Annotated in this window: 51 protein-coding genes and 1 tRNA gene (2 of these 52 only partly in view); 31 read left to right on the plus strand and 21 right to left on the minus strand. The window is 67.9% G+C overall.

The features are described 5' to 3' along the window. The 4 genes in view from FHS79_RS03560 to FHS79_RS03575 are tightly spaced (each overlapping or abutting the next) and all read right to left on the minus strand, a layout consistent with a single transcriptional unit that may run on beyond the window. Positions 1 to 108 carry the 5' end (the start) of a GNAT family N-acetyltransferase gene (locus FHS79_RS03560; RefSeq protein ID WP_184195475.1) on the minus strand. Its footprint begins 486 nt before the window's first position, so the window shows 108 of its 594 coding nt (coding positions 1-108); it begins with the start codon at positions 106 to 108; its stop codon lies beyond the left edge, outside the window. Further along, complete coding sequence (locus tag FHS79_RS03565) at positions 105 to 1,253, minus strand: acyl-CoA dehydrogenase family protein (RefSeq protein ID WP_184195478.1); 1,149 nt, start codon at positions 1,251 to 1,253, stop codon at positions 105 to 107. Before FHS79_RS03565 ends, FHS79_RS03560 begins: the two co-directional genes overlap by 4 nt. After that, positions 1,250 to 2,416, minus strand: coding sequence for an acyl-CoA dehydrogenase family protein (locus tag FHS79_RS03570; RefSeq protein ID WP_184195481.1), 1,167 nt, complete (start codon positions 2,414 to 2,416; stop codon positions 1,250 to 1,252). Before FHS79_RS03570 ends, FHS79_RS03565 begins: the two co-directional genes overlap by 4 nt. Continuing rightward, the gene (locus tag FHS79_RS03575; protein ID WP_243452639.1) at positions 2,413 to 3,252 is read right to left on the minus strand and encodes an enoyl-CoA hydratase/isomerase family protein; all 840 of its coding nucleotides are present in this window, start codon (positions 3,250 to 3,252) and stop codon (positions 2,413 to 2,415) included. Before FHS79_RS03575 ends, FHS79_RS03570 begins: the two co-directional genes overlap by 4 nt. A gap of 90 nt (positions 3,253 to 3,342) precedes the next feature. On the opposite strand from FHS79_RS03575, the gene FHS79_RS03580 reads away from it, so the two are divergent. Then, a complete protein-coding gene (locus tag FHS79_RS03580; RefSeq protein WP_184195484.1) occupies positions 3,343 to 4,308 on the plus strand; it encodes a Wzz/FepE/Etk N-terminal domain-containing protein in 966 nt (321 codons plus the stop codon). Here the strand turns inward: FHS79_RS03580 and FHS79_RS03585 are convergent. Continuing rightward, positions 4,305 to 5,201 carry a glycosyltransferase family 8 protein gene (locus FHS79_RS03585; protein WP_184195487.1) on the minus strand — a complete coding sequence of 299 codons (897 nt, stop codon included), beginning with the start codon at positions 5,199 to 5,201 and terminating at the stop codon, positions 4,305 to 4,307. The genes FHS79_RS03580 and FHS79_RS03585 overlap by 4 nt on opposite strands. A gap of 47 nt (positions 5,202 to 5,248) precedes the next feature. Between FHS79_RS03585 and FHS79_RS03590 the strand changes: the two genes are divergently transcribed. Beyond that, entirely contained in the window at positions 5,249 to 6,595 is a 1,347-nt protein-coding gene (locus FHS79_RS03590; protein WP_184195490.1) for a flippase, read from the plus strand. On the opposite strand, the gene FHS79_RS03595 is transcribed toward FHS79_RS03590, so the two are convergent. The 4 genes from FHS79_RS03595 to FHS79_RS03610 form a co-directional block, all read right to left on the minus strand. Continuing rightward, positions 6,567 to 7,508, minus strand: a complete 942-nt coding sequence (locus FHS79_RS03595) for a glycosyltransferase family protein (protein WP_184195493.1) — start codon at positions 7,506 to 7,508, stop codon at positions 6,567 to 6,569. The genes FHS79_RS03590 and FHS79_RS03595 overlap by 29 nt on opposite strands. Before the next feature lie 20 nt (positions 7,509 to 7,528). Further along, on the minus strand, positions 7,529 to 8,470 hold the full coding sequence (locus FHS79_RS03600) for a UDP-glucuronic acid decarboxylase family protein (protein ID WP_184195496.1): 942 nt from the start codon (positions 8,468 to 8,470) through the stop codon (positions 7,529 to 7,531). 41 nt (positions 8,471 to 8,511) lie between these two features. Then, positions 8,512 to 13,269: an NAD-glutamate dehydrogenase domain-containing protein gene (locus FHS79_RS03605; protein ID WP_184195499.1), complete on the minus strand. Its 4,758-nt coding sequence runs from the start codon at positions 13,267 to 13,269 to the stop codon at positions 8,512 to 8,514. A 113-nt stretch (positions 13,270 to 13,382) separates the two neighbouring features. After that, the gene (locus FHS79_RS03610) at positions 13,383 to 13,940 is read right to left on the minus strand and encodes a hypothetical protein (protein ID WP_184195502.1); all 558 of its coding nucleotides are present in this window, start codon (positions 13,938 to 13,940) and stop codon (positions 13,383 to 13,385) included. A gap of 145 nt (positions 13,941 to 14,085) precedes the next feature. On the opposite strand from FHS79_RS03610, the gene FHS79_RS03615 reads away from it, so the two are divergent. The 7 genes from FHS79_RS03615 (at position 14,086) to mnhG (ending at position 19,994) form a co-directional block, all read left to right on the plus strand. Beyond that, positions 14,086 to 14,160 (plus strand) — tRNA-Thr (locus tag FHS79_RS03615). A gap of 94 nt (positions 14,161 to 14,254) precedes the next feature. Next, entirely contained in the window at positions 14,255 to 17,038 is a 2,784-nt protein-coding gene (locus FHS79_RS03620) for a monovalent cation/H+ antiporter subunit A (RefSeq protein ID WP_207792206.1), read from the plus strand. Beyond that, positions 17,038 to 17,406 carry a Na+/H+ antiporter subunit C gene (locus tag FHS79_RS03625; RefSeq protein ID WP_184195505.1) on the plus strand — a complete coding sequence of 123 codons (369 nt, stop codon included), beginning with the start codon at positions 17,038 to 17,040 and terminating at the stop codon, positions 17,404 to 17,406. Before FHS79_RS03620 ends, FHS79_RS03625 begins: the two co-directional genes overlap by 1 nt. Further along, complete coding sequence (locus tag FHS79_RS03630) at positions 17,403 to 18,962, plus strand: monovalent cation/H+ antiporter subunit D (RefSeq protein WP_184195508.1); 1,560 nt, start codon at positions 17,403 to 17,405, stop codon at positions 18,960 to 18,962. The genes FHS79_RS03625 and FHS79_RS03630 overlap by 4 nt, the downstream gene beginning before the upstream one ends. Then, complete coding sequence (locus tag FHS79_RS03635) at positions 18,959 to 19,456, plus strand: Na+/H+ antiporter subunit E (protein ID WP_184195511.1); 498 nt, start codon at positions 18,959 to 18,961, stop codon at positions 19,454 to 19,456. Before FHS79_RS03630 ends, FHS79_RS03635 begins: the two co-directional genes overlap by 4 nt. Further along, on the plus strand, positions 19,450 to 19,719 hold the full coding sequence (locus tag FHS79_RS03640) for a K+/H+ antiporter subunit F (RefSeq protein ID WP_184195514.1): 270 nt from the start codon (positions 19,450 to 19,452) through the stop codon (positions 19,717 to 19,719). The genes FHS79_RS03635 and FHS79_RS03640 overlap by 7 nt, the downstream gene beginning before the upstream one ends. Next, positions 19,716 to 19,994 (plus strand): monovalent cation/H(+) antiporter subunit G, encoded by a 279-nt coding sequence (gene mnhG / locus FHS79_RS03645; RefSeq protein ID WP_184195517.1) that lies wholly within the window; start codon positions 19,716 to 19,718, stop codon positions 19,992 to 19,994. Before FHS79_RS03640 ends, mnhG begins: the two co-directional genes overlap by 4 nt. A gap of 1 nt (position 19,995) precedes the next feature. On the opposite strand, the gene wrbA is transcribed toward mnhG, so the two are convergent. Then, positions 19,996 to 20,595 carry an NAD(P)H:quinone oxidoreductase gene (gene wrbA / locus FHS79_RS03650; RefSeq protein WP_184195520.1) on the minus strand — a complete coding sequence of 200 codons (600 nt, stop codon included), beginning with the start codon at positions 20,593 to 20,595 and terminating at the stop codon, positions 19,996 to 19,998. A gap of 85 nt (positions 20,596 to 20,680) precedes the next feature. Further along, complete coding sequence (locus FHS79_RS03655) at positions 20,681 to 21,595, minus strand: LysR family transcriptional regulator (protein ID WP_184195523.1); 915 nt, start codon at positions 21,593 to 21,595, stop codon at positions 20,681 to 20,683. A 113-nt stretch (positions 21,596 to 21,708) separates the two neighbouring features. Here FHS79_RS03655 and FHS79_RS03660 point away from each other — a divergent pair, with 113 nt between their 5' ends. The 3 genes from FHS79_RS03660 to FHS79_RS03670 all read left to right on the plus strand — a co-directional run bounded on the left by FHS79_RS03660 (position 21,709) and on the right by FHS79_RS03670 (position 24,686). After that, positions 21,709 to 22,407: a pirin family protein gene (locus FHS79_RS03660; protein ID WP_184195526.1), complete on the plus strand. Its 699-nt coding sequence runs from the start codon at positions 21,709 to 21,711 to the stop codon at positions 22,405 to 22,407. 102 nt (positions 22,408 to 22,509) lie between these two features. Continuing rightward, complete coding sequence (locus FHS79_RS03665; RefSeq protein ID WP_341534409.1) at positions 22,510 to 23,217, plus strand: ABC transporter ATP-binding protein; 708 nt, start codon at positions 22,510 to 22,512, stop codon at positions 23,215 to 23,217. A gap of 8 nt (positions 23,218 to 23,225) precedes the next feature. Next, positions 23,226 to 24,686, plus strand: a complete 1,461-nt coding sequence (locus FHS79_RS03670; protein ID WP_184195529.1) for a hypothetical protein — start codon at positions 23,226 to 23,228, stop codon at positions 24,684 to 24,686. Positions 24,687 to 24,709: 23 nt separating this feature from the next. Here the strand turns inward: FHS79_RS03670 and FHS79_RS03675 are convergent, their stop codons facing one another. Beyond that, positions 24,710 to 26,107, minus strand: coding sequence for a M20/M25/M40 family metallo-hydrolase (locus FHS79_RS03675; protein WP_184195532.1), 1,398 nt, complete (start codon positions 26,105 to 26,107; stop codon positions 24,710 to 24,712). A gap of 406 nt (positions 26,108 to 26,513) precedes the next feature. Between FHS79_RS03675 and FHS79_RS03680 the strand changes: the two genes are divergently transcribed. Beyond that, entirely contained in the window at positions 26,514 to 27,407 is an 894-nt protein-coding gene (locus FHS79_RS03680) for a DUF5694 domain-containing protein (protein ID WP_243452626.1), read from the plus strand. Between the two features lie 185 nt (positions 27,408 to 27,592). On the opposite strand, the gene FHS79_RS03685 is transcribed toward FHS79_RS03680, so the two are convergent. Genes FHS79_RS03685 through FHS79_RS03715 form a run of 7 tightly spaced genes read right to left on the minus strand, consistent with a single transcriptional unit; the run spans position 27,593 to position 32,244 of the window. Then, positions 27,593 to 28,432 carry a 2,3,4,5-tetrahydropyridine-2,6-dicarboxylate N-succinyltransferase gene (locus FHS79_RS03685; RefSeq protein WP_184195538.1) on the minus strand — a complete coding sequence of 280 codons (840 nt, stop codon included), beginning with the start codon at positions 28,430 to 28,432 and terminating at the stop codon, positions 27,593 to 27,595. After that, positions 28,429 to 29,094, minus strand: coding sequence for a pyrimidine 5'-nucleotidase (locus FHS79_RS03690; RefSeq protein ID WP_184195540.1), 666 nt, complete (start codon positions 29,092 to 29,094; stop codon positions 28,429 to 28,431). Before FHS79_RS03690 ends, FHS79_RS03685 begins: the two co-directional genes overlap by 4 nt. A 46-nt stretch (positions 29,095 to 29,140) precedes the next feature. After that, on the minus strand, positions 29,141 to 29,446 hold the full coding sequence (locus FHS79_RS03695; protein ID WP_184195543.1) for an MliC family protein: 306 nt from the start codon (positions 29,444 to 29,446) through the stop codon (positions 29,141 to 29,143). Beyond that, entirely contained in the window at positions 29,446 to 29,934 is a 489-nt protein-coding gene (locus tag FHS79_RS03700) for a DUF3299 domain-containing protein (RefSeq protein WP_184195546.1), read from the minus strand. Before FHS79_RS03700 ends, FHS79_RS03695 begins: the two co-directional genes overlap by 1 nt. Before the next feature lie 8 nt (positions 29,935 to 29,942). Next, positions 29,943 to 31,310 carry an ABC transporter permease gene (locus FHS79_RS03705; protein WP_184195549.1) on the minus strand — a complete coding sequence of 456 codons (1,368 nt, stop codon included), beginning with the start codon at positions 31,308 to 31,310 and terminating at the stop codon, positions 29,943 to 29,945. Then, a complete protein-coding gene (locus FHS79_RS03710) occupies positions 31,307 to 31,987 on the minus strand; it encodes an ABC transporter ATP-binding protein (RefSeq protein ID WP_243452627.1) in 681 nt (226 codons plus the stop codon). Before FHS79_RS03710 ends, FHS79_RS03705 begins: the two co-directional genes overlap by 4 nt. Further along, a complete protein-coding gene (locus tag FHS79_RS03715) occupies positions 31,984 to 32,244 on the minus strand; it encodes a hypothetical protein (RefSeq protein WP_184195552.1) in 261 nt (86 codons plus the stop codon). Before FHS79_RS03715 ends, FHS79_RS03710 begins: the two co-directional genes overlap by 4 nt. Before the next feature lie 391 nt (positions 32,245 to 32,635). Between FHS79_RS03715 and FHS79_RS03720 the strand changes: the two genes are divergently transcribed. Together FHS79_RS03720 and FHS79_RS03725 are read left to right on the plus strand one after the other, a co-directional pair. Then, positions 32,636 to 35,503, plus strand: coding sequence for a TonB-dependent receptor plug domain-containing protein (locus FHS79_RS03720; protein ID WP_184195554.1), 2,868 nt, complete (start codon positions 32,636 to 32,638; stop codon positions 35,501 to 35,503). 76 nt (positions 35,504 to 35,579) lie between these two features. Then, positions 35,580 to 37,160, plus strand: a complete 1,581-nt coding sequence (locus tag FHS79_RS03725) for an amidohydrolase (protein ID WP_184195558.1) — start codon at positions 35,580 to 35,582, stop codon at positions 37,158 to 37,160. A gap of 43 nt (positions 37,161 to 37,203) precedes the next feature. On the opposite strand, the gene FHS79_RS03730 is transcribed toward FHS79_RS03725, so the two are convergent. Continuing rightward, positions 37,204 to 38,142, minus strand: coding sequence for a pilus assembly protein TadG-related protein (locus tag FHS79_RS03730; protein ID WP_184195561.1), 939 nt, complete (start codon positions 38,140 to 38,142; stop codon positions 37,204 to 37,206). A 23-nt stretch (positions 38,143 to 38,165) separates the two neighbouring features. Next, positions 38,166 to 38,612, minus strand: a complete 447-nt coding sequence (locus tag FHS79_RS03735; protein ID WP_308430138.1) for a TadE family protein — start codon at positions 38,610 to 38,612, stop codon at positions 38,166 to 38,168. A gap of 412 nt (positions 38,613 to 39,024) precedes the next feature. Here FHS79_RS03735 and FHS79_RS03740 point away from each other — a divergent pair, with 412 nt between their 5' ends. The 16 genes from FHS79_RS03740 to FHS79_RS03815 all read left to right on the plus strand — a co-directional run. Continuing rightward, complete coding sequence (locus tag FHS79_RS03740; RefSeq protein ID WP_184195566.1) at positions 39,025 to 39,216, plus strand: Flp family type IVb pilin; 192 nt, start codon at positions 39,025 to 39,027, stop codon at positions 39,214 to 39,216. 434 nt (positions 39,217 to 39,650) lie between these two features. After that, positions 39,651 to 40,541, plus strand: coding sequence for a Flp pilus assembly protein CpaB (cpaB, locus tag FHS79_RS03745; protein WP_184195570.1), 891 nt, complete (start codon positions 39,651 to 39,653; stop codon positions 40,539 to 40,541). A 2-nt stretch (positions 40,542 to 40,543) separates the two neighbouring features. Beyond that, complete coding sequence (locus FHS79_RS03750) at positions 40,544 to 41,974, plus strand: type II and III secretion system protein family protein (protein WP_184195572.1); 1,431 nt, start codon at positions 40,544 to 40,546, stop codon at positions 41,972 to 41,974. Between the two features lie 14 nt (positions 41,975 to 41,988). After that, positions 41,989 to 42,318, plus strand: coding sequence for a hypothetical protein (locus tag FHS79_RS03755; protein ID WP_184195573.1), 330 nt, complete (start codon positions 41,989 to 41,991; stop codon positions 42,316 to 42,318). Between the two features lie 49 nt (positions 42,319 to 42,367). After that, positions 42,368 to 43,570, plus strand: a complete 1,203-nt coding sequence (locus FHS79_RS03760) for a CpaE/TadZ family protein (protein WP_184195575.1) — start codon at positions 42,368 to 42,370, stop codon at positions 43,568 to 43,570. Between the two features lie 113 nt (positions 43,571 to 43,683). Continuing rightward, entirely contained in the window at positions 43,684 to 45,009 is a 1,326-nt protein-coding gene (locus FHS79_RS03765; RefSeq protein ID WP_424022258.1) for a TadA family conjugal transfer-associated ATPase, read from the plus strand. After that, positions 45,009 to 46,004, plus strand: coding sequence for a type II secretion system F family protein (locus tag FHS79_RS03770; RefSeq protein WP_184195577.1), 996 nt, complete (start codon positions 45,009 to 45,011; stop codon positions 46,002 to 46,004). Before FHS79_RS03765 ends, FHS79_RS03770 begins: the two co-directional genes overlap by 1 nt. Before the next feature lie 16 nt (positions 46,005 to 46,020). Next, the gene (locus FHS79_RS03775) at positions 46,021 to 46,989 is read left to right on the plus strand and encodes a type II secretion system F family protein (RefSeq protein WP_184195580.1); all 969 of its coding nucleotides are present in this window, start codon (positions 46,021 to 46,023) and stop codon (positions 46,987 to 46,989) included. 25 nt (positions 46,990 to 47,014) lie between these two features. Beyond that, positions 47,015 to 48,334, plus strand: a complete 1,320-nt coding sequence (locus FHS79_RS03780; protein WP_184195583.1) for a tetratricopeptide repeat protein — start codon at positions 47,015 to 47,017, stop codon at positions 48,332 to 48,334. Continuing rightward, positions 48,334 to 49,164 (plus strand): tetratricopeptide repeat protein, encoded by an 831-nt coding sequence (locus tag FHS79_RS03785; RefSeq protein WP_207792208.1) that lies wholly within the window; start codon positions 48,334 to 48,336, stop codon positions 49,162 to 49,164. The genes FHS79_RS03780 and FHS79_RS03785 overlap by 1 nt, the downstream gene beginning before the upstream one ends. Beyond that, on the plus strand, positions 49,164 to 49,685 hold the full coding sequence (locus FHS79_RS03790; RefSeq protein ID WP_184195588.1) for an A24 family peptidase: 522 nt from the start codon (positions 49,164 to 49,166) through the stop codon (positions 49,683 to 49,685). Before FHS79_RS03785 ends, FHS79_RS03790 begins: the two co-directional genes overlap by 1 nt. A 70-nt stretch (positions 49,686 to 49,755) precedes the next feature. Further along, on the plus strand, positions 49,756 to 50,472 hold the full coding sequence (locus tag FHS79_RS03795) for an ABC transporter ATP-binding protein (RefSeq protein ID WP_184195591.1): 717 nt from the start codon (positions 49,756 to 49,758) through the stop codon (positions 50,470 to 50,472). Next, on the plus strand, positions 50,459 to 52,993 hold the full coding sequence (locus FHS79_RS03800) for an FtsX-like permease family protein (protein WP_184195594.1): 2,535 nt from the start codon (positions 50,459 to 50,461) through the stop codon (positions 52,991 to 52,993). Before FHS79_RS03795 ends, FHS79_RS03800 begins: the two co-directional genes overlap by 14 nt. Then, positions 52,993 to 54,048, plus strand: coding sequence for a lipocalin-like domain-containing protein (locus tag FHS79_RS03805; RefSeq protein ID WP_184195597.1), 1,056 nt, complete (start codon positions 52,993 to 52,995; stop codon positions 54,046 to 54,048). The genes FHS79_RS03800 and FHS79_RS03805 overlap by 1 nt, the downstream gene beginning before the upstream one ends. Before the next feature lie 35 nt (positions 54,049 to 54,083). Beyond that, entirely contained in the window at positions 54,084 to 55,154 is a 1,071-nt protein-coding gene (locus FHS79_RS03810; RefSeq protein WP_184195600.1) for a VOC family protein, read from the plus strand. Then, positions 55,151 to 55,970, plus strand: partial view of a Coenzyme F420 hydrogenase/dehydrogenase, beta subunit C-terminal domain gene (locus tag FHS79_RS03815; RefSeq protein WP_184195603.1) — the 5' portion only. 404 nt of this gene lie beyond the right edge of the window; only the first 820 of its 1,224 coding nucleotides appear in the window; its start codon is at positions 55,151 to 55,153; its stop codon lies off the right edge, out of view. Before FHS79_RS03810 ends, FHS79_RS03815 begins: the two co-directional genes overlap by 4 nt.

The raw sequence follows: 55,970 nt of genomic DNA on the forward strand, positions 1-55,970 counted from the left end.
GCGCTCGGCAGCATCGGGAATGATCCAGCCGAGCGCGGGGTCATCCTGAAAGGCTGCCGCGAGCGTGGCGACCATCGCCACGGCTTCAGATGAGGGTTTGATCGTCAAAGCGTGGTCGCATCGGTGGGCAGGCCGAGGCCGACGCGGCCGGTCAGCTCCCAGGTGGGGGGTGCCACCATGATGTGCTGGGTGCAGACATGCGCATCGCGGAAGCGGCGCTGCAGCGGGTGCTTGCTGTAGACGGCGGTGCCCCCCGCCATGTCATAGGCGGCGCGCACCACATCGGCGGCGGTGCGGGTGAGATGGGTGGCGGCCTGGCGAAGCTTTGCGCGCGCCTCGACACCGATGGGGTTGCCGGTGAGCGCCTCGGCCCAGCCGCGCTCGATGCTCGCATGCGCCAGTGCGCGCGCGGCTTCGAGCCGGGCATCGATCTGCGAAAACTCCGCCTGCACCGTGCCGCGCTCGGCGAGGGTGCGGCTGGAGCCTTGCGCCTTTTTGGCGGTGGCGAGCGATTTCAGATCGTCGAGCGCAGCGCGGGCATTGCCGGCCGCGACTGCGGCAATGCCGAGCGCCAGCAGCCCGAACGGCGGGAAGGCATGGAGCGGGGCGGAACTGCGCGGGGTGTCGGTGAGGAAGGAGACGCTTCGGCTGGCGGGGATGCGCACATCCTGCACCGCCATGTCCCCCGAGCCGGTGCCGCGCAGGCCCGAGGCGTCCCAGGTGTCGATCAGCTCGACATCCTCGCGCCGGAAGAACATCATCCGATGGTCGGGCCCGCCGTTCGGCAGCGTGCGGAGCGTTCCATCGTCGAAGATCATGGCGCCGCCGAGCAGCCATTGGCAGTTGGCCGAGCCCGAGGCCCAGGCCCAGCGGCCCGAGACGACGAAATCATCCCCATCCGCCTGCGCCTTGCCGAGCGGCGCGAAAACGCCGCCTGAAATCCCGGCGGGATCGGAAAACATTTCGGCGGCATGCTCGGCGGGCAGCCACGCGGCGGCAAGGGCTGTCGTGCTGGCGATCATCGTGCACCAGCCGGTGGCGGCATCGGCGGCACCGATCGTCTCCAGCACGTCGAAGAAGGTGCGCGCGGTCGTTTCGCCGCCGCCGAACGCCGCCGGCACGGTCATCCGGAACAGCCCGGCCAGTGCAAGCTGGTTCGCGAGATCGGCAGGCAGGCGACGCGCGGCCTCGGTCTCGGCGGCGCGCGCGGCGATGGTGGGGGTTAGATCGCGGGCGTTGTCGAGCAGCGTCATAGCTTCATCAGGCTCGCGAGATTGTTGCGCTGCATGTCCGACGAGCCGCCGACGATCGGCATACCGAGCAGATCCCGCACATGGCGCTCGACCTCGAAAGCGTCCGACAGGCCATAGGCGCCGAGCACCTGCTGGCAGGTTAGCGCAATCTCGACGCCGGAATCGGCAACGAACAGCTTCGCCATGCTTGTCTCGGTCGAACACGGGCGCCCTTCCTGCGCCAGCCAGGCGGCATGGTAGAGCATGTGGCGCCCCGCCTGCAGTTTGGTGCGGGCCGTTACGAGCTTGTGGCGGACCGACTGGTGCTGGCTGATCGGCTTGCCGAACTGCACGCGGTTCTGGGCATAGTCCCAGGCCTCGTCGAGGGCGGCGCGGGCGATGCCGAGCGCCACTGCGGTGATTTCCAGCTTCTCGACATCGAGCGCACGGCCGGCGAGCAGCTTCCAGCCCTTGTTCCAGTTGGCCTCGCCGCCGACGATCGCGGATTTGGGAAGACGAACATCGTCGAAATACACGTCCATCGAGGCGGTGTAGCGCAGGTTGGCATGGTGGATGGCTTGCATCGACACGCCGGGTGCATCGGTGGGGATGAGGACGAAGCTCAGATTCCTGTAGCGGTCCCCCGGCTCGCCGCTGCGCACCAGCGTGTAGATCTGATGGCACCAGTCGGCCCCCGTGCACCAGCGCTTGGCGCCGGTGATGACGATCTCGTCCCCTTCCATCCGCGCCCGCGTTCCCACACTCGCGAGATCGCCGCCGACATCGGGCTCCGAAAGCCCATAGGCGAAGAAGAGCTCGCCGCGCGCCAGCTTGGGCAGGAACTCCGCCTTCTGCTCGGGCGAGCCATTTTCCGAAAGGTTCATGCCGCCGTAGAAGGCCGTGTGGATGAACGGCCCGGCGAGGCACGGCCCGGCGCGCGCCAGTTCCTCGATCACGGCGATGGCAGCGATGATGTCCTGCCCGGCCCCACCATATTCCTCCGGCACGGTGAGGGCGGTGAGCCCAAGCGTGTTGAGTTCGGCATAGACATCGCGCGGCCAGCGGCTGTCCCGGTCCCATTGCTGGCGGGCTTCGCGCGGCGCGTGCTGGGCGATGAAGCGCTCGATGGTGGCGCGCAGCGCCTGCACATGCTCGGGCTCGTCGGTGAAGGTCTGGAAGCTCATTCGCCGCTCAATTTTGCGGGGCGCCGCTCGCGCATGGCGGCAACCGCCTCGGCGCGGTCGGCGGTGAGGTTGGACATCATCTCATAGGCGATGCTGGCGTCCATCATCTGCGCCACCGCGGCCTTCAAAGGCTGGTTGGTGATCGTCTTGGTCCAGCGCACCGCCCAGCGCGGATTGGCCTGCAGCTTGCCCACGATCTCGGCCACCTTGGCATCGAGCTGGTCGGTGGGGACGGCGTGGTTGATGAGGCCGATGCGCGCCGCTTCGGGAGCTTTCAGCAGATCGCCGGTGAGCAGATACTCCTTGGCACGGGCATAGCCGATGAGCTGCGGCCAGATCACCGCCCCGCCATCGCCCGCCACCAGCCCGACCTTGACATGCGGATCGCCGATCACGGCATTCTCGTCGGCGATGATGATGTCGCACAGCAGGGCGATGGTGGCGCCGAGCCCGGCGGCAGCGCCGTTCAAGCGGCAGATGACCGGCTTTTCGATATCGAGCAGCGAAGTGACGATCCGCTTGGCATCCCAGCCGATATCGCGGAACTTGCGCGGGTCGGCGATCTGCTCGGCGAACCAGTCGAAATCGCCGCCGGCGCAGAAGGCGCGGCCATGGCCGGTGAGGATGATGATGTCCGACTCCGGATCGTGCTGGAGATCGGTGAACACCCGTGCCAGCTCGTCGTGGAGCAGCGCATCGACGCCATTGACCGGGCCGGGGGCGGCGATTGTCGCGGTGAGCACCCTGCCCTCGCGGCTGAAGCGGAAGCGCTCGTAGCTGTCGAATGCCATGCTCTCTCCCCGCGCAGGCCCGGCTGCATTGTCCGGGGCTTGCATCTTCATACTGGGTTGCTGCGACAGCTTCGGCAAGCTGGCAATTTTGCCGCATGATGGACGCGCTTGCCGGCCTGTGCCATTGCGCGAGCGATGCATGGGGCCGATGATCTCGACAGGCAGACGCCGCTGTTGCCGCGGCTGCTGGCGCCCTTGCGGCAGCGCTGGTGGCTGATGCCGCTGGGTGCGTTGCTGGTGACGGCGCTGATGCTCGTCTATCTGCTGCGCGCCCAACCGGTATGGACGGCGGAGATGCAGGTTTATCCCGCACCCGCCACCGCCGGCGTAGCGGCGCGGCGCGGGCTGGCGGGGCTGGCATCACAGGCCGGAGGCGGGCTGGCCGCCCTGACCGGCAGCCTTGGCGGCGGCGATTCCGCCCCGCCGTTCCGCTATTTTCTCGATGGTCTCACCTCGGCCGGCGTTGCCGAGCAACTGGCGAGCGACGAGGCCCTGCTGCGGCAGATGTTTCCGGCCGAATGGGATGCCGCCGGCCGCCGCTGGCGCCAGCCGGAAAGCCTGCGCCGATCGATTCGTGACGGGCTGTTCGGGCTGTTCGGGCTGCCGATTGCCCCCTGGACGCCGCCCGATGCGGCGCGGGTGCGCGAGTTCGTGGCTGCGGCGGTGCTGGTGCGCACCAGTGTGCGGTCGCCGCTTGTATCGATCAGCCTGTCGCACCCCGACAGGGCCTTTGCCACGCTGCTGCTCACCCGCGTCGTGGCGGCGGCGGATGACGAGCTTCGCGCCGCGGCGCGGCTGCGCGCGGAAGGCAATATCCGCTATCTCACCGACCAGCTTCGCAGCGCGCGCAGTGTGGACATGCGCGAGACGATCGTGACTTCGCTTTCCGAGGAAGAGCGCGGTGCCATGCTGAGCATGGTGCCCCTGCCCTTTGCCGCCGAGACCTTCATCGCGCCGCATGTCGGGCGCTGGCCGACAAGCCCCCGGCCGCTGCCGCTGCTGTTGGCGGCGCTGGTGGTGGGGGTGCTGCTTGGAGCAACAACGGCCTTCTGGCTGGGCTGGCGCAGCCGGCACCGGCGGGCGGCCGCAACAGCCTTCTAGCGACCCCGGAGCTGCCGGAACAGCCGCTCGACGGGCGCCGGCAGCAGCCGCCGCACCAGGGTCTTGATGCTGAAATCATCGGCCAGCCGGCTGCGAAAGGCGGTCTGGTTGCGATACTGCCAGTAGCGCTGCTTCATGGGGTGGTGGTCATTGAGCTGCCAAGGCTTTGACGAACCGGTGAAGTGGACGATCAACGGGTCGCGCACCGCTTCGGCGACCGCTTCGGCGCCGAAGGTGGCGATGGCATCGCTCTGGTCGGGCTGCCAGAAATTGCTGATGACATTGTGGCGGGGGTGGAGGCGCAGCCAGTCCCCGTCCAGCACGGCGTTGAGGCCGCACTGATCGGCAAAGCGGATCGCGTGCGGGGCGGCGCGGATGCGCTCGATGACGGTATGGCGCAGCGACCGGGCGCGCCAGGCATCGAGCCCGAGCAGCATCACGCCCGAGTTGAAATAGCCTGAATCCGGCCGCATGCGGAGGCCGGGGTGCGGGGCGGCGCCGGGATTTTCGACCGCACCGATCGCGTGGCTGCCAAGGTCGGTCGCCAGCAGCGGCGCGAGATCGCCAAGCACGATGAGATCGGAATCGAGGTAGAGCGCTTGCGGCGCATCGATCACATCGGCGGCGAACAGCCGGTAATAGGCGCTGCGCGCGAGATGGCCGACGACCGGCAGTGCGGCAAAGGCGCTATCCGGCAAATGATGGCTGGTGACGGGGTGCGGCACGCCGGCAGTGAGCCGCGCCAGTGCCTCGCCGTCGATATCGGTGTGGAGAATGTGGAAGTGGAATGCCAGGCCCGCATTGTTGACCAGCAGCGAGGCCAGCGCGGTGGCCATGTGCGGCAGATAGGCCCTGTCGGCGGCGAAGAGGATGTGGTGGACGGGCGGGCGCATGACGCGCGCTGTGGCACAACCCCGGCGGCGCGGCTATGGCACTGTCCATGGATGACGTGCGACCGGGGGTGCGGAAACGATTGGGCGCCGGGCTGAGCGCTGCGGTGGCGCGGCGTCCGGTGCTGGCCAGCATTGCGCGCAATGCCGGCTGGCAGGTTTCGGACCGGGTGCTGCGCATGGGCGTGGGCGTGTTCGTGAGCGTGTGGATCGCGCGCACCCTTGGCCCTGCGGATTTTGGCGCGCTCGGCTGGATGCAGGCGCTGGCCGGGCTGTTTCTTGCAGTCACTTCGCTGGGGATGGCCGAGATCATGGTGCGCGAGCTGGTGCGTGCGCCCGAGGATGCGCCGGAACTGATGGGCACCGCCCTTGCCATGCAGCTCGCCGGTGGCAGCATCGGCTATGGCCTGCTGATCATTACGGTGATGCTGCTGCGCCCCGGGGACGGCGACACGCTGCTGCTCGCGCTGGTGCTCGGCATCGGGCTGGTGGCGCAGGCGAGCGATGTGGTGCGCTACTGGCATGATGCCCGGCTGGAAAGCCGCTATGCCATTTGGGTCACCAACGGGGTCTTTGCCGTGGTGAGCCTGGTGCGGGTGGCGTTGCTGCTTGCCGGGGCGCCGCTGCTGGCGTTTGCGATCATGATCAGCGTGGAGGCGGTGCTGACGGCAGCGGCGCTGCTCGTGCTGCAGAGCCGGCGGCAAGGCGGGTTGTTCCAGTGGAAGCCGCGGCTGGCGCGGGCACGGAGGCTGCTGGGGGAAAGCTGGCCGCTGCTGTTCGCCAGCATCGCCGTGCTCATCAACATGCGGATCGACCAGGTGATGCTCGGCGAAATGGCCAGCAACACGGCGGTGGGCCTTTATACGGCGGCGGTGCGGCTGAGCGAGATCTGGTACTTCGTGCCGATGGTGATCGTGGCTTCGGCGTTTCCGGCGCTGGTGGCGGTGCATGGCAAGGACGAGCGCGCCGCCAACTGGCAATGGCGGCGGCTCTATGCGTTGATGTTCTGGATGGCGCTGGCGGCCGGCATGGGGGCGAGCGTGCTCGCGCGGCTGGTGGTGACGCTGCTCTATGGTGCCGATTACGCCGGTGCCGGCGCCGTGCTCGAGGTGCACATCTGGTCGGGGCTCGGGGTATGCCTGGGTGCGGTGTGGAGCAAATGGATGCTGCTCGAGGGCAAGCTGCGGCTCACGCTCTTCGTCCATGTCATGTCGGCGGTGACCAACATCGGCTGCAACCTGTGGTTGATCCCCGACTATGGCGCGATGGGCGCGGCGATGGCGACGCTGATCGCTTCGCTGCTGTCGGCCTTCATGAGCTTCTTCCTGCACCGGCCGTCGGTGGTGTTCGGCCATCTGGCAGCGGCGATCATGCCATGGCGGCTCGGAGCCGTTTGAGCGGGCGAGCGAGCCAGGGGCGCTTCCTGATCTGCAGGCGGAGCCAGGTCGCGGCGGTGAGATCGAAGCTGTGGCGCTCGAGCAGGCGGTCGAGCGTGTCGGTGTCCCGGCCTTGCGGGGGCGTGAGCGGAAAGGCCAGCGGCGCCGGGCGCTGCGCGCGCACCGCCGCCGGCGCCTCGCCGATGGTGTGCGTCGCCTCGGCATCGAAGCCGATGTTCTCCACGAGCGACACCGAGGGCAGGACGCAGCTCATCCCCGCCAGGCGGCATGCTAGCACCCATTGATAATCCCAGGTGTCGAGGCTGCCGCTGGCCACCTGCCCGAGCCTGTCGATGAACATGTCGGCGGCAAGCTGCCGGCGGCCGAACCCGGCGCGGAAGGCGGGGAGCACCGCCGGCCAGTTCGACAGCGCGACATCGAAATGCGCCCAGGCCCGCCGCCAGCTCGCCCAGCCCCAGATCTGCGGATAGCCGGTGTAGCCCCAGCTCGCCCCATCGGCGGGAAGATGGCTGGCGACGAGGTTGATGCCGCCGATCATCCCGACCTGCGGATCGTCGCGGTGGCGTTCGAGCTGATCGTCGCAGAAGGCGAAAAAATCGGGCGTGGGCAGGATATCGTCTTCGAGGATGATGCCCTCGGGCTCGTGCGCGAAGAACCAGTCGATGGCGCCCGCCACGCCATGCTTGCAGCCGAGATTGGCATCGCGGAACAGCGTGTGCACGTCGCACGGCCAATCGACGCCGGTGGCGATGCTGCGCACTGCCGCACAGCGCTCGGCTTCGCCGGCGCGCGATGGGCGGGGGCCATCGGCAGCGACATAGAGCTTCGGCGGGCGCGCGGCGCGGAGGCGCTCCATGACGGCAGCGGTCTTCTCCGGCCGGTTGAAAACGATGAGGAGGACCGGTGAGCGCATCGATGGGGCGCGAACGCCGCTCAGCCGCCGAGGCGCGTGCGGAAATAGGCGATGGTGCGTGCGAGCCCGTCGTCAAGCGGCACGCGCGGTGCCCAGCCGAGCTTCGCGGCAGCCAGGGTGATGTCCGGCTGGCGCTGGCGCGGATCATCCTGCGGCAGCGGCATGAAGCGGAGCTTCGACGGGCCGCCGACCTGGCGCAGCACGGCTTCGGCGAGTGCCAGCATGGTGAACTCGCCGGGGTTGCCGATGTTGACCGGGCCGGTGAAGCCCTTTTCCGTTTCCATCAGCGCCACCATGCCGGTGATGAGATCGTCGACATAGCAGAAGCTGCGGGTCTGTTGGCCGTCGCCGTAGATGGTGATGTCCTCGCCCTTCAGCGCCTGGACGATGAAGTTGGAAACGACGCGGCCATCACCCGGGTGCATGCGCGGGCCATAGGTGTTGAAGATGCGCATCACCTTGATGTCGAGGCCGTGCTGGCGGTGATAATCGAAGAAGAGCGTCTCGGCGCAGCGCTTGCCCTCGTCGTAGCAGCTGCGCGGGCCGATCGGATTGACGCGCCCCCAATAGCTCTCGGGCTGGGGGTGGATTTCCGGATCGCCATAGACCTCGCTGGTGGAGGCCTGCAGGATGCGGGCACGCAACCGCTTGGCGAGGCCGAGCATGTTGATGGCACCGTGCACGCTGGTCTTGGTCGTCTGCACCGGGTCATGCTGATAATGCACCGGGCTTGCCGGGCAGGCGAGATTGTAGATGGCATCGACCTCGACATAGAGCGGAAAGGTCACATCATGGCGCATCAGCTCGAAGCGCGGATGGCCGAGGAGATGCGCCACATTGGCCTTGGCGCCGGTGAAGAAATTGTCGAGGCAGATGACATCATGGCCGGCGCCGATCAGGACGTCGCACAGGTGCGAACCGAGGAAGCCGGCGCCGCCGGTGACAAGAATGCGTTTGGACATGGCGACCCTTTAGGGGCAAGTGCCGCTTCGGGATAGATGTGTCAGCAGAGCAGCTGACGCGCCTCGTTGGCGAGATGCGCCAGCATCGCCGGTGTGGGGACGCCGCTGCCACGGGCGCGGGCGATGCTCGCGGCGAGGCGTGCCACCGGCGCTTCATGGCTGGCGAGCCAGTCGGTGAGCGCGCTGTCCGGATCGGCACCGGGGAGGGCGGCCAGATGGCTGAGGCGGATGCTCTCGAAGCCCTGGGCGAGGCTCGATTGCAGCAGCTGCTCCCAGGGGTCGCCGGGCTGCAGCGTGAGGGCTGCCCCATGCGCCCAATCGAGCCCGGTCATCGCTCCCAGTCGCGTGTAGGCGCGCGCCAGCGCTGCATCGTCAAGGCCATGGCGGCTGGCAGTGAGGCCGATGCCGATGGCGCCGTCGACAGCCTCCAGCCGCACCAGCGTGTCTGCCAGCTCGGCGGGTGCGCCCAATGCTTCCAGCCGCGCGGCGGTGGCGGCGGCACGCCGCCGCGGCTCGGCGCCGAGCAGCGAATCAAGGCCTGCCGAAAGCCGTTCGACCGCCGGCGTCAGGGTGGCGACGAGCGCGGCCGGCGCCTCCCCTGCCGCATAACGGAGCACATCGCCCATGTGCGTGCCGAGGACGATCTGCCCCTCCAGGTGGAGCGCCAGCTGGCTGGCGGCCGGCAGGCCGGGAGCATCGAGCGCGTCCCACAGGCCGCGGAACCCGAACAGATCGCGCGTGACGACAAAGGCCGTCGCCACCTCGACCAGCGTGGCATTGCGCGCTTCGGCGAGTTCGAACGCCACCGCGAGCCCGCCCCTGTTGACCAGCTCATTGGCCAACTTGGTCGCCACCAGCTCGCGCCGCAGCCGGTGGCTGCGGATGGCGCCGGCAAAGCGCTCGGGCATCGGCGCCGGGAAGGCAGCGAGCAGATCGGGCTCGAGTGCCGGATCATCGAGAAGCGGCCAGGCCTCGGGGGCGGAGAGCGCTGCGGTGAGCCGCATCTTCGCATAGGCCATGAGGATGGCGAACTCGGGCCGGGTGAAGCTCTGGCCGGCAGCCGCACGGCGCTGGATGGTGGCATCATCAGGAAGCCCTTCAACCCGGCGATCGAGCCCGGCGGTGGCTTCCAGCGTCTGCAGCAACCGATGAAAGCGCGTGACGGCGGCAACGCCCTGCGTTTCCGCAAGGCTGAGCGCCTGGGCCTGCAGCCGGTTGTCGGCAAGCACGAGTGCGGCCACGGCGTCGGTCATGCTGGCGAGCAGCACGTCGCGATCGGCCGGGGCAAGCCGCGCGGCGGCGACTTCGGCACCCAGCGCGATCTTGATGTTGACCTCGTGATCCGAACAATCGACGCCGGCCGAATTGTCGATGAAATCGGTGTTGATCCGCCCGCCCGCCTGCGCGAATTCGATGCGGGCCGCCTGGGTGAGGCCGAGATTGGCGCCCTCCCCTATCACGCGTGCGCCGAGCTGGCGGGCATCCACGCGCACGGCATCGCTGGCGCGGTCCCCGGCGTCGGCGTGGCTTTCGGTGCTCGCCTTCACATAGGTGCCGATGCCGCCGAACCAGAGCAGGTCGACGCGCGCCTTGAGCAGCGCATTGATGAGCTCATTCGGTGCCATCGCCTGCACGCCGGTGCCGAGCATCGCCTGGACCTGCGGCGACAGCGTGATGGACTTCAGGCTGCGCGGGAAGATGCCGCCGCCCGCCGAAAGCAGTCCGCGATCATAATCATCCCAGCTCGACCGCGGCAGCGCGAACAGCCGCTGGCGCTCGGCAAAGCCGGCAGCGGCATCGGGGGCCGGATCGAGGAAGATGTGGCGATGATCGAACGCCGCCACCAGATGGATGGCGCTGCTGAGCAGCATGCCGTTGCCGAACACATCGCCCGACATGTCGCCCACGCCGATGGTGCGAACGGGATCGATGGCGGCATCGAGGCCGAGTTCGCGGAAATGCCGTTCGACCGATATCCAGGCGCCGCGGGCGGTGATGCCCATGGCCTTGTGATCATAGCCCTTGCCGCCGCCCGAGGCGAAGGCATCACCGAGCCAGAAGCCATGATCCTCGGCGATGGCGTTGGCGATGTCGGAGAAGGTGGCGGTGCCCTTGTCGGCCGCGACCACCAGATAGGGGTCGGGCGCATCATGGCAGACGACATGGGTCGGTGGCAGCGGGTTGCCGGCCGGATCGAGATTGTCGGTGAGCGACAGCAGTGCGCGGATGAAGATCCGATAGGCGGCGGTGCCTTCCGCCAGCCACGCCTCGCGGTCGGTCGGGCTCGGGAGCTGCTTGGCATAGAAGCCGCCCTTGGCGCCGGTGGGCACGATGACGGCGTTCTTGACCATCTGCGCCTTGACCAGCCCGAGCACCTCGGTGCGGAAATCATCGCGCCGGTCGGACCAGCGCAGGCCGCCGCGGGCGATGGGGCCACCGCGCAGGTGGATGCCCTCCACGCGCGGGCTGTGCACCCAGATCTCGCGATAGGGGACGGGGGGCGGCAAGCCGGGCACCTTGGCCGAATCGAACTTCATGGCAAGCGCTTCGGGCCCGCCGGGCACGAAGGCGTTGGTGCGCAAACACGCGCTGATGATGGCGATGAAGCCGCGCAGGATGCGATCATCGTCGATCGACGTGACATCGGCGAGATCGGCCAGCAATGCCTCGTGCAGCGTCGCCTCGGCCGCCGCACGGTCGTCGACGCCCAGAGCGAAGCGGGTTCGGAACAGCGCGATGATCCGCCGGGTGATCGCCGGGGCACGGCGCAACGCCTCGACGATGGTGGCGATGCCATAGGTGACACCGGTCTGCCGCAGATAGCGGAACCAGGCGCGCAGCCACCCGGCCTCTTCGAGTGTCAGGCTGCATTCGAGCACCGGCAGGTTGAACAGGTCGTTCTCGGCGCCCCCCCTGAGCACTTCGGTGAGCGCCGGCACCAGCCGGGTTTCGAGCGCCGCCCAATCGACAAGCATGTCCGGGCTTTGCACTTCGAGCAGGAAATCATGGATCCAGCCCAGCCGCCCGCCGGCCAGATCGAAGGGAAATTCCTCGATGACCTTGAGGCCGAAATTCTCGAGCACCGGCACGGCTTCCGACAGCGGGATGATCCGGCCGAGCCGATAGACCTTGAGGCGCAGCTGCTGGGGCTGGTCGCCTGCGGTGCGCACCAGCCGGACACCACGGTCGTTTTCGTCGTGCAGCAGGGCGAGCGCCATGATGTCCGCCGCCGCTTCCTCGGGCGTGTGCTGGGCGCGGTAACTGGGCGAAAAGTTGAGGCCATGGCTGAGGCTGAGGCGCGCCGCGCGGGTGGCGCCGGCGGCTTCGATCAGCGCGGCTTCCAGCCCTTCGTCCCAGCCGCGCACGAGGCGGCGCAGCGCTTCGTCGAGCCGGGCTTCCGCCGCCACATCATGCACCCCGGCGCCGGGCGGCAGGGTGAGGACCTGGTGGATCCGCGCCAGCCCCTGCGAGCGCAACTCGACTTCGAAGCGACTTGGCGTGCCACCGGTCTCGGCGGCGAGCATCGCGGTGATGCGCTCGCGCAAGCCCGCCGTGTAGCTCTCGCGCGGGATGTACACGAGGAGGGACAGCGCGCGGCCGAATGGGTCAGACCGCGCGAACAGCCGCGGGCGCGGCCGATCGAGCAACGAGAGCAGCCCCAGCGCCATCGCCTTCAACTGGGCCGACGTGGCCTCGAACAGCTCTTCGCGGGGGAAGTTCTCCAGCACGTGCAACAGCGCCTTGGCGCTGTGGCTGCCGGGCGCAAATCCCAACGTCTCGACGATCTCGGCCACCTTGCGGCGCAGCAGCGGCACATGGCGCGGCGAGGCGCCCAGGGCGGCCGAGGTGAACAGGCCGAGGAAGCGCGTTTCCGAAACCACCCGGCCTTCCGCGTCATAGCCCTTGACCGAGATGAGATCGGCATGGGTGCGGCGATGGACGGTGCTGATGGCGCCGGCCTTGGTGATGAGCACCGGCTCGGGGCTGGCGATGAGCGCCGGCCAACCGGGCGCCTCGCCCTCCCCCCATAGCGGGAAGCCAGCATCGCGGAGCAAACCCAGGCTGCTGTCCGCTTCGCGTGCCGGGGTGAAGCCGGGGTCGGTCACATCGCCCGCGAGGCTCCAGTGCTCGACACCGAGCAGGGTGTAGTTGTCGGCGGCAAGCCATTCGAGAAACGCCACCGCCTCGTGGACGCGGTGGGGTGCGACGGGCGGCGGGTTCTCGGTCAGCGCGCGTGCCGTCTGCCGCAGCCGGCCGAGCATCGCCTGCCAGTCGGACACCGCGGCCGCGATGTCGGCCAGCACGCCCTGCAGCGTTGTCACCAGCTCGGCACGGTGGCGCGCATTGGCGCGTGCCAGCTCGAAATAGATCACCGATTCGCGCACCGATCCCGGGGCGAGCGCGCCGGCGGCAAGGCCGGTGATGTCGATCAGGCTGCCGTCTTCCGATCGCCGAACGTCCACGACCGGGTGCAGCAGCCGCAGGCTTTCGAGCCCGGCGGCAGCGATTGCCGCAGCGACCGAATCGACAAGGAAAGGCCGGTCGTCCGAAACGATGATCAGCGCCATCCGCCGCCGGTGCGCCGGTACCCCCGCCTCGGCTGCGAGCGGCTCGAGCACGACCACCGGCTCGCCGGCGCGGCGTTGACCAAGGGCATCGGCCACCTGGTTCGCGATGCTGTGCCGGGCTGGTGGATCGAGCCCCTCGAGTTCGCCGGGCAGCGCATCGTCGAACAGGATGGCGGCCAGCGACGTATCGGGGCTGGCTGGACGGGGGTGACGGGAAGCTGGCACGAACACGCGCTCCGGAAGGCGGACGGGGCAAGGCGGGCTTATGCGCCGGCCTCCGGCCGTGGGCAAGGCCCGTTGTGAGCAAGGTAGCGAACTTGAAAAAAATGTTCGATCGGTAACAATCAGGCGTCCAGGTTCGTGAAGGGGTCGGCCACGGTGTGGCGCGAGCGGGACAGGGACTGCAGTGCTGCGCCGAGCTCGCGTTTCAGCCGGCTGCTGGCACTGCGGCTGAGCAGCTCGCGCCAGTTGACGATGATCTGCACCAGATCGAGCGAAGGCGGGGTGTCGGCGGCCGGCGCCAGCGGCAGTGCTATGCCACGCACGATGATGAGCGCCCGGCCCGACGGGGCAAGGCTGATTTCCAGCGGGATGGGCTGGCCGCCGAGCGCCACCAGATCACAGGCATCGCGCAATTCGTTGCCCAGGCAGGGTGTGCCCGGACCGATGTCGCACAACCGCTGGCCGGCGTGGATGTCGAAGGCGGTGGCGATCTCGGGGGCCAGTCGCTCGATCCGCGCTTCACCGCCGGGGTCGGCGATGAGCATGGCATTGGCTTCGAAGCCCGAAACCTCGGTGCGCTGGCCGTCGCGCCAGGCAAGCAGCGCTCGCCCGGACATGCGCTGCTCCATGCTCATGAACTCCTTCGGCAGACCGGACGGATAACTGGTGAGAGGACGCATGCAAGACTCCGGCATTGTCCCACCGTTCAACGGCCGGCGGCGTGGAACCTTGAGTCCCAGACGCTACGTGCAAACGGGCTTTGGCTTGCCGTCCCTGCCGGTGGCTGTTATGGCGCGCGGCGCTGCCGGCCCTGCCGGTGGCCGCGCCGCAGTAGCTCAGTGGTAGAGCATCCGCTTCGTAAGCGGGGGGTCGGGGGTTCAAATCCCTCCTGCGGCACCATCTTCCGGCGCCATTCCGGGGCCCGCGCTGCAGCCATGGGGCAATACGGCTGGACCCTGTGCGCTGCGGCGGTTAACCCCTTTCGTGTGCGATGATGGCTTTCATTCTTCTGTTCGGACTGGTTGTCCTCCCCTTCGTGGCCAGCCAATTGGTGGGGCTTGCCAGTGGTGTGAGCCGGCGGGCGGCGGCGCTTTCGGCGGGTGCCGCAATGCTCGGCGGGCTGCTGATCCTGGCCGGCCTCGCACCCACGGTGTTTGCCGGCGAGGTGCTGGTGGTCACGCTGCCATGGCTGCCGGAATGGGGGCTCGACCTTTCACTCAGGCTCGATGGGCTGGGGTTGCTGTTCGTGCTGCTGATCGACGGCATCGGCCTGCTGATCGTGCTCTATGCCTATTACTACATGGAGGACGACGACCAGCTGGGGCGTTTCTATCTCTATCTGCTGGCCTTTGCCGGCGGCATGCTGGGGTTGGTGCTCGCCGAGAACCTGCTGCTGATGCTGCTGTTCTGGGAGATCACCAGCCTCACCTCCTTCCTGCTCGTGGCCTACAAGTTCAAGGACAAGGAGGCGCGGATCGCGGCGCGGATGGCGCTGGGGGTGACCGGTGCCGGCGGTCTGGCGCTGATGGCGGGGCTGATCCTGCTCGGCCAGATGGCCGGCAGCTACGCGCTCTCGGACGTGCTGCTGGCGGGCGACACGATCCGCGCCGATCCGCGCTATCCGCTGATGCTGGTGCTGGTGCTGCTCGGCGCCTTCACCAAATCGGCGCAGTTTCCGTTCCACTCCTGGTTGCCGGGTGCGATGGCGGCGCCCACGCCGGCAAGCGCCTATCTGCATTCGGCGACGATGGTGAAGGCGGGTGTCTTCCTGCTGGCGCGGCTCTACCCTGCGCTGTCGGGCACCGACCTGTGGTTCTATATCGTCACGGGCGTCGGCGCGGTGACTTTCCTGTTCGGGGCCTTCTTCGCGCTGCTGCGGCATGATTTCAAGGGACTGCTGGCCTATTCCACCATCAGCCACCTCGGGCTGATCGTGCTGCTGCTCGGGCTGTCGACACCGATGGCGCCGGTGGCGGCGGTGTTCCACATCATCAACCATGCCGTGTTCAAGGCCAGCCTGTTCATGGTGGCGGGCATTGTCGACCATGAGGCCGGCACGCGGGACATGCGCCGGCTTTCCGGGCTGCGGCGCACCATGCCGCGCACCACCACGCTCGCCGTGCTGGCGGCGGGAGCAATGGCGGGGGTGCCGTTTCTCAACGGCTTCCTGTCGAAGGAGATGTTCTTTGCCGAATCGATCGGCCTGCCCGGCGCGCTGGCCTGGGCGATGCCGGCGATCGCCACCATCGGCGGGGTGCTGGCGGTGGGCTATTCGGCGCGTTTCATCGCCGATGTCTTCCTCGGGCCACCGCCGACGACGCTCGACCGGATCCCTCACGAGCCGCCGCGCTTCATGCGCGTGCCGGTGGAAATCCTTGTCGGCATCGTCGTGGTGGTGGGGCTGCTGCCGCAGCTTGCCGTCAAGCCGCTCCTCGCCATCGCCTCGACCGCGGTGCTCGGCGCCCCGGTGCCGCCGCTCGACCTGGCGATCTGGCATGGCTTCAACCTGCCGCTCATCATGAGCATCGTGGCGCTGGGTGGCGGGCTCTATTATTTCTCGCGGCGCGAGATCGTTTTCAGCATCGCCGATCGTTTCGGAGACGGAATCAGCAGCCGGGTGGCGTTCGAGCGCTTCTACAATGGTCTGGCAATCGGCTCGCGCGCAGTGCTGGCGGCGATCGATGGCTTCAGCCTGCGGCAGAATCTGGCGCTGTTCCTGTTGTTCACACTGGTTCTGGGCCTGAGTGCCTGGTGGGGCGCCGGCAATGCGCTGCTGGGACCGTTGGGAGTGGGCGACATGGATGTGGCGACGATGTTCGCTGCGGCCACCATGCTGGCGGCGGTGGCGGGGGTCGTGGTGCTGCACCGGCAGCGGCTTGTGGCGCTGGTGGCACTCAGCCTTGCCGGGGTGGTGGTGGCGCTGCTGTTCGTCTGGGCCGCAGCACCCGATCTGGCGCTCACCCAGCTTTCAGTCGAAGTGGCATCGATCATCCTGCTGCTGTTGATGATGCGCTTCCTGCCCATCGACGCCACGCCGGAAACGGGTGCTGCGGCAACGCGCGAAGCGGCACGGCGCTTGCCCGATGCAGCAATCGCGCTGGCGGCCGGTGCGGGCGCCGGGGCGCTGGTGCTGGCGATGCTCAGCCGGCCGTTCGACACGATTTCGGCCTGGCACATCGCCAACAGCGTGGACGGCGGCGGCGGGACCAACATCGTCAATGTGATCCTTGTCGATTTCCGCGGCTTCGACACCATGGGCGAGGTCGCGGTGCTCGGCATGGCGGCGCTCGGCATCCAGGCGATGCTCGGCGGCATTGCGCTGCCGGGGCGGGTGGCACGCGGTGCCGATGGTCGCTCGCTGGCGCCGCCCGTGATGCTCAAGATGCTCGTGCAGCCGTTGCTGCCGCTGCTGCTGGCGGCGGCGGTGTTCATCTTCCTGCGCGGCCACAACATGCCGGGCGGCGGCTTCGTGGCCGGGCTGATCGTGGCGGTGGCGCTGGTGATGCAGTTTGTGGCGCGCGGGATTGCCTTTGCCGAGGCGCGGTTGCGGCAGGACATGACGCGCGTGCTTGGCGTGGGGCTGGCCATCTGCCTCATCACCGGGCTGGTGCCGCTGGCGTTCGGGCGCAATTTCCTCACCTCCACACACGGCTATCTGGCCGGGCTGCACCTCGCCTCGGCGGCGCTGTTCGATCTCGGCATCATGATCGTGGTGGTGGCGAGCCTGGTGCTGGCACTCGTCAGCCTCGGCCGGCTTTCGCAGGCGAGCGAGCGCTGATGGCGATCGCGCTGGCCCTGATCGTGGCGATGCTGGTGACCGGCGGCGTGTGGCTGCTGCTGCGGCCGCGCAGCTGGTCGGTCGTGCTCGGGCTCACGATGCTCGGCTATGCAGTCAACTTCTTCATCCTGCTGGCAGGCCGCATCGGCAGCCGCCAGCCGCCACTGGCGCTCGAAGGGGCGGGTGCCCTCGCCGATCCGCTGCCGCAGGCGCTGGTGCTGACCGCGATCGTCATCGGCCTCGGCATGACGGCGTTCCTGGTGGCGCTGGCGCTGCGGGGGGTGGCGGCGCGCGGGGCGGACACCGACGATGCCGACCGTATTGGCGAGGGTCCGGTCGATGATGACGACGCGGACATGGCGGCATGAGCTTGCTCCCCGTCCTTCCCATCCTGCTGCCCTTTGGCGCGGCGACGATCATGCTGCTGCTGGGGCCGGGGCGGTTGGCAACGCAGCGCGTGCTGGCACTCGGCGCCGGGCTCGGCGGGCTGATGGTGGCGGCTGCACTGCTTGCCGGTGCCGATGCCGGCGTGATTTCAGCCTATCGGCTGGGTGACTGGCCCGCCCCCTATGGCATTGTGATGGTGGTCGATCGGCTGGCGGCGATGATGCTGATGCTGGTGGCGGTGCTGGCGCTCGGGGCGCTGCTGATGGCGATGGGCGGCAGCGACGCCGAGCGGCCGGACGGGCGGGGTCGCCACTTCCATGCGCTGTTCCAGCTGCAGCTTGCGGGGCTGGCGGGGGCATTTCTCACCGGCGATCTGTTCAACCTGTTCGTGTTCTTCGAGATTTTGCTGCTCGCCTCCTATGCACTGATGATGCATGGGCCAGCACCCGCCGAGGCGGCGCGCGTGCGCGCGGGGCTGATCTATGTGGTGCTCAATCTCGTCGGCTCCAGCCTGTTCCTGCTGGCACTGGCGCTCACCTATGCCAGCCTTGGCACGCTCAACCTTGCCGATGTGGCGCGGCTGCTGGCAGTGCTGCCGGCGGACGATGTCGCCATGGCGCGCACCGCGATGGCGCTGATGGCCGCGGTGTTCCTGCTCAAGGCCGCGGTGCTGCCGATGTCGCTCTGGCTGCCGCAGGTCTATGCCCGGGCGCCGGCGGCGGCGGCGGCGCTGTTCGTGATTCTCACCAAGGTCGGGATCATCATGCTGCTGCGGCTTGCCGTGACGGGGTGGGGCGACTCGATTGCCACGGCGGGGCTGCTGCAGCCCTGGCTCCCGGTACTGGCGCTGGGCACGATCACGCTCGGCACGATCGGTGCCTTTGCCGCGCGCCGCCTTGCGGAAGTGGCGGCCTGGCTGGTGCTGGTCTCGAGCGGCACCTTACTGTTTGCGCTGGGCTTCCTCACGCCGCGCGGCACTGCGGCGCTCCTCTATTATCTGCCGCAATCGACGCTGTTCTGTGCAGCGCTTTTCCTGCTGGCCGGGCATGTGGCGGCGCGGCGCGGCGCACTCGGAGACCGGTTGGGGCGCGGCCCTGCCGCATCCGGCCGGCGCTGGCTGTTGCCCGCCTGGGGCGTCGCTGCGGTCGGACTGGCGGGGCTGCCGCCGCTGGCCGGCTTCCTCGGCAAGCTGATGATGCTGCAGGCGGTGGGCACCGGTGGCTGGCAGGGGCCCTGGTGGGGGGTGCTGCTGCTCTCCAGCCTCGGCGTGCTGCTGGTGCTCTCGCGCGCCACCGGCCCGCTGTTCTGGCAGGCGAATGAAGTGCCCCTCGACAATCGCGCCGCGCTGGCCGGGGTCGCGGGCGTCGCGCCGCAGATGGGGCTCTGGCTGCTGCTGGCCGCCGGTGTCGCGATGACCGTCTGGGCGGCGCCGATGAGCGGCTTTGCGGGTCGCACCGCCGAGCAATTGTTCGAGCGCCGGGCCTATCAGGCTGCGGTCCTGGGCGATGTGCCGGTGCAGCGGGAGCGGCGGCCATGAGCCGGGTCTTTCCGCAGCCTGTCACCACAACGCTGATCTTCGTGCTGTGGCTGGCGCTGGCCTCGAGTGTCGATGCCGGCACGCTGGTGCTGGCGGCGGTGCTGGCGGTGGTGCTGCCGCTGCTCACCCAGGGATTCTGGCCGTCCCCGCCGCGGCTGCGCCGGCCACTCGTCGCCGCACGGCTGGCGGGGCGGGTGCTCATCGACATCATCACTGCCAATTGGGTGGTGGCGCGGCAGGTGCTGGGGCCGGTGCGCAAGCTGCGGCCGGCGTTCTTCGAGGTGCCGGTGGCGCTCGACGATCCGTTCGTGGCCACGTTGCTCGGCGGCATCATCTCCCTCACGCCGGGCACGGTGACGATCAACATCGAGCTGGTCGATGGCAAGCCGGTGCGGCTGTTCGTGCACGGCCTCGACGTGCCGGACGAAGCCGCGACGGTGGCGGAGATCAAGGCTCGCTACGAGGCGCCGCTGAAGGAGATGTTCGGATGCTGACCATCGCCACCTGGGCAGCCATCGTGATGGTGGGCGGGGCGATTGCCCTGACGCTGTGGCGGCTGTGGAAGGGCCCCGGCATCGCCGACCGCATCCTGGCGCTCGACACGCTGACGATCAACGCGATCGCGCTGGTGCTGCTCGCCGATGTGGCGCTCGATACCAGCGTCTATTTCGAGGCGGCGCTGCTGATGGCGATGATGGGCTTTGTCGGCACCGTGGCACTGGCGGTGTTCGTGCGGCGCGGGACGATCATCGAATGAGCGAGATCATCATCTCGCTGCTGCTGTTGCTGGGCGCTGCATTCCTGCTGATCGGCGCCATCGGCATTGCCCGGCTGCCGGACCTGTTCATGCGGCTGCACGGGCCAACCAAGGCAACGACGCTCGGCATCGGCGCGCTGGTGGTGGCGAGCGTCGTCCATGGCCGCACGCTGGCGCCGCTGGTGGTGATGCTGTTCCTGTTCATCACCGCTCCCGTGGTGGCGCATATGGTGGCGCTGTGCGCGCAGCGACCGCCACGGGAGGATGAGGAGTAGGTCAGGCTGCGAGCTTGGCTGCAGTGCGCGCCACAAGGGCGCCCTGGTGGCGAGCGCCGTCCAGCTCGGTTTCCGACGGCATGCGGCTGCCGTCGCCGCCGGTGATGGTGGTGGCGCCATAGGGGCTGCCGCCGACCACTTCATCGATGCGCATCTGGCCCTGGAAGCTGTAGGGAAGGCCGACGATCACCAGCCCGAAGTGGAGCATGTTGGTGATGAGGCTGAACAATGTCGTCTCGTTGCCGCCATGCTGGCTTGCCGAGCTGGTGAAGGCACTGCCGACCTTGCCATTGAGGGCGCCCGACGCCCAGAGGCCGCCGGCGGTATCGAGAAACGCCGCCATCTGGCTCGGCAGCCGGCCGAAGCGGGTCCCGGCACCGATGATGATCGCGTCGTAGTTCGGCAGCTCGTCGATGCTGGCGATGGGGGCGGCCTGGTCCATCTTGTAATGGCTGGCGCGTGCGACATCCTCGGGCACGGTTTCGCGCACGCGGCGGATATCGACCTGGGCGCCGGCGCTGCGGGCACCCTCCGCCATGGCCTCGGCCATCGCCTCGATATGGCCGTAGGTGGAATGATAGAGCACGAGCACGCGGGTCATGGGGCAAACTCCTGGAGGGATTGACCGTTCGCTTCTGGCCCAATCCGGCTTTGTGGAAAACCCGGATAATATCGGCAAGCCTGTTCTAGTAATCCGAACGATCCGAAGGCGTGTCGCTGCGGATCAACCGTGCCAGCAGCCAGGCAGCGGCGGGGCCTGGGGGCGTGTCGGTGCGGTGGATGGCGTGGAAGCCGTAGCGGCCGCCGCGATGATCGGGCAGGTCGAGCCGCACCAGCCGGCCGGCGGCGAGATCGCCGGCGACCAGCGGCTCGGGCATGTTGCCCCAGCCGACCCCCTCGAGGAGCAGCGCGTGCTTGGCGCCGAGATCGGCCAGCCGCCAGCTTTGCGGCGAGCTGACGCCGAAATCGCGGCCACGGGTGATGGGTGAACGGTCGGAAAGCACGAGCTGGATGTGCGCGCGGGCAGCTCCGGGGGGAACCGAAGGGGCATCGAGGGGGTGTCCGGGGGCAGCGACGGGCACCAGAAGGACACTTCCGGCGGCATGACGCGCGAGCGCTTCGGATTCGGACGACAAGGGCCCCGCCACGCCGAGCCCGGCGGTGCCATCCAGCACCAGTGCCGTCACCGCCCCCAGCGCCTCGACGTGAAGCCGCAGCGTGACGGTGGGGAATTGCTGCTGGAAGCCGCGCAGCGATTCCGCGAGGCGGGCGCTGGGGAGCATCACGTCGACGGCGAGGCTGACCTCGGCTTCGAGTCCTGCCGCAAGGCCGCTAACGCGTGCCTTGAGCCCGGCCAGATCATCCGCCAGTCGCCGGGCTTCGGCGAGGACGGCGGTGCCGGCGGCGGTGAGTGTCGGGCGCCGCGTTCCGGCGCGGTCGAACAGCGCCAGCCCGAGCTGTGCTTCGAGATTGGCGATGCCGTAGCTCACCGCCGAGGTGGCGCGGCCCAGCGCGCGGCCGGCGGCAGCGAAACCGCCATGCTCAACGACGGCGAGAAAGAGCTGGAGCTGATCGAGGCTGGGGGTGCCGACCTTTGGCATTTCGGATTTCCTGAACGGTTTAACTGACTTTATCCGGGTTTTCCTGAAAGCCAAGCGATGCGACATGGTGATGGTGAGCGGCGCCACGTGCGCCCCAAGACAGGAGACCGATGATGATCGAACTTCGCCCCTTTGCCAGCCTCGGCGGTGCCGACCATGGCTGGCTCGATGCCAAGCACCATTTCAGCTTTGCCGATTATCGTGACCCAAAGCGCGTCCATTGGGGCGCGCTCAGGGTGTGGAACGACGATGCCATCGATCCGCACACCGGGTTTCCGCCGCATGGCCACCGCGACATGGAGATCATCACCTATGTCCGCTCGGGCGCCATCAGCCATGAGGACAGCCTCGGCAACAAGGGCCGCACCGAGGCCGGCGATGTGCAGGTGATGAGTGCGGGCAGCGGCGTGGCGCACAGCGAATATAATCACGAGGATGTGAAGACGACGCTGTTCCAGATCTGGATCATCCCCGATGCCGCCGGCGGTGCGCCCGGCTGGGGGGCCCGGCAGTTTCCGAAGGACGATCGCGCCGGCAACTTCGTGGTGCTGGCGAGCGGTATCGACGGGGACACCGACGCGCTGCCGATCCGCGCCGATGCGCGCGTGGCCGGTGCCACGATCCGCGCCGGGGAGACGGCGGTGTATGAAACCCGCCCGGGCCGGCACCTGTATCTGGTGCCTGCCATCGGCCGCATCCGGATCGATACTGTTGAGGCCGGCCCGCGCGACGGGGTGGCAATCCGTGACCTGGAGCGGATCACGGTGACGGCGCTCGACGATGCCGAGGTGGTTCTCGTCGATTCCCGATGACGCACGTTCGTCTGGAAATGTGAACTCACCGTATCGGTGGTGGCGCTTCGGCCCGCCATGCCGCACATGAAAGGCATGGCGGGTCGAGTTTCAGCAGCCTTGGTGATTGCCGGTCTGGTCAAGCGCTTCGGAAGCGCTGTGGCGGTCGACCGGCTCGACATGCGGGTCGAGGCCGGCTCGATCTATGCGCTGCTCGGGCCGAACGGGGCCGGCAAGACCACCAGCCTGCGAATGGTGGTGGGGCTGGAGCGCCCCGATTCGGGAAGCATCCACATCTGCGGGATCGATGCGCTGGCACGGCCGCTCGAAGCCAAGGCGCGGGTGGCCTGGCTGCCCGACGAGCCGCTGCTCTATGAAAAGCTGATGCCGCTCGAATATCTGGCGTTTGTCGCCGGGCTGTGGAGCGTGCCTGCTGCGGTTGCGGCGCCGCGCGCGTCGGCGTTGCTGGATGCGCTGGGGCTCGAGGCCAAGCGCAATGCGCGATGCGAAAACCTGTCACGCGGGATGCGGCAGAAGGTGGCGCTGGCAGGCGCCCTGATCCATGATCCCGACCTGCTGATCCTCGACGAGCCGCTGACCGGCCTCGATGCCGCCGCGGCGCGGGTGGTGAAGGACATGCTGCGCGACCGCAGCCGCAGCGGCAAGACGATCATTTTGACAACGCATATCCTCGAAGTGGCGGAGCGGCTGGCGGACCGGATCGGCATCATCCGCGCCGGGCGGCTGGTGGCGGAAGGCACGCCCGCCGAGCTGTCGGGTGCGAGCGGCGAAACGCTCGAGGATGTGTTCCTGGCGCTGGCGCTGGGCTGAGGCGCGGCGTGGCGGCAAGTCTCGGCCATCTGCTTTCCAACGAGGTGCGCATTGCGCTGCGCACCGGCTTCGGCGGCTCGCCGCTGCGCTCGCTGCTGGGCCTCGGGCTTGTGGCCGCAGGCCCGGTGATCGGCGGCTGGATGGCGGCGAAGGCGCTTGCCGATGCGCCCGACTGGCCCGAGCCGGCGATCATGGCGCTGCTGGTGGCCGCCCATGCAGCACTGCTGCCGCTGATGGTGTCGCTCGCCTCGGTGCAGGTGCTGCGCTCCTTCCGCGAACGCGGGGACCTCGACCTGCTGCTGAGTGCGCCGCTGCCGGCCTCCCGCGTGTTCCTCGCCAAGGCGCTGGCGGCGTGCTGGATGGTGGCGATGCCCTTCCTGGCGCTGCTCGGGCCGTTCCTGATCTTCTCGATGGGCTTCGGCCATTGGCGCTGGGGCGGCACGCTGCTGGTGCTGCTCACCAGTGCCGGTATCGCCACCGGCCTCGGCTTCATCGTGGTGGCAGCCCTCATCGACTGGCTGGGTGCGCGGCGCGCGCGGCTGGCGGTGCATCTGGGAAGTGCCGCGCTCGGCCTCGGCATCTTCATCGGCACGCAGATGAGCGGGCTGGCCGGCGGCGCGGTTGCCGGGCGGGCGGCGATGCTGGCGCGGCTCGCCGAGGCCACGCCGCCGCCGCCGTTCGATTGGGGGGCGCGGGCGATGATGGGCGAGCCGATGCCGCTGCTGGCCTTCTCGGGCGCCGCCGGCCTGTCGTTGCTGATGGCGATGGGGCCGGGCGCGCAGCGGTTGGCGGTGAAGGAGAGCGAGGAGCATGCGCGCAGCACCCTGGCGCCGATGCCGGGCTTCCACGGCGCCGCCGCATCGCTCGTCATCAAGGAGCTGCAGCTGCTGTGGCGCGACCCGGAAACGCTGGCGCAGGTGCTGCTGCGCTTCGTCTATCTGGTGCCGCTGCTGTGGCTGGCGACGCGCGACGGCGCCGCGCCCGATGCGATCGCCCGCCAATTGCTCGCCGGCGGCGTGGCGCTGGCGGTGATGGCGGCATCGAGCCTCGCCTGGATCACCGTCTGCGCCGAGGAAGCGCGCGAGCTGGTGGAGGCGGCCCCCGTGCCGGGCTGGCAGCTGAACGGCGCCAAGCTGGCGGTGGCGTGCGGGCTGCCGGTGCTGGCGCTGGTGCCGCTGGCGATCTGGCTGGCAACGCTCGCACCGCTCGCCGGCGCGCTGCTGCTGCCGCTGGCGGCGGTGGCCGGGCTGGGCATGGCGATGGTGCAGGCTTGGCACGGACCACGGATGCCGCGCACCGCGTTTCGCAAGCGCCCTGGCGCCATGCTGCTGATCGGCATCGTCGAGATCGGGCTGGCCGGCTGCTGGGCAGCGCTGGCGAGCCTGATCGTGGGCGGCTCGCCCTGGGCGCTGCTGCTGGCCGCGATCATTGCCATCGTCATCCTGGTGGCACGCGCCATCCGGCGTTGACGGCCCGGCTCAATCTGCACCCCTCAATCTGCGAGCGTGTGTACCAGGTCGTCGATGTAATCGCGGCCCTTCATCAGCACATTGATCCGCATGCGCTCGTTGAGGCCGTGAACGCCATTGCCATCGGGATCGATGAACATGCCGGGGATGCCATAGGTGGGGATGTTGGCCAGCGCCAGATAAGGGGCATCGGTGCCGCCGGTGGACATGGTGATCGTGACCGGAACACCGGGGAAGTGCTTTGCCGCGACCTTGCGGATCGGGTCCATCACCGCCGGGTTGAGGGGCGGGCTGACGGCGATCGGGCGGATGGGGGCTGTCATCGTCACCTTGACCGCCGGATTGCCGATGATCGACACCAGATCGGCCATCACGCTTTCGGACGTGATGCCGGGGAAGATGCGGCAGTTGACGTTCGCGGTGGCGCGCTGCGGCAGCGCGTTGTTGGCATGGCCGGCGCTGATGAGGGTACTCACACACGATGTGCGCGTCGTCGAGTTCATCAGCGGATCGCGGGTGATGAGATCGTTGGCGGCCTTGTTCTCGGGGTCTGCCATCAGCGTGCGGATGGCATCGGCCACCGGCGCCGGGGCGATGCCGGCCAGCGTGGTGAAATAGGCGCGGGTGGTGTCGTTGAACTGCGTCGGGAAGCGGTGGGTGTTGATCTTGACCAGCGCCATCGACAGATCGGTGATGGCATTGTCGGCGCGCGGCACGCTCGAATGGCCACCGGGGTTGGTCGCCTCCACCTGGAAATTCTGCACGGTCTTCTCGCCGACCTGCACCGCCATGCCCTGCGGCTTGCCCTCGGCATCGAGCCGGCCGCCGCCGCCTTCGTTGAGGGCAAACTCGGCGGCAATCAGCTCGGGCTTGTTGCGCGCCAGCCATTCGGCACCGTTGAAGGCATAGGTCGTCTCCTCGCCGCAGGTCAGCGCCAGCTTGAGGGTGCGCTTCGGCACCTTGCCGGCTGCCTTGTAGCGAATGAGCGTGTCGGTGAAGATCGCCACCTGCGGCTTGTCGTCGACCGTGCCGCGCCCATAATAATAGCCGCCCTCGTCGATCATCTTGAACGGATCGCGCGTCCAGTCCTCGCGCTTGGCCTCGACCACATCGAGATGCGCCAGCAGCAGGATGGGCTTGGCCTTGCTGTCCCGGCCCTGCAGAATCGCGACAAGCCCGCCCTCCTTGGGGTTTTCGGGTGTGGCGAACATGGTGACATCGGCATCGGCAAAACCCGCCGCCTTCAGCCGCACCGCGATCTTCTGCGCCGCATCGGTGCAGCCGCCGACCGACAGTGCCGTGTTGGTCTCGATCATCTCGCGGTAGAGATCGCGAAAGGCGACCTGGTCGGGCCGCAGTTCCTGCGCTGCCGCAGGCGCTGCCAGAACGGCCACGGTGGCGAGTGCGATGATCTTGTTCATGTGTTTCCCCTTGCGTGGCCTCTTATGGAAGCCGGACAGGGGCGATGGCAAGGGGGCCTCCGGCGTAGGGTTCCCATCGAAGCAAGCTTCGATGGGGCCCGGCTGGGGCCTCGGGCCCCAGACCCCATGACTCTTGGTTTTCGCTAGGAGTTCGGCCGATCCATTGACGAGTCTGCGCCAGCCGTATTATTGTTGCAGTACAGTGAGAGGTGGGGACATGATAATACGGGCCACGATAGCGGTTCTAGTGGTGGCGGCAGGTTGCACGGAGATGGTCAACGCTCAGAGTTATCAGCCCTCCTTCCGGCCTGATCTGCTGAGGGACCGCCCCGCCGGTCGCCCTAACGAAGTGCTTGTGATTGGTTCCCCGCACTTGTCGACTTTGCCAAACAGCTTCACGCCGGAAATGGTTGAGCCGCTCCTCCAGCGCCTTGCGAAATGGAGCCCAACTGCCGTCGCAAGCGAAAACATCTCCGGCCTGCAATGCGACGCCATGCGTCGCCAGCGCGAGCGGCAGGCGGAGGCGGTCGAAACCTACTGCTATGATCCCGCCGCTGCTGGCCGTGCTGTCGGGCTCGACGTTCCAGCCGCCAATGCCGAGGCTGAGCGAATGCTCGCGAACTGGCCTGCTACGCCGTCGGCAGCGCAGCGGCGCCGTCTCTCGCTCGTTTTCCTGGCCGCCGGAGAACCGGCATCGGCGACTGTGCAATGGTTCCGCCTGCCGATTGCAGAACGCCGGGTCGATCGCGGCCTGACAAAGCCGCTAGTGGCCTATTTGCAAGCCCAGATGACGAGGAAGAGCGAGACGGAATTGGTCGCGGCGCAGCTTGCCGCGAGGTCGGGGCTGGAAAGGGTCTGGAGCGTCGATGACCAGTCGTTCGTGGGCGCACCTGTCGATGAAAAGGCCTATGGTGCTGCGGTGGCGCGGGCGTGGGATAATCCGGCGACCAAGGCCCGCGCTGCCGCAAATGAGGCGCTGTATGCCGGGATCGGACAACCGAATGGTCTGCTCGACCTGTATCGAGCACTCAACGCACCGTCATTGGCGGCCGAGGCATATCAATCCGATTGGGGTGCGGCGCTGACGGAAGCATCCGAACAGGCCTATGGGCGGCGTTATGTTGCATATTGGGAGACACGGAATCTCCGAATGGTGGCCAATATCCGCGAAGTTCTCGGTCGCGCTCCGGGGACAAGATTAGTTGCGATCGTCGGCGCGTCGCACAAGCCCTATTACGAGGCGTACCTAAACCAGATGCGCGACGTCACGTTGGTCGATGTACAGCCCGTGTTGCGCTAGGGTTGATTGCTGTTGGGTTGAACCGGCAGCAGAAGTTCTCTTGCGGCCGCGGCCTCAGGCCTCCGGATCCCATTTGACTGGCCATGCGGCGCGAGCGGTCAGGACAGGGCAATTTAAACGATCGGGGTCTGGGGCCGCCGGCCCCAGCCGCCGGAGGCTCTGCTTATACTTGATTGCAATCGGGTCTAATCCCGCAGCAACTCGTTGATGCCGGTCTTGCTGCGCGTCTGGGCGTCGACGGTCTTGACGATGACGGCGCAGTACAGGTTCGGCCCCGGCGTGCCATCGGGCAGGGGCTTGCCGGGGAGGGTGCCCGAGACGACCACGGCGTAGGGCGGCACCTTGCCGATGTGGATTTCGCCGGTGGCGCGGTCGATGATCTTGGTGGAGGCGCCGAGATAGACGCCCATCGAGAGCACCGCACCTTCGCCGACCTGGACGCCTTCGGCGACTTCGGCGCGGGCGCCGATGAAGGCGCCGTCGCCGATGATGACGGGGGCGGCCTGGACGGGCTCGAGGACGCCGCCGATGCCGGCACCGCCCGAGATATGGACGTTTTCGCCGATCTGCGCGCAGCTGCCGACGGTGGCCCAGGTGTCGACCATGGTGCCCTTGCCGACGCGGGCGCCGATGTTGACGAAGCTCGGCATGAGGACGGCACCGGGGGCGATGTAGGCGCCGCGGCGGACGATGGCGCCGGGGACGGCGCGGAAGCCGGCCTTGCGGAAATCTTCCGGAGTCCAGCTTTCGAACTTGGTCGGCACCTTGTCCCACCACAGGCTGCTGCCGGGGCCGCCATAGATGCCGGCGTTGGGGGTGAGGCGGAAGCTCAGGAGCACCGCCTGCTTGAGCCATTGGTTGACCGTCCAGCCGCCGGCGCCATCGGGCTCGGCGACGCGCAGGCTGCCATCGTCAAGGCCGTCGAGTGCTGCTTGCACGGCATCGCGGAGCAGGCCGCTGTTGGCCTCGGTGAGCGATTCGCGGTTGGCCCAAGCTTCGGTGATGATGGCTTCAATACGGGTCATGCGGACTCCAGAAGGGCAAGCGTGGTGGCAAGGAAGCTGCCGACATCGTGAACACGGTAATCGATATGGTCGAGGGCGACTCCGGGGCCTTGTTCGGACCCGTTGTCGATCCAGACGGTGGTCATGCCGATCGCCTTGGCGGGGACGAGGTTGCGAGCCATGTCCTCGACGAAGAGCGCGCGGGTGGGGTCGATATCGTGCGTTTCGCACAGATGCGCATAGGCGGCGACCTGCGGCTTGGGGACATAGCCGAGCGCATGGATGTCGCAGGTCGCTTCGAAACAGTCGGTCAGCCCCAGCCGCGACAGCACGCGCTCGGCATAGGGTGCATCGGCGTTGGTGAAGACCAGCTTGCGGCCCGGCAGGCGGTTGATCATCTCGGCCAGCAAGGGTGCTGGCAGCACGACATCGACATCGACATCATGGACATAGCCCAGGAAATCATGCGGATCGACGCCATGCTCGGCCATCAGCCCCGGCAGCGTCATGCCATGGCTGTGGTAGAAATCCTTCTGGATGCGGTAGGCTTGCGCCGCATCGATGCCGAGCAGGCGCTGGATATAGCTTCCCATGCGCGCATCGATCTGCGGAAACAGGCTCGACGCCGCCGGATAGAGCGTGTTGTCGAGATCGAAGATCCAGGTGTCGATATGGGCAACCATCGCGCTGGTCCTAACCGCGATGGCGGGTCGTGGGAAGGGGGCGGGATCAGCCCGTGCTGCTGGACCGGCCGCACATGCGCGGGCGATCATAGCCGCGGTAATAGCGCAGCGACGGCCCCTTGCCGACGATCATGTGATCCTCGGTGCGATACCTGAATTCCGAGCCGGAACGCGCGCCTTCGAGGCGAACCTGCTCGCCCCTGCCGGTGTCGAGCACGGCATGATCATCGGCGAAGACGACCGTCATGTTGGGCATCTGCTGGCATCGGTAGAGCACCGAGGGCGATGCGGGCTGCGCCTGTGCGGCGGCGGCACCGAGAATTGCGGCGATGACGATGACCGCAGTGCGCATCAGCCGATCTCCTTGGCCTCGCTGAACTTGTAGAAGATACCCTTCTCGTCCTCGCCGTGCAACGTCAGCACGCCCTCGATGGTGCGGACATCATAGGAGACCTTGACGGGTGCTGCGGCGCGCACTTCGACGAACTGCATCGGCATCGGGTTCAAATGGAAGGGGCAATCGGGCGGATAGGCGAGCAGCACGAAATGCGTCTGGTTGGTGCCGTTCTGCAACGGCAGCATGTAGCCGTTGAGCTTGATGCGCTTGCCGGCCAATGACTTGACCGCGGCGGGGAACACCGGCTTGGAGCGGATGAGGTTCTTCTCGTCATTCCGCGTCACTTCCTTCGTCGATTCGAGCACCGACCAGGCGACGCCGCCGGGCGGGGTGGGTGCCGGCTTCCAGATGCTTTCGGAGGGCTTGAGGCTGCGGTCGGGGGCGCCCTGCGCCATGACGGCGGCGGGGGTTGCGAGAAGGGCCAGGGCAATGAGAAGGCGCATGTCGGCTCCTAGCGGCTGTTGGTCAGCGTGTCGGCGATGTCGGCGCGGAAAACGCGAACTGCCGGCAGCAGTGCCGCAAGGGCACCGATAGCAAGTGCGCCCGCCACAATCCAGACCTCGCCGACTTCGAAGTGCGCGGCATCGAGGCCCAGCTCGGTCAATTGGCGGAAGTTGGCGGCGGCAAGCGCGATGACGCCGTGCCCGAGCAGCACGCCAAGGATGGCGCCGGCGGCAGCAAGCGCGACGCCTTCGAAGATCATCTGGCCGAAGATGCTGGCACGGCTGGCGCCGATGACGCGAAGCATCGCCATGTCCCCCTCGCGCTGGCGCAGCGCCGTGTAGAGGGCCACGAAGATCGACAGGCCGGCGGTGAGCATCAGCAGCACGGCAAGGGCGCGGACGGCATCGAGGCCGAGGCCGACGAGCTGCAGCAGCCGGGTGATCTCGACCGCGGGCACGGCGGCCTGGAGGTTGGTCTGGCGGTTGATGAAGCCGGGGAGCTGCACCGCGGCGAGCGGCGAGCCGTAGGAGACGAGGAGCGCTGTCACTTCCGGATCGAGCTTCTGGCCCCCGGCTTCATGGTCATGGTCTTCGTCGCCGTGATCATGCTCTCCGGCGGCGTGGTCCTGCTTGCCGTCGCTGTCGTGGTCATGGTCTTCGTGGTCATGGTCTTCGTCGCCATGGTCATGCTCGCCGGGGGCATGGTCGGGCTTGCCGTCGCCATCATGGTCATGATCGTCTTCATCGCCGTGCGCGATGCCATGGACGTCCCACACCGATTCGATGCTGGTGAGGATCAGCCGGTCGACGACGCTGCCCGAGGGCTTGAGGATGCCGGTGACGATGAAGGGGGCGTGGTCATGGCCCTGCGCGGCGGCGTCGTCCGACATGCCGTGGCTGCCGACAAAACGTTGGCCGAGTGCCATCCCCAGTGCGTTCGCCACATCGGCGCCGATCACCACCTCGGCGGTCTTCGCCCAGAGCCGGCCTTCGGCAAGCGTCGCGCCATAATGCTCGGGGTAGGCGGGCTCGGTGCCGACGATCCGGTAGCCGCGAAAATTGTCTCCCTGCGCCAGCGGGATGACCTTGGACACCGACGGGTTCTCGCGCAGCACCTCGACCGAGGAGAGCGGGATGTTCCCGGTCGGCACATCGGCCTGGTAGATGCTCGACAGGATGAGCTGCAGCGGCGAGCCCTTGGCGCCGACCACGAGGTCGATGCCCTGGGCGTCGCGATCGAAGCGCGTTTCGAGCTGGCGGGCGAACAGCAGCAGGATGACGAGCGTCGCCACCGCCAGCGCCAGCAGCGCGATGTTGAGCACGGTGTTGAGGCCGCGATCGCGCAGATAGGCGAAGGAAAGCCCGAAGAAGGTCATGCGGCGGCCCTTGCAGGAGACCTGAGGGTGAGCACCGTGGCGAAGCGGCTCTGGATGCGGGTGTCGTGGGTGGCGACCAGCAGCGTGGCGCCGGTGGCGGCGGCGGTCTCGAACAGCAGGTCGATCATCGCCAGGGCGTTGGCATCGTCGAGCGCCGAGGTCGGTTCGTCGGCGACGACCAGCCGGGGGCGAGTGATGAGCGCGCGGGCGATGGCGGCGCGCTGGCCTTCGCCCTGGGAGAGGGTGCGCGGCCGGGCATCGATGCGATGGGCGAGGCCGACCCGGGCGATGAGCGATTCGATGGCGGCGGCGTCGTGCTTGCCATGGGCGATATGCTGGGCGAGCGCCAGGTTCTGCCGCACGCTGAGCGCCGGGATGAGACGCAGCGTCTGGAACACCAGCCCGATGGTGCGGCGGCGCAGTGCATCGCGCGCCGAGGCGGGCAGCGCGCTCATCGGCTCGCCATCGATGTGCACCGATCCGCTGCTGGGGGTGATGAGACCGGTGATGGCGTTGATGAGCGTCGTCTTGCCCGAGCCCGAGGGCCCGAGCACCAGCGCATGGTCACCCGAAGTCTGTTGCCAATCGCCGATCGCCATCACCGGCTTGCCGGCGATGCTGTGGGCCAGCCCTGCAAGCTGGACGAGGGGGGCGGCGGCGCGCGCCGCGCCGGTCAACGCTGTTCGGTGGAAGTGGCTGGAACCGCGGCGACCTGCTCGGCAGAAACCGGTGCGGGCTCGGCATCGGCGAGGCCATATTGCTTGATAAAGGCAGCGCGGGCATTGGCCATCGCCTCTTCCTTGGCGCGGGCAGCCTCTTCGGCGTCCATGCCGACGCGGTAGCTGTGGCCGGCAAAGTCCGGCAGGTAATCGAGATCGCAGGCCGCGGCAGGTGCGGCGGCAACCAGGAACAGGGCGGAAAGAGCTAGGCGCATCGGATATCTCCCTTTGTGCGCATGATACACAGGGTGTTCGCGATTGACCAGACCGAACACGGCCATCAACCGCGACAAATCTGTCACAATCCATCCGCCAATGTGACGATTTTGAAATTTTCTGTTGCAAGCCTTGACGCCAGTGTGAAATCAATGCGGCGGCGACGGGGTATGGTCGCCACGGTCACACGGTCTTCCGCACACTGAAGCGCTCGGACAGGATGGCACAACGCCACCCGGCGCGAGAGCATGCGGAGAGACCTGCACGACGGATGCATTTCCTGGGGAGGAAGTGGTTCTGGCTCAAGTGACGGGGGTTATATCTAAGCGGATTCGTTCGGACGGCCTTGGCAGTGTTCAAAGTCATGGCTTGCTGGCTTCAGCCGGGCTGATGGCGCTCGTGCTCGGTGCACAACCGGCGGCGGCGCAGATCATCACCGCCTCGGCGGTTGCCGCTGCAGCCGATCAGCCGGCGAGCGTGGAACCAGCGCCGGAGGATTCCGCCGAGGCCATCGTCGTCACCGGATCGCGCATCGCCCGCACCGGCTATGATGCGCCCACGCCCGTCAACATCGTGACCGAGGTCGAGCTCAGGGCCGAGCCGCAGGCGAACATCGGCGATTATGTGAACACCCTGCCCGCCGTGCAGCAATCGCAGACCTCCTCCTCCAACTCGGGGTCGCTGTCCAACGGCCAGGCGGGCATCGCCACGGTCAACCTGCGCGCGCTCGGGCCGGCGCGCACGCTCATCCTCATCGATGGCCAGCGTTCGGTCGCCTCCTCCACCGTCGGCCTTGTCGATGTGCAGACGGTGCCGCAGGGGCTGATCAAGGGCGTCGAAGTCGTCACCGGCGGTGCGTCGTCGGTCTATGGGTCGGACGCGGTGTCGGGCGTCGTCAACTTCATCCTCAACCGCGATTACACGGGCTTCAAGGCCGAATACGAATATTCCGAGACGACCTATGGCGATGTGCCCAACCACCTCATCCGGCTGACGGCGGGCATCCCCTTTGCCAGCGGCCGCGGCAAGATCCTGCTCGCCGGCGACTATTTCAAGCAGACCGGAGTCGATACCTATGACCGCGACTGGCAGGAGAGCGGCTTTTTCCAGATCGACAACCCCGCCTTCGTGCAGGGCAATGGCCAGCCCGAGCGCTTTGTCGGGTCGGGCATCGGCACCTACCAGTTCACGCCCGGCGGCATCGTCAACACCGGGCCGCTGACGGGCAGCTATTTCGGCACCATCGGCGCCAATGGGCAGGCCACGGTCAACCAGTTCAACTATGGCCCGCGCCGCGGCCAGTGGATGATCGGCGGCGATTACCTCATCAGCCGCGATGGCCATCTGAACACCAACAGCCTCGCCCCGGCCGAAGAGCGCGGCAACGTGTTCGGCCGCATCAGCTATGAGGTCTCTTCGGCGTTCAAGCCCTTCTTCCAGTTCAGCTGGGCAGGCTACAGCGGCCAGAGCTTCTACCAGCAGACGCCCTCCGTGGGCGTGACGATCCAGCGCGACAACGCCTTCCTGCCCACCGCCTTCGTCAACTCGATGATCGCCGCTAATGTGACCTCGGTGAGCATCGGCACCTCGAACGTCGGGTTGCCGGTGCCGGGCTCCGACAACAAGCGCTATGTCTATCGCTATGTCGCGGGCGCCGATGGCGATTTCGAAATCGGCAAGCAATCGTGGAACTGGTCGGGCTATTATCAGGTCGGCCTTGCCAAGACCAACGAGCTGCTCACCAACACCTTCCTCAACAGCCGCATGACACTGGCGCAGGACGCCGTGCGCGCCCCTGACGGCAATGCCGCCGGCATCGCCGCAGGCACCATCGTCTGCCGTTCCACCCTCACCAACCCGACCAACGGCTGCGTGCCGTTGAACCGGATCGGCGTGGGCGGAGCCACGCCCCAGGGCATCGCCTATGTTCTCAACGATGGCGCCCAGCCGCAGCGCTTCCAGAGCATCCGCCAGGATGTGGCAGCACTCAACTTCACCACCAACGACCTGTTCGACAACTGGGCCGGGCCGGTGAGCTTTGCCTTCGGCGGCGAATATCGCCGCGAACGTGTCGATGGGTCAGTCGATCCGCAGTTCAACAGCGGCTGGCTCTACGGCAATTATCTCGTCACGCGCGGCAAGTTCGACGTCAAGGAAGCCTATGCCGAGGCCGTTTTCCCGGTTTACGATGGGCTCGACCTGAACGGCGCCATCCGCGTGACCGACTATTCGACCTCGGGCACGGTGACGACCTGGAAGCTGGGCGGCACCTGGCAGCCGATCGATGATCTCAAGCTGCGCGTCACGCGCTCGCGCGACATTCGCGCACCCAATCTGGCCGAGCTGTTTACGCCGGGCACGGCGCGCACCAACACCGTCAACGTCGCCCAGCCGGGCGGTGGCCAGCGGTCCGACCAGTTCCTCGAGCAGACCACCGGCAATCTGGCACTCAAGCCCGAAGTGGCGCTGACCTGGGGAGCGGGCGTGGTGGCCACCCCCACCTTCCTCCCCGGCTTCGCCGCCTCGGTCGATTATTTCGACATCAAGCTGTCGGGCGCCATCGGCACCATCTCGGCGCAGACGATCACCACGCTGTGCATCGAACAGAATCGCGCCGACATCTGCGACTTCATCACCTTCAACGGCGCGGTCGGTGCGTCCAGCCCCATCACCTCGATCAGGCTGGTGCCGTTCAACTTCGCGGCACTGCGCACGCGCGGCATCGATTTCGAGGCGAGCTACCGGACCGAGGTCGGCACCGGCAACCTCACGCTGCGCGGCGTGGCTTCGCACTATATCACCGCCCTCACCGACAACGGCATCGACGTGCCGGTCGATCTCGCCGGGCAGAATGCCGGCGGCGGCGTGCCGAGCTGGAACTACCGCCTCAGCGCCAATTACGATCTGGAGAAATGGGGCTTCAACGTCGTCGGCCGTGGTTTCTCGGGCGGCGTCTACGACAACAACTTCTTCGAATGCACCAGCGGTTGCCCGCTCTCCACCCCGGCGTCGCGCACGATCAACGACAACGGCATCGCCGGGCAATGGTATCTCGATGCCTCGATCACCCACCGCTTCACGGTGAAACGCTCGAAGGCCGAGGTGTTCCTCTATGTGCGGAACCTGCTCAACTCCGATCCGGTGCTGGTGGGCAACGGCCCGACCGGCAACAACACCCCGGCCTATCCGCAGACCAACCGCGCGCTCTACGATGTGCTGGGGCGCGTCTTCCGGGTTGGCGTGCGCTTCGAATACTGATTGAACTGTATCATCCGGACCGTGCCAGCTGCCTTGGGGTGAAGCGGTCCGGACGATTATTTGAGGGGAAACACCGATGAAACTGCATCTGACCGGGCTTGCGATCGCACTGCTCGCCACCACTGCCCTGGCACCCGCTCATGCCGCTGCCCCCGCTGCCGCCAAGAACGCCGCGATCGCCGGCGTCGAAGCCCGCACCAAGATGGCGCAGGAGATGGTCGACCAGGTGTTCAGCTATGCCGAGCCGGGCTTTCAGGAGTTCAAGACGAGCGAATATCTGACCGGCGTTCTCGAGAAGAACGGCTTCAAGATCACCCGCGGCGTTGCCGGCATCCCCACCGCCTGGACGGCGACCTGGGGCGATTCGGGGCCCATGATCGCGCTGGGCTCGGATATCGACGGCCTGCTCGGGCTGAGCCAGGTGCCGGGCTCGCCCGCCATCAAGCCGCTGGTCGAGGGCGCCCCCGGCCATGGCGAGGGCCATAACTCGGGCATGCCGATGATGATCATTGCCGCCATCGCCGCCAAGGAGGTGATGGAGAAGAACGGCATCAAGGGCCGGCTGATGCTCTGGCCCGGCGTTGCCGAGGAGCTGCTCGCCACCAAGGCCTATTATGTGCGCGCCGGGCTGTTCAAGGACGTCGATGCCTCGATCTTCGCGCATGTGAGCCGCGATTTCTCGACCGGCTGGGGGGACATGGGCAACAACGGCATGGTCAGCGTCGAATATACCTTCAAGGGCTATACCAGCCATGCCGCCGGCGCGCCGTGGTTCGGCCGCTCGGCGCTCGACGGCGTCGAGATCATGAACACCGCCTGGAACTTCCGCCGCGAGCATCTGCCGCTCACCCAGCGCTCGCACTATGTCATCACCAACGGCGGCGGCCAGCCCAACATCGTGCCGGGCACCGCATCGGTGTGGTATTATTTCCGCGAGACCAATTTCGACACCGTCCGCGCCCTTTACGAGACCGGCAACCGCATTGCCGAAGCCGCCGCGATGGCAACCGACACCAAGGTGACACGCCGCATCCTCGGCTATGCCGCCCCCAACCATGGCAACAAGCCCCTCGCCGAAGCCGCCTATGCCAATATCGTCGCGGTGGGCATGCCGGCCTGGTCGGCGGAAGACCAGGCCTTTGCGAAAGCGATGCAGGAGACCAACAAGGTGAAGGTGGAGCCGCTCTCCACCAAGGTCGCCCCGCTCTCCACTCCCGATGGCCGCGGGCCCTCGATGGGCGGCGGATCGGACGATATCGGCGACATCATGTGGACGGTGCCGACGATCACCATCCGCTACCCCTCCAACATTCCGAGTGCGGTGGGCCACAATGTCCAGTCCGCGATCGCGATGGCGACGCCGATCGCGCACAAGGGCGTGGTTGCGGGTGCCAAGGCGGTGGCGATGACGGTGCTCGACCTGGTGACGACGCCGAAGATCATTGCCGACGCGAAAACCTATTTCACGCAAGTGCAAACCAAGACGCAGAAGTACGACCCGGTGATCGGCCCCGAAGACATGCCGGCGATCGATCTCAACCGGGCGATCATGGCCGAGATGCGGCCGAAGATGGAGCCGTTCTACTATGATCCGGCCAAGTATGGCACCTATCTGGAGCAGCTGGGGGTGAAATATCCCGGTGTGCCGGTGAAGTGAGGGGGTAGGCGGCGGGCCGGAGGGCGGCTGAGGCCGCCGCCGCTCAGCCGACGAGCCGGGGGGCGGCGGTTTCGGCGCCGGGGATGCAGATTTCGGTGCCGGGCAGCTTGTCGACTTCGCGGATCACGTTGTTCCAGGTCGCGGTGCCGCCGCCCTTGGTCTGGTCCGGTACCGAGGACAGCACCTTGCTCACCAGCGTGATGGTGGCGGCAGTGCCGGGGGCGGGGGTGACCGAGATGCCGGTGAGCTTGTGCCAGAAGCTGCCCTGCCCCGGCGTGTCGACGATCTGGTTGGGCTTGCCCGAAACCTGTATGGTGATGCGCGCGGCGATGCTGCTGTCGACGCGGATGATCGGGTGGCCGTCGCTCGACATGAGGTAGCGGTTCACGCCGCCGACATTCTCGCCCATCGTCACCACCGCGGCGCGGTTGGGCTTGGCGGTGGAGAGGTAGCTGAAGGTCTGGCTTGCCGTGCAGGAGGAGCCGCCAAGTGCTGTGGCGGCACTGGAAATGTCGACGGTATCGCGGCCGAGGAAGGGGCCGAACACCAGCGGGAAGGGATTGCCGCCCGCGGCGGTCTCGCCGGCGACGATCCGCACTGCGTTGGCGCCGCTGCCGCCGGAGCTGAAGACCTTGGTGGCGATGTCGTAATGGCCGGTGACGATGGCCCCCGGCGGCACGACCAGTGCGCCGGCGGCGCCGAGGTTGGCCTCGATCACCGACTGCACTGCCTCGATAACCGCCGCGCTGCTCGCCTTGCTGCCATCGGCGGCGGTGCCATAGGCGCTGGCATCGTCCCCCCCGAGCTGCATGCTGCCGGCAAGCGCTGCGCTGTCGGCGACCGCCTGCATGCGCGTGCTTTCGATCGCCATGCGGCCGCCATCGACGGCGAGGCCGAGCGTGCCGAGCAGCACCGGCAGGGTGATTGCGAAGATGGCCGCGACATTGCCGTCGCTGCCGAGCCTCCTGCACCAGTCATCCATCGCCCTTGTCCTGTCCCCGTGGGTCAGCTTTCCTGCAGCATCACGACGTCGGCGCGCAGCGTCTCCGGCATCGGTCCGAAGCGGAGCACCGTGGATGCGCTGGCCGGGATCGTCACATTGACGCGTACCTGGTTGCCGTTGACGACCGAGGAGGTGACCTCGATATCGCCCGGCGCCACCCAGCCGGGCAACAGGCCCTGCACCATCGTGGTGACGGCGGCATTGTTCGCCCCGCCGAGAGCGGCGAAGCGGGCGCCGGCGCGCGCGGCGGTGAGCATCGAATTGTAAGTAAACATCATGAAGCCATATTGTATTGTGCCCGTGAGGAAGAGCATCATCAGCGGCAAGACCATGGCGAATTCTACGGCGGAGACGCCACGGCGATCGCGCGATAGCAGACGACGCAACAACCGGAATGGCAGCATCTTTCGTGCACTGCGTGGTGCAGCGGCTGGAAATGACCGAATCATTGCTTAACGCGCCCCACAATCATTGTTGCGCCATTATATGCTTGGATAGCCAAAAATCCAGCTTTTCCATATTGTTAACAGTTGTTGTGGCGCAGTCGACAAGAAGTTCGAAAAAATCAGCTTCTGCATGGTGTTAACAGTTCAAAGGTGGTTAATTCAATGCCCAAGGCTCATAGTCGAATGTAAGGTCTTGTATGAGAACCTGTCTACAACCCCTTTCAATATTGACGCTTTTTTGAGGCGAGATTACCAAAAAGTGGAGCTGGCGCGGTGGTGGTCAAGCGGTTTCGCCTCCCGAATGGATGCGATGCAGTGGGACGGAAGCGGCGGTTCGGACCTGGCCAACTCCGGCACCGGAGACGGCGTTAACTGACGACCGGCTCCGCCGGCCAAGCAACAAGGGAAACAAATCATGATGAAGCTGCTGAAGAACATCAAGATCAACAAGTCCGGCGCCTCGGCGGCCGAATATGCACTGATGCTCGCCGTGATGGGCGGCATTGTCGTGACCGCCGTCATCGCGCTCGGCGGTGGTGTGTCGACGGCCTTCACGAACACCTCGACCAACCTGGATACGGCTAACGCTGCCGCAGAAGGCAGCTGAGAATAATCCTCGTCAGGCGCTAGTCTGGCTCGGCAATTGGCCCGCCTTCCAGCGATGGGAGTGCGGGCCTTTCGCTGCCTGCTTGATCCGACCGGCGCAGGCGTGGCGCCAACAACATAAATTATTGTCATTGGTTCCCCCTGCGCTCCACCTGGACGAAAGTTTCCTTAACCATTGGTCGATAGACTGATGTCGGAACAGGGAAGTCAGAACAGATGCATTCAGAGACTTGCGGGGCAATCACACGCCGCCTCCCGGCATGAGGAGCCGGGGAAGGCCGCAGATTGTCCTGGCCGATCGGAACGCACGGCGTGAGCACGGCACTCTGCATTTTGGCCGGCTACGGCCGTCAATGGGCGCGACACTGGGTGCGATGACACAGGAATGGATCCATGCGGATGGCGACGTCCGGATGACGAGGCACAAGGGCTGAAATGCGCAAATCCTCGATCTACATGCTCGTTGCCGCCATCGCGCTGGGGCTGTTCGCGGTCTTCCTGGCGCGCACCATGCTCGGCCGCAGCGCACAGGTGGCGAGCGCCCCCGGCGAGGTGGCGACGGTGCAGGTGGTGGTGGCGGCCGCGCCGATCGGCTTCGGCGAAAAGGTGACGCTGGAAAAGCTCAAGCTCGTGCGCTTCCCGTCCGCAAGCCTGCCAGCCGGCACCTACAGCCGGGTGAGCGATGTTGTCGACGAGGGCCAGCGCGTGGCGGTGCGCGCGCTCGATCCGAACGAACTGATCACCGAGCGGACGATCTCGGGCCAGGGCGGGCGGCTTTCGGTGTCGCCACTGTTCGGCGAGACGATGCGCGCCGTGTCGCTGCCGGTGAGCGAAGTGTCGGGCGCCGGCGGGTTCCTGGTGCCGGGGGACCGTGTCGATGTTTTCGTGACGCACAGCGGCAGCGATGACGAGCTGCCGCGTGCCGACCTGCTGGTGCAGGGTGCCCGCGTGCTGGCGATCGGGCAGCGTGCGGATGCCGGCGACACCACGCCACAGATCAGCAAGTCGCTCACCGTGGAAGTGACACCGGTGCAGGCGCAGAAGATCGCGCTTGCCCAGAACGTCGGCACGCTGAGCGTGGCGCTGCGCAACCTCGCCGATGAGAGCCGGGTGCAGCTTGCCACGACACAGCTCTTCGACCTGACCGACGGCATGCCGAGCCGCATCCTGCGCAAGGCGGCGCAGCGCAGTGCCGAGCCCGCCGCCGCGAGCGCTTCACCGGCGCCGCGCGCCGGGCCGATCATCCCGCCGGGCCCGCAGGTCGAGGTGTTCCGCGGTGGCAAGGGCGGCACCAGCACCACCAGTTATGGCGTGCCCAGGGGATGACGATGATGCGTGCCCTCACCGCCTGCCCGTACCGGCTGCCCGAACGCCGGGACAATGCTGCTCAAATGACGGGAAAAAATGTGACCATGCGAGGCATGATGTGGGCGCTGGCGCTGTTGCTGGCGGCACCTTGGGCACCACCTTGGGCACCGGCGGCGGCGCAGGCGGTCGATGCGCGCACCGGGGCCGTGCTGCAGGTGCCGCTCGGCAAGTCCCAGACATTGCGGGTCGGCCAGGCGTTCGCCAAGGCGGTGATCGGCAACGAGGACGTGGCCGATGTGCTGCCGCTAAGCGAGACCAGCGTCTATGTGCTCGGTCGCGGGCTCGGCGCCACCAACCTCAGCCTCTTCGACAGGGGCGGCCGGCTGATCGCGGTGGTGGACATCGTCGTCGGCCCCGATGTGCAGGGCCTTAAGGCGACGCTTGGCGAGCTGCTGCCGGCGGAATTGGTGGCGACAACGGTGTCCAACGGCGCACTGGTGCTCAGCGGCACCGCGACCAGTGCGGCGGCTGCCGAGCGCGTGCTCACGCTGGCGGAAACCTATGCCCCCGGCAAGGTCGTCAACATGATGACGCTCGGATCGGTGCAGCAGGTGCTGCTCGAAGTGAAATTCTCCGAGATGTCGCGGTCGACGGTCCAGCAGCTCGGCATCAATTCCTTCCAGTTCCTCAACAGCAACAGCGGAGCCGGCGTGGTGGTCGGCTCTCCCCCCGACCTGTCGCAGAGCCCCTACCAGATCGCGGTGGGCATCCCCAATGCTGCCAATCTGCTGTTCAGCATCGATGCGCTGGAGCGGCGCGGGCTGGTGAAGACATTGGCCGAGCCGACGCTGGTGGCGCTTTCGGGCGAGACGGCGGCGTTTCTGGCTGGCGGCGAATTTCCCGTGCCGGTCGGCGTCAACCTCAACGGGCAGGTGTCGATCGAGTTCAAGCAGTTCGGCGTCAGCCTCGCCTATACGCCGACCGTGCTCGAGGACGGCCTGATCAACCTGGTGGTGCGGCCCGAAGTCAGCCAGCTCGACGCGGCGGCGGGGATCGAGCTCAACGGCTTTCGCATTCCGGGGCTGAAGACGCGGCGCGCCAGCACCACGGTGGAGCTGCGCGATGGCCAGAGCTTCGCGCTTGCAGGGCTGATCCAGAGCGATTTCTTCGACACGGTGCGCGAGATCCCGCTGCTGGGCCGCATTCCGCTGATCGGCGCGCTGTTCCGCTCGATCGCGGCCAGCAAGGCCGAGACCGAGCTGGTGATGATCGTGACGCCGCGGCTGGTGCGGCCGGTGCCGGCGGGATCGCTCATGGTGCCCACCGACCGGGTGCTCGAACCTTCGGATATCGAGCTGTTCATCGATGGCAAGGCTTCGAAGACCCTGCCGCTTTCCGCGCTGCCGCGCCCCGGCGGGCCGTCGGGTGACTTCGGGCACATCGTTCGATGACGGGGAGACATGCAATGCGGCGCGCCATGCTGACGGTTGCGGTGCTTGCCCTGCTCGGCGGCTGCCAGACCGGCAGCGATCCGGACCTGGGCCATTCGGTGCGCAGCGCGGTCGTGGCGCATGCCGTGGACATGACCCCGCGCCATGCGGGCGTGCCGATCGAAGGCGGTGAAGCCGTGATCGGCGTGGCGGCGCAGCGGCGGTATCTGCAGGGGCGGGTAATCCGCCCGGTGCTGATCATCGGGCAGGGCAACGGCGCGCAGCCGGCGGCCGCCGCCAACCCCGGGAGAACATCGGGTGGCTCATCGGGTGGCTCGTCGGTGCCGGCGCCAAGCGGCCAATGAGGGGCCAGCATCCAGTGGCTTTTGGGGCTGACGCCCGGAGGATGTGGGGATGGGCAATCTGACGCCGGTTTCGTTGCGCGACCTGTCCACCGTGCTGCGGGTGAGCATCGTCCTGCATCCCGATCTGGCGGCGCGGCTGGATGTGACGCAACTGACAATGCCCGACATCGCGCTGCAGCTGCAGGCCGGCACGCTGGCGAGCATTGCCCATGCGGTCGACCTGCTGGCCGGCACCGATGTGATGATCGTCGAGATCGACCCTGCCGATCCCGCCGAGACGGAAGCCTTCGAGCGCTTCTGCGCGCGCCATGCCGGGCAGATGGCGGTGGTGGCCGCGGTGCGCGCGCTTTCGGTCCAGACGACACGCCAGATCCTGCGGTCGGACGCCGTGGATGTGCTGCCGCTGCCCTTCACCCCCGACGAGCTTGTGCAGGCGGTCGATTCGGGCCGCCAGGCGCTGGCGCGCGTGCCGGCGACCCCGGCCATTCCGGCGTTCCAGCCGCCGCGCCGCCGCGGCAAGGTCATCAGCCTGCTCGGGGCGCTCGGCGGCGTGGGCGCCACCAGCCTCGCCACCCAGCTCGGCGTCATCTGGGCGGCGACCGCGCGGGTCTGCCTGATCGACCTCGATGTGCAGTTCGGCAATGCAGCGCTTTATCTCAACCTGCGGCCGCGGCTCACGGTGGCCGATCTCGTCGACGCCGGGGAGCGGATGGATGCCGAGTTCCTGGCTTCGGTGGCCGAGACGCACAACAGCGGCATGGCGGTGGTGGGGGCGCCGATCGACATCGTGCCGCTCGACATGGTGACCCCGGATGCGGTGCAGCGGATGCTGGCGCTCGCCGCCGACACCTATGACGTGGTGCTGGTCGACCTGCCCGATGCCTGGATCAACTGGTCGGCCGCGGCACTGACGCGCTCGGACGTGGTGCTGCTGGTGAGCGAGCTTTCGGTGGCCGGGGTGCACCAGGCCAAGCGCCAGCTGGAGATGATCGATGCCAATGGCCTCTCGGACCGGGTGCTGCTGGTGTTCAATCGCGTGGCGACATCGCTGTTCCGCAAGGTCGACCTCACCCAGACCGAGCAGGCATTGAAGCGCAAGGTCGATGTGGTGGTGAGCAACGACTATGCCGCGATGTCGGCGGCGATCGACGAGGGGCGGCCGGTGTCCACGATCAAGATCAAGTCCCGGATCGAGAAGGACCTGCGGATGCTGGTGGCCACGCTCGATGCGCTGCCGCTGGTGACGCTGTGATCTGGCCATCGCGCAAGGCGGGCCCCGGCGTTGCAGCCGCCGCCGGGGCAGCCGAAAGGCCGGTGCCGCCGCCCCTGCCGGTGGACTCCGCGGCCACCGAGACGGCAGCACCTGTGGTACCGGTTCGCGCGGTACCGGCGACGGCGAGCGAAGCCAGGCGCACCGACAGCTACACCGCGCTCAAGGTGAGCCTGCACCAGAAGCTGATCGAGCGGATCAACCTCTCGGCACTCGACAGCATGTCGCGCGAACAGGTGGGGCGCGACATCGGCGAGCTGGTGCAGGAGATGCTCAAGGAGCTCAACCACGCGCTCAACCTCACCGAGCGGCGGCAGCTGGTGGAGGATATCCTCGACGAGCTGCTGGGGCTGGGGCCGCTGGAGCCGCTGCTCAAGGACCCGACGATCTCCGACATCATGGTCAACTCCGCGTCGATCGTGTTCGTCGAGCGGCGCGGCAAGATCGAGCTGGTGCCCACCCGCTTCGCCGATGACCGGCACCTGATGCGGATCATCGGCAAGATCGTCTCGGCGGTGGGGCGGCGGGTCGATGAAAGCTCGCCGATGGTCGATGCACGGCTTCCCGACGGCAGCCGAATCAACGCGATCATCCCGCCGCTGGCAATCGATGGTCCTGCCCTCTCGATCCGCAAATTCTCCAAGACGCCGATCGATCTCGACAAGCTGGTGGGGTTTGGCGCGCTGACGGCCGATGCCGCCACCGTGCTGCGCGGCGTGGTGGCTTCGCGGCGCAACCTGATCATTTCGGGCGGCACCGGATCGGGCAAGACGACGATGCTCAACGCGCTTTCGGCGTCGATCGACAATGGCGAGCGGATCGTGACGATCGAGGATTCGGCCGAACTGCAGCTCCAGCAGATCCATGTGCTACGGCTGGAAACCCGCCCCTCGAACATCGAGGGCAAGGGCGAGGTGAACCAGCGCGACCTTGTGAAGAATGCGCTGCGGATGCGGCCGGACCGGATCATCCTCGGCGAAATCCGCTCGGGCGAGGCGTTCGACATGCTGCAGGCGATGAACACCGGCCATGATGGCTCGATGACGACGGTGCACGCCAACACGCCGCGCGATGCGCTGAGCCGCATCGAGCAGATGATCGGCATGTCGGGCATCGACATCAGCCCCAAATCGGCCCGCGCGCAGATTGCCTCGGCAATCCAGGTGGTGCTGCAGCTGTCGCGGCTTTCGGATGGTTCGCGGCGGGTGACGTCGATTGCCGAAGTGACGGGGATGGAGGGCGAGATCATCCTGATGCAGGAGATCTTCCGCTTCGAGCGCACCGGGGTCGACGCCAATGGCAAGGTGATCGGCGAGATGAAGCCGATGGGCGTACGCCCGAAGTTTGCCGAGATCCTCCAGTCGCGCGGCATCCAGCTCGCGGGCGACCTGTTCGACCCCTACAAGAAGCGCGCCGGCTGATGGACGCGCTGCTCGACGCCGAATTCGGGATCTACCTCGCCGTCTTCCTGGCGGTGGTGCTGCTCGTGGAAGGCATCTTCCTGTTCTACCGCGACATCGTCGGGCCGCGACAGCGGGTGAGCCGGCGCATGGAGCTGCTGTCGCAGGGGGCAAGCAACGCCGAGATCATGGAATCGCTGCGACGGCAGATGCCCGACAACACCAATGCGCTGCTGCCTTCGCTGATGGAATTCGTGGAAACACGGATGACCCAGGCCGGAATGCGGATGCGGAGTGCCACGATGGCGACGATCATGATGGTGACCACGCTCACGGTGGGCATCATCTTTCCGATCATCGGCGGCATCAGCGGCCAGCTCACTTCGCCGCTGGCGTTCATCCTGGTGATCGTGTTCGCGATCGCCATCGGGGTGGTGCTGCCGATGAGCTACATCAACATCCAGGCGGTGAAGCGCATGCGCCTTTTCGAGAAGCAGTTTCCGATCGGGCTGGACATCTTCGTGCGCGGGCTTCGTGCCGGCTATCCGGTGCCTTCGGCGCTCGAACTGCTGGTGTCCGAAGTGCCCGATCCGCTGAGCTCGGAGTTCGGGCTGGTGCTCGCGGAAATGAACTATGGCTATAATCTGCGCGACGCGCTTTCGAACCTGGCAGACCGGGTGCGGACGCAGGACATGCAGATGTTCGTGGTGTCGGTGGCCATCCAGTCCGAAACCGGTGGCAGCCTTGCCGACATTCTCGAGGGGCTCTCGCGCGTGATCCGCGACCGGGCGCAGATGGTGCTCAAGGTCAATGCGCTGGCGAGCGAAGGCAAGATGACCGGGACGCTGCTGACGGCCCTGCCGCTGCTCACCTTTGCCTTCATGTTCGCCACACAGCCGCGTTTCTACCTCGATGTGATCGACGATCCCTGGTTCCTGCCGGGCGTGGTGGGGATGGCGGTGATGTATTTTCTGGGGGTGTTCATCATGCGCAAGCTGATCACGATCAAGGTCTAGGGGAGGCATCGGCACCATGGACAGCGACAGCCTCGTCAACGGCTTCATCATGCTCACGGTGTTTGCGGCCGTGGTGCTGGTGGTGATGGCGGTGGCGCCGATGCTGCAGCGCCGCGTCGACATCAAGGCGCGGCTGTCCGGTGCGGCTCCCACCAGCGCTGCAGCCCCGGCCGCATCCGCGCAATCGCTGCGGACCGACCAGACCGCCTCCATCTGGGCAAGGCTTGTCGCCGAAGTCGAGCGGCGCGGGCTTTCGCTGTCCGACACCAAGGGCGATCAGCTCACCGAGAAGCTGATGCTGGCCGGGTATGACCAGCCGTTCGCACCACGGGTTTTCGTGCTGACGCGCACCGTGCTCACCCTGGCGCTGCCGATCCTGGCGCTGCTGATCATGGTGCTGTTCGATGCCTTTCCCTCGGCGGCGGTGCTCTATCTGACAATCGTGACGCTTGCCGGGGTCGGGCTGTACTTGCCGAACTTTCTTGTCAATTCGGCTGCCGAGGAGCGCAAGAAAGAGATATTGAACGGCTTTCCCGATACGCTCGATCTGATGCTGGTGTGTGTCGAGGCCGGGCTCGGCATCGATGCCGCGTTCAGCCGGGTGGGCACCGAGATCAGCCGCTCGCATCCGCTCATCGCGCGGCTGTTCGCACTGGTGTCGCTGGAGCTGCGCGCCGGGCGAACGCGCGAAACGGCGCTGCGCACACTGGCCAAGCGCACCGCGGTGCCGGAAATCAGCGCCTTCGTGACGCTTGTCGTCCAGTCCGACCGGCTGGGCGCCAGCATTTCGCAGGCGCTGCGCATCTATGCCGGCGAGATGCGCGAGAGCCGGCGGATGCGCGCCGAGGAAAAGGCCCACCGCATCCCGGTGCTGCTCTCGATCCCGCTGATCTGCTTCCTGCTGCCGACGATGGTCGCGGTGCTGATGTTGCCGGCCTCGATCCAGGTCAAGCAATCGATGCAGAAGCTCGACGCCAATGGCTGACGCAGCCTTTCCCCGGGTGTTGCCCGTGTCGCCCGTGGCGGCCGGCAGCGCCATCACCACCATTCTCCTCGCCTCGGTGTTCGGCGGGGCTGTGGCCGAGGCCGGCAACAGGGGCGGCAAGGCACAGGCCGAAGCGCTGAAACAGGCGATGGCAGCGCGCGGCGCGGTCGAGCAGCCGGACGCGCGGACAAGCGACGACAGCTATGCCGATGCCAGGCTGCTGCTCGCCGTCGGGGATCTGCCGGGCGCGCTCGCCGGCTTCCGCCGCATGCTCGCCGATGATCCGCGCGCCACCGACGCGATGAACGGCCTTGGCGTGGTCTATGACCGGATGGGCCGGCACGATCTGGCGCGCGGCTGGTATGAAGCCGCACTCGCCGTCGTCCCCGACGACGCCGCCCTGCTCGCCAACCTCGGCTATTCGCTCACCTTGCAGCAGCAATGGCAGGCGGCCCTGCCGTTCCTCCGTGCCGCGGCGGCAGGGAGCGACGAGACTGCAGCGGCCTCCGCACGGCAGTTGATGGTGCTCGCCGCAGCCGCGATCATGGCGGAAGCTGCCGCCGCTCCCGCATTTCCACACGCGGCCGAAATCGAGCTTGCGGGGCCGGCCGGCATGCAATGTGCTGCGGGTGAAGCCCTGACTGCGCCGCATCAGGATATCCAGGGCCCGGCGCGGATCGAGATTGCTGCCAATGGCGAGGCGGTGCTGCTGCTCGGCAGCCAGCGCCGCGCGCCGGCCCCCATGCTCGTGGCGGCGCTGGGCGACGCGGCGACGCTGGTGCTCGTGCCGCAACCGCTGGTGGCCCCGGTGGCCGCAACGGCATCGGTCATGGCGTCCGAACCTTCGCAGCCGGTATCGGTCGAGCAGGCGCCGGTGCAGCTGGTGCGCAGTGACGCGCATGCGCAGTGGCTGGCGATGACCAGCCCCTACCGGCCGGTGAGCGCGCCCGCTCGACCGGCGGCGCCGGCGTTGGCAGTGGCCAGTGTTACCCTGATCGCAGCCGAACCTGCGGTGCCGACGTCGACCACGCGCGTGCAGGCCTCGGGCGCCCCGCCGGCCATGTCGAGCCCGCCGCGCGCGCAGGGCGAGCAGGAGGCGCCCGCCCGCCTCGCATGGCTGCTGCCGATACGGCGTGCCGGGACGGGTGGCGGTGGCGGCGGCGGTGCTCCGGTGCCGACCCTGCCTGCAGGCGACCAGCCGTCGAACCAGCAGCTCGACAATGGTGACGGCGACCTCGACCGCCTTGCGGCCGGGGCGCAGGGTCCCGACCCTGCGTCGCCCGAGGCCCGCCGAGCCGCCATTGCGCGGCTGGAAGCCGTGATCGCCCGGCTGCAGCGGGCATGATGCCCCGCCCTTCGGCGCTGGCTGCGCTGCTGCTCCTGTTCGCCGCACCCGTCTTCGGCCAGGCACAAGTGACGGCGCTGTCCCTGCTCGACGCCGCGATCGCCGAAGGCCGGATCACCGATGCCGAGGAGATCATCCGCCGCGCCCCGCTCGAGGCACGCGACCCCGAGCTTCGCCTGCGCCAGGCGGAAGTGGCGCTCGCTGCCGGCCGGATGGCCGAGGCGATCACCGGCTTCGGCCTGCTGGCCGAGGAGCCGGCGGTGGCGGCGCGGGCGAACCAGGGGCTGGGGCTGGCGCGGTTGCGGCGCGACCAGCCCGATTCGGCCGCGACGGCGCTCGACGCGGCGCTGAAGCTCGATCCGCTGCTGCTCCGCGCCTGGCGCGCGCGCGGCGTGGCGGCCGACAAGCTTCGCGACTGGGCGCGCGCCGAGGCAGCCTATGCCGCAGCACTTGCGCTGGCGCCCGGCGATGCAGTGACGCTCTCGAACCGCGGCTGGTCGCGCCTGATCCGTGGGCGAGCCGCCGAGGCCGAGGCCGATCTGCTGGCAGCGCTCGCCGCCGACCCCGGCTCGACGGTGGTGGCGGGCAACCTCCGCCTCGCCCGCGCCATGCAGGGCCACTACGAGGAGGCGTTCACCGGCTCGACCCGCGAAGGGCTGGCGGGGGACCTGAATTCGGTCGGCTTCGCCGCGATGGCGCGGGGTGACCATGACGTGGCGGAGGCCTATTTCAACCGTGCGCTGGCGCTCAACCCGCACTTCGACAGGCTGGCGACCGCCAACCTCAAATGGCTGGCGGCCGCGCGCAGCCGAGCAACCAGGCCGCGCTGATGGGGGGCTTCACCCTGCCCGTGCTGCCGATGCCGGTGCTCGACCTGGGGCCGACGGCGCCGCTGCTGATGGCGCTCGCCGCGCTGCTTTGTGTCGTCGTCGCAGCCGGCTGGGACATGGCGAAGTTCGAGATCCCCGACACGGTGTCGGTGCTGCTGCTCGTGCTCGCGGCCGCCTATGGGCTGCTCACGCCCGGGTTCGGCTGGCTTTCGCACCTGCTCGCACCCCTGGGCTTTTTCGCGCTCGGGCTGCTGCTGTTTGCGCGCGGCTGGCTCGGCGGGGGGGACATCAAGCTGATGACCGCCCTTGCCGCCTGGACGGGCTTGAGCGGGCTGTTGCCGCTGCTGCTGGGCATTTCGATCGCGGGCGGAGTGCTGGCGCTGGTGCTCATCATCGCGCGGCGGGTAAATGCAGGCCGCTCTGGCATGCGGCTGCTCGCCGTCGACGCGCCGCTGCCCTATGCCGTGGCCATCCTGGCGGGCGTGCTCTGGTGGGCGTCGCTCGCCTGGCCGATCCGCTGACACAAGGACACCTTGCCACAGCGCCGCTGCGGGGGTGCGGTTTGCGCGCACCTTGGGCTAATGAGTGGCGATGGCAACATCTTCTCCCCCTGCAGCGCGCACGCCGGTGCTCGCCGTCCATGGCCTCGCCAAGTCGGTCGGCGGCGCGCGGCAGCTGTTTGCCGGGCTCGAGCTGTCAGTCGCACCGGGCGAGACGGTGGCGATCATGGGCGAATCGGGGGCCGGCAAATCGACGCTGCTCAACCTGCTCGCCGGGCTCGACGTGGCCGATGCAGGCGAAGTGCGCGTGGCCGGGCTGGCGCTGACCGGGCTCGATGAAGCGAAGCGCACGGCACTGCGGCGCGACCGGATCGGCTTCGTGTTCCAGGCCTTTCATGTGCTGCCGCACCTGACGCTCGGCCAGAATGTGGCGCTGCCGCTGCTCTTGAAGGGTGCGGCGCCGAAGGAGGGGCTGGCGCGCGCTGCCACGCTCCTCGCCGCCGTGGGGCTGGAGGGCCGCGCAGGCGATTATCCGGCGGTGCTTTCGGGCGGCGAGATGCAGCGCGTCGCCATCGCCCGCGCGCTGGTGCACGCGCCGATGCTGCTGCTCGCCGACGAACCGACCGGAAACCTCGATCCGCAGATTGCCGACAAGGTGCTCGCCCTGCTGCTCGGGCAAGCGCGCGCGCAAGGGGCGGCGCTGGTGATGGTCACCCACTCCGCCCGCGCCGCAGCCCAGACCGACCGGGTGTTGCAGCTTGCGGCGGACGGGCTGCACCCCGTGGTGCTGCATCATGCGAGCGATTGACCTGCCCCCCGCATGCGGCTGGCTCATCGGCGGCGAGTGGCGGGCGCATCCCGGTCGGCTGGTGGTCGCGGTGCTGGCGATTGCCGTCGGCGTGGCGCTGGGCTTTGCCGTGCATCTGGTCAACACCGCTGCCCTCTCCAGCTTCGCGCGCGCGGTGGGCAGCGTCAGCGGCACCGCCGATGTGCAGGCACGCAGCATCTCGCCGCGCGGCGTCGACGAGGCGCTCTACCCCCGGCTGGCACGCATCCCCGGCGTGGCGACGGTAAGCCCTGTCGTCGAGCTGAGCGGGCGGCTGCCGCCCAGGGAAGCCGGCATGGGCGGGCAGCGCATCACCGTGCTCGGCATCGATTCATTGCGCGCCATGGCTGCCACGCCATCGCTGCTCGGCATGCCGGTGGGCAATTCGGGCCGCGATCTTGCACTTACAGACGGCATCTATCTGTCGCGCGCCGCCATGGTCGCCGCCGGGGCATCCCCGGGCAAGACCGTGCGCATCGTCGCCGCCGGCGTGGCGCGCGATCTGCGCGTGGCGGGCGTGCTCGCAGGGGCCGGCGAGGAGGCGATGCTCGGCGTGCTCGATATCGGCGAGGCGCAATGGCGCTTCGGCCAGCTCGGCCGGCTGCAGCGCTTCGACATCAAGCTGGACGAAGGTGCCGACCGCGATACCGTGCTCGCCCGGCTTGAGGCGACACTTCCGGCAGAGGCAGAAATCGTCCGCGCCGAGGATGAGGCGAGCCGCAGCGCCAGCCTGTCGCGCGCCTACCGCGTCAACCTCGGCATGCTGGCGATGGTGGCGCTGCTCACCGGGGGTTTCCTCGTTTTCTCGGCGCAATCGCTGTCGGTGGCGCGGCGCGGGCCGCAGTTCGCGCTGCTGCGCGTGCTCGGCATGCGTCCCGCCTCACTGCGCGCGCTGGTGCTGCTCGAAGGGGCAGCGCTGGGCCTCGTCGGCGCCACACTCGGCGTGGCGGCCGGCTTCGGCATGGCGGCGGGCGTGCTTGCCATCCTCGGTGGCGATCTCGGCGGCGGCTATTTCCGCGGCGGCAGCGTGCCGCTCAATTTCGATCCGCTGGCAGCAGCGGGCTTCGCCGCTCTCGGCCTGGCTGTCGCGGTGGCAAGCAGCTGGTGGCCCGCCGCCACCGCCGCGCGCGCCCAGCCCGCCGTGGCGCTGAAAGCCGGGGTCGAGGCCGGCGATCCGCGCGACCGCTGGCCGGCCTGGCCAGGTGCTGCGCTCCTCGCCGGCGGCGGGCTGGCCGCACTCGCCCCGCCGGTGTTCGGGCTGCCGCTGCTCGGTTATGCGGCGATGGCGCTGCTGCTGGCGGGCGGTGTCGTCATCATGCCCTGGGCAGCGCGAGCACTCTTCGGGCCGCTGCGGCATTTGCGCTGGCCGCTGCCGGTCGAGCTCGCGCTGGCGCGGCTCTGGGGTGCGCCTGCAGCTGCGGCAGTGGCGCTTTCGGGCATCGTCGCCAGCACCTCGCTGATGGTGGCGATGGCGGTGATGGTGACGAGCTTCCGCGGCTCGGTCGACGAATGGCTCGGGCAGTTGCTCCCTGCCGATGTCTATATCCATGTCGAAGGTACGGAGGCCGGCGGCCTGCCGCGCGAATTGCAGGCGCGGCTTGCAGCAATCCCCGGCGTGCGCTCGGTGGCATTCGTCCGCCAGCTGCCGATCAAGCTTTCCCCCGATGCGCCTGCCGTCGTGCTCTCGGGCCAGCCGGTGCGCGCCGACCCGGCGGCGGCACTGCCGCTGATCGGAGCCACCCTGCCAGTCCCGACCGGGGCCGTGCCGGTGTGGGTGAGCGAGCCCATGGCATGGCTGAACGACATCGAGGCGGGGGATCGGATCACCCTGCCGCTTGTCGGCCCGGTGTTCGTGGCGGGCATCTGGCGCGATTATGCCCGGCAGTTCGGCGCCGTAGCGATGGACGAGGCCGATTTCGAACGGCTGACCGGCGACACCGGCAAGACCGAAGCCGCCTTCACGCTCGACCCCGGGCAGGACGCGGCGCCGGTGATGCGCGCGGTGCGTGCCGCCCTGCCCGAAGGCGTGCGCGAGCAGACGATCATCGCCGAGCCGCGCGTGATGCGCGTGCAGGCGCTCGCCATTTTCGACCAGAGCTTCATGGTCACCTATGCGCTCGAGGTTATCGCCATCCTCATCGGGCTGGTGGGCGTGGCGACCGCCTTTTCGGCGCAGACGCTGGCCCGCGTCCGCGAGTTCGGCGTTATGCGGCACCTCGGCGTGCAGCGCGCGCAGATCGGCTGGCAGCTGGCGAGCGAAGGTGCCGCCCTCGGCCTGCTCGGCGCGCTGGCGGGGCTGTCGCTCGGGCTGGTGATGGCGCAGGTGCTCATCCAGGTCATCAACCCGCAGAGCTTCCACTGGACGATGGAAACCCGTCTCCCCTGGGGCCTTCTCACCGGACTGGTGACCGCATTGGTGGTCGCCGCCGCCGGCACCGCAGTGCTCGCGGGTCGGCGCGCACTTTCGGGCGAGGCTGTGCTGGCGGTGAGGGACGATTGGTGATGCGGCTCCTCCTCCTGCTGGCGCTGCTGCTGGGAACTCCGCTTGCGGCACAGGATTTCACCCCGGTGCAGCCGGGGCGGGTGATGGCTTTCCCAGCCGATCATGGCGCGCACCCCGATTTCCGCACCGAATGGTGGTACGCGACCGGCTGGCTCACCACCGCCGGCGGCGAAAAGCTCGGCTTCCAGGTGACGTTCTTCCGCTCGCGCGTCGGCGACGCCGCCGGCAACCCGAGCAAGTTCGCGCTGAAGCAGGTGCTGTTCGCCCATGCTGCGCTCTCCGACCCGAAGCTCGGGCGGCTGCAGCACGCCCAGCGCATCGCCCGCGCCGGCTTCGGGCTGGCGGAGGCGCGGACGGGCGACATGGCGCTGGTGCTCGATGACTGGTCGCTGCGGCGGGGTGCCGATGGCGTGATGCGCACGCAGGTAAAGGGTGATGGCTTCGCGCTCGATCTGGCGCTCGCCCCCAGCCAGCCGGTGTTGCTGCAAGGCCGTGGCGGCTACAGCCAGAAAGGCCCCGACCCGGCGGAAGCCAGCCATTATTACACCATGCCGCAGCTGAAGGTGTCGGGCCGCATCGTCCGCGCCGGCAAGGCGGAAGCCGTCACCGGCACGGCCTGGCTCGACCGCGAATGGTCCTCGACGCTCCTCAACCCGGCGGCGACCGGCTGGGACTGGCTCGGCCTCAACATGGACGATGGCGGCGCGCTCACGCTGTTCCGCGTGCGCCGCAAGGACGGCAGCGCACTCTGGGCCGGCGGCTCCTACCGCTCGGCCAAGGGCGAATTGACCGTTTTGGCACCCGCCGATGTGCGCTTCGTGGCGGCGCGGCGCTGGAAGAGCTCCCGCACCGGCGCCACCTATCCCGTCGCCCCGGTGGTCGAGGTGCGGCTTCCCGGCGGCGTGCGGCGCGTGCCCGTCACACCGCTGATGGACGATCAGGAGCTCGACAGCCGCGGCGGCGGCGGCCCGGTCTATTGGGAAGGTGCCGTCACCGTTCCCGGCGGCCGTGGCTATCTGGAGATGACAGGCTATCTGACCCCGCTCAAGATGTGAGTGCGCTGGCGGAGATCCATGGCTAGGGTGGTCGCATGATCGGGGAAAGCAACAGGCGACATGTGCTGGCGGGGGGGCTGGCGCTGCTGGCCACACCCGCGCGCGCGCAATCGGTGGTGCCGCGCAGCTGGTTCGGCCCGGCGCGGCCCGATGCCGGCTGGGCGGAGGCGGTGGTGGTGGTCCGCTCGCTGGAACGCACCGCCGCATGGCTCGCCGAGGTTGCCGGCTGGGCGCCGCGCCGGCCGGAGGGCGCGACGCCGACCTCGGTGCTGCGGCTCTGGCAGCTTCCCGCCGCCGCCACCGGCCGCGAGCTGCTGCTCGGCAACCCCGGCGACGAAAGCGGCTTCGTGCGGCTGGTGCAGCTTGAAAATGCCGGCCCGCAAATGGAAATCCGGTCGAGCGCGATGACCTGGGATACCGGCGGCGTCTTCAGCCTAATGACCCGCGCGCGCGACCTCGATTCCGCCTTTGCGCGCCACCAGGCGATGGGCTTTTCGGCGTTCAACGACCCCACCGACTTCGATTTCGGCGGCGTGATCCTGCGCAACATCGTGCTGCGCGGGCCGGACGGGGTGAACATCGCCATCTATGAGCGCAAGAAGCCGCTGCTCGTCGGCTGGGAGACGATCTCGAAGCTTTCAGCGCCCTTCAACGCGATGCAGATGGTGCGTGACGTGGGGGCAGCGCGGCGCTTCTACGAAACGCTGTTCGGCTATGCCCCGGTGGCCGCCGGCAGCTTCATCGACCCCGCCGAGAGCCCGAACAATTTCGCGCTGCCGCAGAACATCGCCACCGAGCGCCCGCGCGACTATGCGATCATGGCGGTGGGCGGCAGCGAGATCGGCCGTGTCGAGCCAATGCACTTCAAGGGGCTGACCGGGCGCGATCTTTCGGCGCGCGCCGTCTTCCCCAATCTCGGAGTGGCCGCGCTGCGCATGCCGACGACGCGCATGACGCTCTTGCTCGGCCGGGCGCGCGGCCTGGGGCTGACCCCGAGCCCGGTGGTCGAGGCCGAGCTTGCCCCCTGGGGCCGGGTGCGGCTGGCGCAGCTGCGCAGCCCCGATGGCGTGATCATCGAACTGATGGAGCGGATGGGGGCACAATGAGGGTTACCGAAGGGGTCGAGGCGCCGCCGCTGCGCGCAGCCGCCCCGCGCGGGCTTTGCACCGATTGCGGCGTGTCGCGCATGGCCGATGCCAGCGCCTGCGGCACCGCCTGCCAGTTCATCAAGCCCGATTATGCGGCTTCGGAAACCCGCGTCCATGGCCGCGCGCGCGATCCGGACACCAACCCCGACGAGCTGTTCTTCGGCCCGTTCAAGGCGATGCTCCGCGCAAAGCTGAAGACGCCGCTCGAAGGCGCGCAATGGACCGGCATCACTTCGCGCCTCGCGCAGAAGCTGCTCGAAACGGGTGCGGTCGATGCCGTGCTCACCATGGCGCCCGATCCCGAAGACCGCTGGAAGCCGATGCCGGTCATCGTCACGAAAGCCGAAGGCATGGCGGCGGTGCGCGGCATGCGGATGGGCTATGCGCCGCTGCTCGCCCTGCTCGAACCCGCCGCGGCCCAGGGCCACAAGCGCATCGCCGTCATCGGCATCCCCTGCCAGGTGCATGCGCTGCGCGCCATCGAGGCCTCGCTCGGCTTCGAGCGCATCTATGTCATCGGCACGCCGTGTTCGGACAACACGACCACCGCCAATTTCCACGAGTTCCTGGCGCTGCTTTCCGACAAGCCCGAGACGATCAGCTATCTCGAGTTCCGTGCCGACTACAAGGTCGAGCTGCGCTTCGACGATGGGCGCCACAAGCTGGTACCCTTCCTGATGCTCCCGCTCTCGAACCTGCGCTCGGATTTCTGGCCGCTCACCTGCCGCACCTGCGTCGACTACACCAATGCACTCGCCGACATCACCGTGGGCT

Source organism: Polymorphobacter multimanifer (assembly GCF_014205635.1).
Taxonomy (GTDB): domain Bacteria; phylum Pseudomonadota; class Alphaproteobacteria; order Sphingomonadales; family Sphingomonadaceae; genus Sandarakinorhabdus; species Sandarakinorhabdus multimanifer.

What these genes read in the sequence shown, in the direction of transcription:
- FHS79_RS03565 (WP_184195478.1), bottom strand. Translation starts at nt 1,253, where the DNA reads ATGACGCTGCTCGACAACGCCCGCGATCTAACCCCCACCATCGCCGCG.
- FHS79_RS03570 (WP_184195481.1), bottom strand. Translation starts at nt 2,416, where the DNA reads ATGAGCTTCCAGACCTTCACCGACGAGCCCGAGCATGTGCAGGCGCTG.
- FHS79_RS03575 (WP_243452639.1), bottom strand. Translation starts at nt 3,252, where the DNA reads ATGCAAGCCCCGGACAATGCAGCCGGGCCTGCGCGGGGAGAGAGCATG.
- FHS79_RS03580 (WP_184195484.1), top strand. Translation starts at nt 3,343, where the DNA reads ATGCATGGGGCCGATGATCTCGACAGGCAGACGCCGCTGTTGCCGCGG.
- FHS79_RS03585 (WP_184195487.1), bottom strand. Translation starts at nt 5,201, where the DNA reads ATGCGCCCGCCCGTCCACCACATCCTCTTCGCCGCCGACAGGGCCTAT.
- FHS79_RS03590 (WP_184195490.1), top strand. Translation starts at nt 5,249, where the DNA reads ATGGATGACGTGCGACCGGGGGTGCGGAAACGATTGGGCGCCGGGCTG.
- FHS79_RS03595 (WP_184195493.1), bottom strand. Translation starts at nt 7,508, where the DNA reads ATGCGCTCACCGGTCCTCCTCATCGTTTTCAACCGGCCGGAGAAGACC.
- FHS79_RS03600 (WP_184195496.1), bottom strand. Translation starts at nt 8,470, where the DNA reads ATGTCCAAACGCATTCTTGTCACCGGCGGCGCCGGCTTCCTCGGTTCG.
- FHS79_RS03610 (WP_184195502.1), bottom strand. Translation starts at nt 13,940, where the DNA reads ATGCGTCCTCTCACCAGTTATCCGTCCGGTCTGCCGAAGGAGTTCATG.
- FHS79_RS03620 (WP_207792206.1), top strand. Translation starts at nt 14,255, where the DNA reads ATGGCTTTCATTCTTCTGTTCGGACTGGTTGTCCTCCCCTTCGTGGCC.
- FHS79_RS03625 (WP_184195505.1), top strand. Translation starts at nt 17,038, where the DNA reads ATGGCGATCGCGCTGGCCCTGATCGTGGCGATGCTGGTGACCGGCGGC.
- FHS79_RS03630 (WP_184195508.1), top strand. Translation starts at nt 17,403, where the DNA reads ATGAGCTTGCTCCCCGTCCTTCCCATCCTGCTGCCCTTTGGCGCGGCG.
- FHS79_RS03635 (WP_184195511.1), top strand. Translation starts at nt 18,959, where the DNA reads ATGAGCCGGGTCTTTCCGCAGCCTGTCACCACAACGCTGATCTTCGTG.
- FHS79_RS03640 (WP_184195514.1), top strand. Translation starts at nt 19,450, where the DNA reads ATGCTGACCATCGCCACCTGGGCAGCCATCGTGATGGTGGGCGGGGCG.
- mnhG (WP_184195517.1), top strand. Translation starts at nt 19,716, where the DNA reads ATGAGCGAGATCATCATCTCGCTGCTGCTGTTGCTGGGCGCTGCATTC.
- wrbA (WP_184195520.1), bottom strand. Translation starts at nt 20,595, where the DNA reads ATGACCCGCGTGCTCGTGCTCTATCATTCCACCTACGGCCATATCGAG.
- FHS79_RS03655 (WP_184195523.1), bottom strand. Translation starts at nt 21,595, where the DNA reads ATGCCAAAGGTCGGCACCCCCAGCCTCGATCAGCTCCAGCTCTTTCTC.
- FHS79_RS03660 (WP_184195526.1), top strand. Translation starts at nt 21,709, where the DNA reads ATGATCGAACTTCGCCCCTTTGCCAGCCTCGGCGGTGCCGACCATGGC.
- FHS79_RS03675 (WP_184195532.1), bottom strand. Translation starts at nt 26,107, where the DNA reads ATGAACAAGATCATCGCACTCGCCACCGTGGCCGTTCTGGCAGCGCCT.
- FHS79_RS03680 (WP_243452626.1), top strand. Translation starts at nt 26,514, where the DNA reads ATGGTTGAGCCGCTCCTCCAGCGCCTTGCGAAATGGAGCCCAACTGCC.
- FHS79_RS03685 (WP_184195538.1), bottom strand. Translation starts at nt 28,432, where the DNA reads ATGACCCGTATTGAAGCCATCATCACCGAAGCTTGGGCCAACCGCGAA.
- FHS79_RS03690 (WP_184195540.1), bottom strand. Translation starts at nt 29,094, where the DNA reads ATGGTTGCCCATATCGACACCTGGATCTTCGATCTCGACAACACGCTC.
- FHS79_RS03695 (WP_184195543.1), bottom strand. Translation starts at nt 29,446, where the DNA reads ATGCGCACTGCGGTCATCGTCATCGCCGCAATTCTCGGTGCCGCCGCC.
- FHS79_RS03700 (WP_184195546.1), bottom strand. Translation starts at nt 29,934, where the DNA reads ATGCGCCTTCTCATTGCCCTGGCCCTTCTCGCAACCCCCGCCGCCGTC.
- FHS79_RS03705 (WP_184195549.1), bottom strand. Translation starts at nt 31,310, where the DNA reads ATGACCTTCTTCGGGCTTTCCTTCGCCTATCTGCGCGATCGCGGCCTC.
- FHS79_RS03715 (WP_184195552.1), bottom strand. Translation starts at nt 32,244, where the DNA reads ATGCGCCTAGCTCTTTCCGCCCTGTTCCTGGTTGCCGCCGCACCTGCC.
- FHS79_RS03720 (WP_184195554.1), top strand. Translation starts at nt 32,636, where the DNA reads ATGGCGCTCGTGCTCGGTGCACAACCGGCGGCGGCGCAGATCATCACC.
- FHS79_RS03725 (WP_184195558.1), top strand. Translation starts at nt 35,580, where the DNA reads ATGAAACTGCATCTGACCGGGCTTGCGATCGCACTGCTCGCCACCACT.
- FHS79_RS03730 (WP_184195561.1), bottom strand. Translation starts at nt 38,142, where the DNA reads ATGGATGACTGGTGCAGGAGGCTCGGCAGCGACGGCAATGTCGCGGCC.
- FHS79_RS03735 (WP_308430138.1), bottom strand. Translation starts at nt 38,612, where the DNA reads ATGATTCGGTCATTTCCAGCCGCTGCACCACGCAGTGCACGAAAGATG.
- FHS79_RS03740 (WP_184195566.1), top strand. Translation starts at nt 39,025, where the DNA reads ATGATGAAGCTGCTGAAGAACATCAAGATCAACAAGTCCGGCGCCTCG.
- cpaB (WP_184195570.1), top strand. Translation starts at nt 39,651, where the DNA reads ATGCGCAAATCCTCGATCTACATGCTCGTTGCCGCCATCGCGCTGGGG.
- FHS79_RS03750 (WP_184195572.1), top strand. Translation starts at nt 40,544, where the DNA reads ATGATGCGTGCCCTCACCGCCTGCCCGTACCGGCTGCCCGAACGCCGG.
- FHS79_RS03755 (WP_184195573.1), top strand. Translation starts at nt 41,989, where the DNA reads ATGCGGCGCGCCATGCTGACGGTTGCGGTGCTTGCCCTGCTCGGCGGC.
- FHS79_RS03760 (WP_184195575.1), top strand. Translation starts at nt 42,368, where the DNA reads ATGGGCAATCTGACGCCGGTTTCGTTGCGCGACCTGTCCACCGTGCTG.
- FHS79_RS03770 (WP_184195577.1), top strand. Translation starts at nt 45,009, where the DNA reads ATGGACGCGCTGCTCGACGCCGAATTCGGGATCTACCTCGCCGTCTTC.
- FHS79_RS03775 (WP_184195580.1), top strand. Translation starts at nt 46,021, where the DNA reads ATGGACAGCGACAGCCTCGTCAACGGCTTCATCATGCTCACGGTGTTT.
- FHS79_RS03785 (WP_207792208.1), top strand. Translation starts at nt 48,334, where the DNA reads ATGCCCCGCCCTTCGGCGCTGGCTGCGCTGCTGCTCCTGTTCGCCGCA.
- FHS79_RS03790 (WP_184195588.1), top strand. Translation starts at nt 49,164, where the DNA reads ATGGGGGGCTTCACCCTGCCCGTGCTGCCGATGCCGGTGCTCGACCTG.
- FHS79_RS03795 (WP_184195591.1), top strand. Translation starts at nt 49,756, where the DNA reads ATGGCAACATCTTCTCCCCCTGCAGCGCGCACGCCGGTGCTCGCCGTC.
- FHS79_RS03800 (WP_184195594.1), top strand. Translation starts at nt 50,459, where the DNA reads ATGCGAGCGATTGACCTGCCCCCCGCATGCGGCTGGCTCATCGGCGGC.
- FHS79_RS03805 (WP_184195597.1), top strand. Translation starts at nt 52,993, where the DNA reads ATGCGGCTCCTCCTCCTGCTGGCGCTGCTGCTGGGAACTCCGCTTGCG.
- FHS79_RS03810 (WP_184195600.1), top strand. Translation starts at nt 54,084, where the DNA reads ATGATCGGGGAAAGCAACAGGCGACATGTGCTGGCGGGGGGGCTGGCG.